The organism is Pseudomonas sp. OVF7 (assembly GCF_030644265.1).
Classification (GTDB): Bacteria; Pseudomonadota; Gammaproteobacteria; order Pseudomonadales; family Pseudomonadaceae; genus Aquipseudomonas; species Aquipseudomonas gorinensis.
In genome coordinates this window covers 1,092,189-1,149,704 of sequence record NZ_CP128996.1, presented here as the reverse complement: position 1 = coordinate 1,149,704, position 57,516 = coordinate 1,092,189, and the positions used below count along the sequence as shown (strand labels likewise).

At 61.0% G+C, this 57,516-nt stretch carries 50 protein-coding genes and 1 tRNA gene (1 of these 51 cut by a window edge); 32 read left to right on the top strand and 19 right to left on the bottom strand.

The window, feature by feature from the left end:
* The first annotated feature begins 347 nt into the window (after positions 1-347).
* Positions 348-1,739, top strand: coding sequence for a GABA permease (gene gabP / locus QU606_RS05120; protein WP_024072850.1), 1,392 nt, complete (start codon positions 348-350; stop codon positions 1,737-1,739).
* A 175-nt stretch (positions 1,740-1,914) separates the two neighbouring features.
* Here gabP and QU606_RS05115 read toward each other — a convergent pair whose 3' ends face one another.
* Positions 1,915-2,328 carry a hypothetical protein gene (locus QU606_RS05115; protein WP_024072851.1) on the bottom strand — a complete coding sequence of 138 codons (414 nt, stop codon included), beginning with the start codon at positions 2,326-2,328 and terminating at the stop codon, positions 1,915-1,917.
* Positions 2,329-2,345: 17 nt separating this feature from the next.
* Positions 2,346-3,317 carry an alpha/beta fold hydrolase gene (locus QU606_RS05110; protein WP_304998166.1) on the bottom strand — a complete coding sequence of 324 codons (972 nt, stop codon included), beginning with the start codon at positions 3,315-3,317 and terminating at the stop codon, positions 2,346-2,348.
* A 140-nt stretch (positions 3,318-3,457) separates the two neighbouring features.
* Here QU606_RS05110 and QU606_RS05105 point away from each other — a divergent pair, with 140 nt between their 5' ends.
* From QU606_RS05105 to QU606_RS05095, 3 genes are all read left to right on the top strand, one after another.
* Positions 3,458-4,423, top strand: a complete 966-nt coding sequence (locus tag QU606_RS05105; protein ID WP_304998165.1) for an arsenic resistance protein — start codon at positions 3,458-3,460, stop codon at positions 4,421-4,423.
* 86 nt (positions 4,424-4,509) lie between these two features.
* On the top strand, positions 4,510-6,117 hold the full coding sequence (locus tag QU606_RS05100) for a glycosyltransferase family 39 protein (RefSeq protein ID WP_304998164.1): 1,608 nt from the start codon (positions 4,510-4,512) through the stop codon (positions 6,115-6,117).
* Positions 6,118-6,231: 114 nt separating this feature from the next.
* On the top strand, positions 6,232-6,534 hold the full coding sequence (locus tag QU606_RS05095; RefSeq protein WP_223817908.1) for a hypothetical protein: 303 nt from the start codon (positions 6,232-6,234) through the stop codon (positions 6,532-6,534).
* Positions 6,535-6,664: 130 nt separating this feature from the next.
* Here QU606_RS05095 and QU606_RS05090 read toward each other — a convergent pair.
* From QU606_RS05090 to QU606_RS05075, 4 genes are all read right to left on the bottom strand, one after another.
* A tRNA-Phe gene (locus QU606_RS05090) sits at positions 6,665-6,740 on the bottom strand.
* A 103-nt stretch (positions 6,741-6,843) separates the two neighbouring features.
* A complete protein-coding gene (locus tag QU606_RS05085) occupies positions 6,844-7,116 on the bottom strand; it encodes an oxidative damage protection protein (RefSeq protein ID WP_024072880.1) in 273 nt (90 codons plus the stop codon).
* Positions 7,113-8,180 (bottom strand): A/G-specific adenine glycosylase, encoded by a 1,068-nt coding sequence (mutY, locus tag QU606_RS05080; protein ID WP_304998163.1) that lies wholly within the window; start codon positions 8,178-8,180, stop codon positions 7,113-7,115. Before mutY ends, QU606_RS05085 begins: the two co-directional genes overlap by 4 nt.
* Complete coding sequence (locus QU606_RS05075) at positions 8,177-10,387, bottom strand: AsmA family protein (RefSeq protein WP_069075091.1); 2,211 nt, start codon at positions 10,385-10,387, stop codon at positions 8,177-8,179. Before QU606_RS05075 ends, mutY begins: the two co-directional genes overlap by 4 nt.
* Positions 10,388-10,711: 324 nt before the next feature.
* Between QU606_RS05075 and QU606_RS05070 the strand changes: the two genes are divergently transcribed.
* From QU606_RS05070 to QU606_RS05040, 7 genes are all read left to right on the top strand, one after another.
* Positions 10,712-12,373, top strand: a complete 1,662-nt coding sequence (locus QU606_RS05070) for an OFA family MFS transporter (RefSeq protein WP_041160817.1) — start codon at positions 10,712-10,714, stop codon at positions 12,371-12,373.
* A 324-nt stretch (positions 12,374-12,697) separates the two neighbouring features.
* Positions 12,698-13,291: an imidazoleglycerol-phosphate dehydratase HisB gene (gene hisB, locus QU606_RS05065; RefSeq protein ID WP_017849940.1), complete on the top strand. Its 594-nt coding sequence runs from the start codon at positions 12,698-12,700 to the stop codon at positions 13,289-13,291.
* Positions 13,291-13,929, top strand: coding sequence for an imidazole glycerol phosphate synthase subunit HisH (gene hisH / locus QU606_RS05060; protein ID WP_024072884.1), 639 nt, complete (start codon positions 13,291-13,293; stop codon positions 13,927-13,929). The genes hisB and hisH overlap by 1 nt, the downstream gene beginning before the upstream one ends.
* The gene (locus tag QU606_RS05055) at positions 13,930-14,187 is read left to right on the top strand and encodes a DUF2164 domain-containing protein (RefSeq protein WP_024072885.1); all 258 of its coding nucleotides are present in this window, start codon (positions 13,930-13,932) and stop codon (positions 14,185-14,187) included.
* Between the two features lie 39 nt (positions 14,188-14,226).
* Positions 14,227-14,964, top strand: coding sequence for a 1-(5-phosphoribosyl)-5-[(5-phosphoribosylamino)methylideneamino]imidazole-4-carboxamide isomerase (gene hisA / locus QU606_RS05050; RefSeq protein ID WP_016972250.1), 738 nt, complete (start codon positions 14,227-14,229; stop codon positions 14,962-14,964).
* A 9-nt stretch (positions 14,965-14,973) separates the two neighbouring features.
* Positions 14,974-15,744 carry an imidazole glycerol phosphate synthase subunit HisF gene (gene hisF, locus QU606_RS05045; RefSeq protein WP_003171107.1) on the top strand — a complete coding sequence of 257 codons (771 nt, stop codon included), beginning with the start codon at positions 14,974-14,976 and terminating at the stop codon, positions 15,742-15,744.
* 66 nt (positions 15,745-15,810) lie between these two features.
* Entirely contained in the window at positions 15,811-16,566 is a 756-nt protein-coding gene (locus tag QU606_RS05040) for an ABC transporter substrate-binding protein (RefSeq protein ID WP_041160818.1), read from the top strand.
* Positions 16,567-16,769: 203 nt separating this feature from the next.
* Here QU606_RS05040 and QU606_RS05035 read toward each other — a convergent pair whose 3' ends face one another.
* The 4 genes from QU606_RS05035 to gpmI form a co-directional block, all read right to left on the bottom strand.
* The gene (locus QU606_RS05035; protein WP_102625377.1) at positions 16,770-17,543 is read right to left on the bottom strand and encodes a divergent polysaccharide deacetylase family protein; all 774 of its coding nucleotides are present in this window, start codon (positions 17,541-17,543) and stop codon (positions 16,770-16,772) included.
* Position 17,544: 1 nt separating this feature from the next.
* The gene (locus QU606_RS05030; RefSeq protein WP_024072888.1) at positions 17,545-18,861 is read right to left on the bottom strand and encodes a S41 family peptidase; all 1,317 of its coding nucleotides are present in this window, start codon (positions 18,859-18,861) and stop codon (positions 17,545-17,547) included.
* Positions 18,862-18,891: 30 nt separating this feature from the next.
* Positions 18,892-20,187, bottom strand: coding sequence for a murein hydrolase activator EnvC (locus QU606_RS05025; RefSeq protein ID WP_024072889.1), 1,296 nt, complete (start codon positions 20,185-20,187; stop codon positions 18,892-18,894).
* A gap of 258 nt (positions 20,188-20,445) precedes the next feature.
* Positions 20,446-21,972, bottom strand: a complete 1,527-nt coding sequence (gene gpmI, locus QU606_RS05020; RefSeq protein ID WP_069075088.1) for a 2,3-bisphosphoglycerate-independent phosphoglycerate mutase — start codon at positions 21,970-21,972, stop codon at positions 20,446-20,448.
* A gap of 151 nt (positions 21,973-22,123) precedes the next feature.
* Here gpmI and QU606_RS05015 point away from each other — a divergent pair, with 151 nt between their 5' ends.
* The 3 genes from QU606_RS05015 to secB are packed head-to-tail and all read left to right on the top strand — an operon-like array spanning position 22,124 to position 23,315.
* On the top strand, positions 22,124-22,537 hold the full coding sequence (locus QU606_RS05015) for a rhodanese-like domain-containing protein (protein WP_041160819.1): 414 nt from the start codon (positions 22,124-22,126) through the stop codon (positions 22,535-22,537).
* Position 22,538: 1 nt separating this feature from the next.
* Positions 22,539-22,793, top strand: coding sequence for a glutaredoxin 3 (gene grxC, locus QU606_RS05010; RefSeq protein WP_024072892.1), 255 nt, complete (start codon positions 22,539-22,541; stop codon positions 22,791-22,793).
* A 42-nt stretch (positions 22,794-22,835) separates the two neighbouring features.
* Complete coding sequence (gene secB, locus QU606_RS05005) at positions 22,836-23,315, top strand: protein-export chaperone SecB (RefSeq protein ID WP_024072893.1); 480 nt, start codon at positions 22,836-22,838, stop codon at positions 23,313-23,315.
* Positions 23,316-23,441: 126 nt separating this feature from the next.
* Here secB and QU606_RS05000 read toward each other — a convergent pair whose 3' ends face one another.
* Positions 23,442-23,897 (bottom strand): tRNA (cytidine(34)-2'-O)-methyltransferase, encoded by a 456-nt coding sequence (locus QU606_RS05000; RefSeq protein WP_010563141.1) that lies wholly within the window; start codon positions 23,895-23,897, stop codon positions 23,442-23,444.
* Here QU606_RS05000 and QU606_RS04995 point away from each other — a divergent pair.
* Positions 23,896-24,336, top strand: a complete 441-nt coding sequence (locus QU606_RS04995) for a hypothetical protein (protein ID WP_069075087.1) — start codon at positions 23,896-23,898, stop codon at positions 24,334-24,336. The genes QU606_RS05000 and QU606_RS04995 overlap by 2 nt on opposite strands.
* 599 nt (positions 24,337-24,935) lie before the next feature.
* Here QU606_RS04995 and QU606_RS04990 read toward each other — a convergent pair.
* The 6 genes from QU606_RS04990 to glnA all read right to left on the bottom strand — a co-directional run bounded on the left by QU606_RS04990 (position 24,936) and on the right by glnA (position 31,821).
* Positions 24,936-26,311 (bottom strand): IS3 family transposase gene (locus QU606_RS04990; RefSeq protein WP_370531087.1). Its coding sequence is split into 2 segments (ribosomal slippage): positions 24,936-25,831 and positions 25,831-26,311, totalling 1,377 coding nucleotides; the frame shifts between segments, so codons are not numbered across the junction.
* Between the two features lie 106 nt (positions 26,312-26,417).
* Positions 26,418-27,854 carry a nitrogen regulation protein NR(I) gene (gene ntrC / locus QU606_RS04985; protein ID WP_024072895.1) on the bottom strand — a complete coding sequence of 479 codons (1,437 nt, stop codon included), beginning with the start codon at positions 27,852-27,854 and terminating at the stop codon, positions 26,418-26,420.
* Positions 27,851-28,936, bottom strand: a complete 1,086-nt coding sequence (gene glnL, locus QU606_RS04980) for a nitrogen regulation protein NR(II) (RefSeq protein WP_024072896.1) — start codon at positions 28,934-28,936, stop codon at positions 27,851-27,853. The genes ntrC and glnL overlap by 4 nt, the downstream gene beginning before the upstream one ends.
* Before the next feature lie 295 nt (positions 28,937-29,231).
* Positions 29,232-29,657, bottom strand: a complete 426-nt coding sequence (locus tag QU606_RS04975) for a cupin domain-containing protein (RefSeq protein WP_069075086.1) — start codon at positions 29,655-29,657, stop codon at positions 29,232-29,234.
* A 98-nt stretch (positions 29,658-29,755) separates the two neighbouring features.
* The gene (locus QU606_RS04970) at positions 29,756-30,295 is read right to left on the bottom strand and encodes a chorismate mutase (protein ID WP_304998162.1); all 540 of its coding nucleotides are present in this window, start codon (positions 30,293-30,295) and stop codon (positions 29,756-29,758) included.
* A 119-nt stretch (positions 30,296-30,414) separates the two neighbouring features.
* A complete protein-coding gene (glnA, locus tag QU606_RS04965) occupies positions 30,415-31,821 on the bottom strand; it encodes a glutamate--ammonia ligase (protein ID WP_024072899.1) in 1,407 nt (468 codons plus the stop codon).
* A gap of 333 nt (positions 31,822-32,154) precedes the next feature.
* On the opposite strand from glnA, the gene thiI reads away from it, so the two are divergent.
* Together thiI and typA are read left to right on the top strand one after the other, a co-directional pair.
* On the top strand, positions 32,155-33,609 hold the full coding sequence (thiI, locus tag QU606_RS04960) for a tRNA uracil 4-sulfurtransferase ThiI (protein WP_024072900.1): 1,455 nt from the start codon (positions 32,155-32,157) through the stop codon (positions 33,607-33,609).
* A gap of 139 nt (positions 33,610-33,748) precedes the next feature.
* Positions 33,749-35,569, top strand: a complete 1,821-nt coding sequence (gene typA / locus QU606_RS04955; protein ID WP_024072901.1) for a translational GTPase TypA — start codon at positions 33,749-33,751, stop codon at positions 35,567-35,569.
* 202 nt (positions 35,570-35,771) lie between these two features.
* On the opposite strand, the gene QU606_RS04950 is transcribed toward typA, so the two are convergent.
* Positions 35,772-36,206 (bottom strand): YkgJ family cysteine cluster protein, encoded by a 435-nt coding sequence (locus tag QU606_RS04950; RefSeq protein WP_024072902.1) that lies wholly within the window; start codon positions 36,204-36,206, stop codon positions 35,772-35,774.
* Between the two features lie 236 nt (positions 36,207-36,442).
* Here QU606_RS04950 and QU606_RS04945 point away from each other — a divergent pair, with 236 nt between their 5' ends.
* The 6 genes from QU606_RS04945 (at position 36,443) to QU606_RS04920 (ending at position 46,052) form a co-directional block, all read left to right on the top strand.
* Entirely contained in the window at positions 36,443-38,893 is a 2,451-nt protein-coding gene (locus QU606_RS04945) for a glycogen/starch/alpha-glucan phosphorylase (RefSeq protein ID WP_024072903.1), read from the top strand.
* Positions 38,894-39,026: 133 nt separating this feature from the next.
* Positions 39,027-42,548, top strand: coding sequence for a DUF2339 domain-containing protein (locus QU606_RS04940; protein ID WP_304998161.1), 3,522 nt, complete (start codon positions 39,027-39,029; stop codon positions 42,546-42,548).
* The gene (locus tag QU606_RS04935; protein WP_041161078.1) at positions 42,548-43,900 is read left to right on the top strand and encodes a DUF3999 domain-containing protein; all 1,353 of its coding nucleotides are present in this window, start codon (positions 42,548-42,550) and stop codon (positions 43,898-43,900) included. The genes QU606_RS04940 and QU606_RS04935 overlap by 1 nt, the downstream gene beginning before the upstream one ends.
* A 110-nt stretch (positions 43,901-44,010) precedes the next feature.
* Positions 44,011-45,021, top strand: coding sequence for a class 1 fructose-bisphosphatase (locus QU606_RS04930; protein ID WP_024072906.1), 1,011 nt, complete (start codon positions 44,011-44,013; stop codon positions 45,019-45,021).
* Between the two features lie 176 nt (positions 45,022-45,197).
* A complete protein-coding gene (locus tag QU606_RS04925; RefSeq protein WP_017849914.1) occupies positions 45,198-45,452 on the top strand; it encodes a hypothetical protein in 255 nt (84 codons plus the stop codon).
* A 30-nt stretch (positions 45,453-45,482) separates the two neighbouring features.
* Entirely contained in the window at positions 45,483-46,052 is a 570-nt protein-coding gene (locus QU606_RS04920) for a lipocalin family protein (RefSeq protein ID WP_024072907.1), read from the top strand.
* Positions 46,053-46,271: 219 nt separating this feature from the next.
* On the opposite strand, the gene QU606_RS04915 is transcribed toward QU606_RS04920, so the two are convergent.
* A complete protein-coding gene (locus QU606_RS04915; RefSeq protein ID WP_304998160.1) occupies positions 46,272-47,636 on the bottom strand; it encodes a formimidoylglutamate deiminase in 1,365 nt (454 codons plus the stop codon).
* Between the two features lie 147 nt (positions 47,637-47,783).
* On the opposite strand from QU606_RS04915, the gene hutC reads away from it, so the two are divergent.
* From hutC to hutH (QU606_RS04870), 9 genes are all read left to right on the top strand, one after another.
* Positions 47,784-48,494: a histidine utilization repressor gene (gene hutC / locus QU606_RS04910; RefSeq protein ID WP_223817892.1), complete on the top strand. Its 711-nt coding sequence runs from the start codon at positions 47,784-47,786 to the stop codon at positions 48,492-48,494.
* Complete coding sequence (locus QU606_RS04905; RefSeq protein WP_024072910.1) at positions 48,491-49,051, top strand: HutD family protein; 561 nt, start codon at positions 48,491-48,493, stop codon at positions 49,049-49,051. The genes hutC and QU606_RS04905 overlap by 4 nt, the downstream gene beginning before the upstream one ends.
* Before the next feature lie 402 nt (positions 49,052-49,453).
* Positions 49,454-51,139 carry a urocanate hydratase gene (gene hutU / locus QU606_RS04900; RefSeq protein ID WP_304998159.1) on the top strand — a complete coding sequence of 562 codons (1,686 nt, stop codon included), beginning with the start codon at positions 49,454-49,456 and terminating at the stop codon, positions 51,137-51,139.
* 140 nt (positions 51,140-51,279) lie between these two features.
* The gene (locus QU606_RS04895; RefSeq protein ID WP_102625431.1) at positions 51,280-52,740 is read left to right on the top strand and encodes a cytosine permease; all 1,461 of its coding nucleotides are present in this window, start codon (positions 51,280-51,282) and stop codon (positions 52,738-52,740) included.
* A gap of 69 nt (positions 52,741-52,809) precedes the next feature.
* Entirely contained in the window at positions 52,810-53,775 is a 966-nt protein-coding gene (locus tag QU606_RS04890; protein WP_168232201.1) for an ABC transporter substrate-binding protein, read from the top strand.
* A gap of 71 nt (positions 53,776-53,846) precedes the next feature.
* Positions 53,847-54,698, top strand: a complete 852-nt coding sequence (locus QU606_RS04885) for a proline/glycine betaine ABC transporter permease (RefSeq protein WP_017738813.1) — start codon at positions 53,847-53,849, stop codon at positions 54,696-54,698.
* Positions 54,695-55,519 (top strand): glycine betaine/L-proline ABC transporter ATP-binding protein, encoded by an 825-nt coding sequence (locus QU606_RS04880; RefSeq protein ID WP_024072914.1) that lies wholly within the window; start codon positions 54,695-54,697, stop codon positions 55,517-55,519. Before QU606_RS04885 ends, QU606_RS04880 begins: the two co-directional genes overlap by 4 nt.
* Positions 55,520-55,662: 143 nt before the next feature.
* The gene (gene hutH, locus QU606_RS04875; protein WP_041161079.1) at positions 55,663-57,186 is read left to right on the top strand and encodes a histidine ammonia-lyase; all 1,524 of its coding nucleotides are present in this window, start codon (positions 55,663-55,665) and stop codon (positions 57,184-57,186) included.
* 25 nt (positions 57,187-57,211) lie between these two features.
* A protein-coding gene (gene hutH, locus QU606_RS04870) for a histidine ammonia-lyase (protein WP_193690091.1) crosses the window boundary here: on the top strand, positions 57,212-57,516 show its 5' portion. Its footprint extends 1,228 nt past the window's final position; 305 of the gene's 1,533 nt are visible here — the first part of the coding sequence; the start codon lies at positions 57,212-57,214; the stop codon falls past the right edge of the window.

The window sequence follows — 57,516 nt, the reverse complement described above, 5'->3', positions numbered from 1 at the left end:
GTAAAAAGGGCGCGATGGTGCCAGCTTTGGCCGGGTGTTGGAAGGGTTAACCGGGCAAACGGTGCCTGGCAGCACTTTTATAGAGCGTCGCGGACTTTGTGTGTGTGTTTATGCTGCGCGCACTGCTCTGGAAAGTGAGTCGCTCGGTAACGCTGTAGCGGAATGCCAGCATTCTCAATGACTTGCAGCGGTTAATGAATTGTCCTACAGCCCGCGTCAATTGCGGCTTTGTAACATTTTGGCGCAAATCTTGCGTAAAAAATAAAGAACGCCTTGTTGGTTTCTTTTCACAAGAAAGACTGCAGACCGGGCGAACCGTTTTCGCAATTCCTCGCAAAGGTGTGTCAATGAGTAGTACGCAAAGCTCCAATGACCTCGAACAGGGGCTCAAACCGCGTCACGTCACGATGTTGTCGATTGCCGGCGTTATTGGCGCCGGTTTGTTTGTCGGCTCCGGCCACGCGATAGCTGCCGCCGGCCCTGCGGTGCTGCTGGCCTACGCCGCTGCCGGTACGCTGGTGGTGCTGGTCATGCGCATGCTGGCCGAGATGGCCGTGGCGTCACCGGACACCGGTTCGTTCTCCACCTACGCCGACCGGGCAATCGGTCATTGGGCCGGTTTCACCATTGGCTGGCTGTACTGGTGGTTCTGGGTCTTGGTGATTCCTTTGGAAGCCAACGCCGCCGCCACCATTCTCAACGCCTGGTTCCCTAACGTGGCCATCTGGGCGTTTACCCTGATCATTACCTTGCTGCTGACGGCGACCAACCTGTTCAGCGTGAAGCACTACGGCGAGTTCGAGTTCTGGTTCGCGTTGATCAAAGTCGTGGCGATCGTGGGCTTTGTGATTCTCGGCCTGGCCGCGATCTTCGGCTTTTTGCCGACCAGCCAGGTCAGCGGCGTGTCCCACCTGTTCGATACCCAGGGCTTCATGCCCAATGGTATGGGCGCGGTATTGGCGGCGATCCTGACCACCATGTTCTCCTTCATGGGCACCGAGATCGTCACCATTGCGGCGGCTGAATCGAAGAACCCAGGCCAGCAAATCACCAAGGCCACCAACTCGGTGATCTGGCGGATTGGTTTGTTCTACCTGCTGTCGATCTTCATCGTGGTTTCCCTGGTGCCTTGGAATGATCCGAGCCTGGCGGCCGTAGGTTCCTACCAGACCGTGCTGGAGCGCATGGGCATCCCGAATGCCAAGCTGATCGTCGACCTGGTGGTATTGGTCGCCGTGACCAGCTGCCTGAACTCGGCGTTGTACACCGCCTCGCGCATGCTGTTCTCCCTGGGGCGTCGTGGTGATGCACCGGCTGTGTCCAAGCGCACCAACAAAAGCGGTACGCCTTACTGGGCGGTGATGCTGTCCACGGGCGCAGCGTTCCTGGCGGTGTTCGCCAACTACGTGGCCCCAGCGGCAGTGTTCGAATTCTTGCTGGCCAGTTCCGGCGCCATCGCGCTGCTGGTGTACCTGGTGATCGCGGTGTCGCAACTGCGCATGCGCCAGAAGCGCACGGCGGCGGGCGAGAAGATCGTCTTCAAGATGTGGCTGTTCCCGGGCCTGACCTACGCGGTGATGGTGTTCATCGTGGGCACGCTGACCATCATGCTGTTCCAAGAGGCCCATCGCGTGGAAATCATTGCGACTGGGGTCTTGAGCTTGCTGGTAGTGGCGGCGGGGTTGTTGGTGTCGAGCCGTCGCAAGGCGCAGAGAGTCGGCGCGGTGGTGCTGAATTGATGTGATGGAATGCGGTGCTTGATTGCGCCGCAGTTCAGATGTGGGAGGGGGCTTGCCCGCCTTCTGTAGGAGCGAGCTTGCTCGCGAAAAACTCACAGGCGCCGCGTTGATTCAGGAAACACGCGTTATCGTTGAGGTTTTTCGCGAGCAAGCTCGCTCCTACAGAAGGCGAGCGTCAGTCTTGGGCGTTGGTGAGGGCCTGGGAGGCGGCGACGTAGTCGGCCTGGAACTGCGGCGACTCGATCCACGCCAGGGCGGCAGCTTCATCCTCGCTGTCCGTGGCCCACTGCCGATACTCGATCAGCGCCGCCAGGATAAAGTCGGTGGCTTCTTCTTCGCCTTCCTGTTCCAGCACCAGTGCGAGCAGTGGGTGGGCCAGGAACACCGCACACAGTGCCTGCTGGCTGGTCTCGCCGGCGGTACGCATCGCCACGAACAGCTCGGTCAAATCCACCGACTCAAGGTCAATCCGGTCATCATCCCCGGCAAACGCATCCGGCTTGGTCGCGACGGCACGCTGGGTACGGTTCTGCTTGGCCTTGGCCTTGGCCCGGTGGGCACGTTTTTGCTGCTTGTTCGGCGAGGCCATGGGCTCACGTCCTTGGGTCAGGATCTGGGTGGGGTATTGAAGCGCAGGTTGGGGGAAATCCCAAGGGTATCTGGCGCTAATTGGCCGTTTTGAAGCCAGTCCAATGCGATCGGCCACAATCGGTCCTGATACTCACTGCGAAAGAACGCGAAATGCCCGACCTGTTTTTCGCCGATGTCTTGTGGAGCGATGCGCAGATGGGTGCGCTCGCTGTTTGCGAAATAGCCCAACAAGCGCTCAATCGCTGGCACGGTGCCGAACGGGTCGTCAGTGATGCTGATCGCCAATATCTGCGCCTTCACTCGACTGAATGGCAAGTCGGCCAGGGCACGCCCGCTGGGCCGCGTCTCATACCTGGGCGTTGGCGTGCTCCAGTCGCGCACCACGCCTGCCGGCGTATCCTCCAGCCAGCCCAACCGCTTGCCGGGGAAATACCCACAGAGTGCCGTCACCAGCGGCATCACCACATGCCACTTGGCAAACATCTGCCAGCGCCCGGCGGCTGCGTAATCGCGCCAGTAGGCGAACTGCGCGCCCACGGTGACGATTCGCCGGATCACCGCGCCGGATGCAGCCAACCCCGCCGCACAGCCACCAAAGCTGTGGCCGACCACATCAATCGGTTGGCCTGGAAACTCGCGCTGTGCCCGCCGCAGGATCGCTTCGAAATCCCGCGTGCCCCAATCCGACCACGACGCCTTGAAACCGCGCAACGAACCGAGGCGGGACTCGCCGATGCCGCGATAGTCGTAGGTGATCACGTCGAAGCCGTTGGCGAACAGGTAATCGGCGAAACGTGAGTAGTGGCGGCAACGTACGGAGGTGGCGGCATTGATGATGACGACCGGTCGTTCGAGATCGGTACGCGGGTGGCGCCAGGTGGAGCCTGCGAGGGGGTAGCCGTCGGCGGCGGATTCTTTGAAGGATTCGCGTTGGCTATTTCTGGGTGTAGTTGCACGTTCTATTAAAGAGGCGTCATTCAAGTTCATCGTTTCAAAGCCCCTGCCTGGATTATTGTTTTTTAGTACCGAAATTATTGATTGCATCGAGCAGTACAACGCCTCTTCCCTCGACCTCGCGCCAGTAGAAGCATAGGCTCACGCCTTTGCGATTTACACTGAGTGTTTTCATGACCCGCGACACCCTCGAGCACAATCAGGTCCCGGTCTACTTCGCCGCCGTCCTGCTGGCTGCCGCTTTCGGCCTGCTCGCGCCTTCGTTGGCCCATGGCCTTGGCGCGCTGGTCACGCCCGCCATCGCGGTGCTGATGTATGCGATGTTCCTGCAAATCCCGTTTCTGGATCTGCGCCAGAGCCTGGGTCACAAGCGCTTTCTGGCGGCGTTGCTGCTGGCCAATTTCATCCTCGTGCCGTTGCTGGTGTGGGGGTTGACCCGTGGCCTGGTGGAGCGCCCGGCGTTGCTGGTGGGCGCATTGCTGGTGTTGCTGACGCCGTGTATCGACTACGTGGTGGTGTTTACCCATATCGGTAAGGGCGATTCACGCCTGATGCTGGCGGCGACGCCGTTGCTGTTGCTGTTGCAGTTGGTGCTATTGCCGGTGTACCTGGGTTTTATGCTGGGGGCGCAGGCCGACGTGGTGGTGCAGGCAGGGCCGTTTGTCGAGGCGTTCCTGTTGTTGATCGTGGTGCCGATGATCCTGGCGGTGATCACCACCTCCCTGGCGCGGCGATCATCGCCGGTCAACGCTTGGAGCAATGCCTGGGCGTGGTTGCCGGTGCCGGCGATGGCGCTGGTGTTGTTCGTGGTGATCGCCTCGCAAATCACCTCGGTGGTGCGGGATATCAACCTGCTGCTCCCGGTACTGCCGGTGTATATCGGCTTTTTGCTGCTGGCGCCGCTGATGGGGGCGTTGGCCGCGCGGTTGTTCGCGTTGCCAGCGGTCACGGCGCGGGCGGTGACGTTCAGTGCATCGACACGCAACTCGCTGGTGGTGCTGCCCTTGGCGCTGGCACTGCCGGAAGACGTGCGTGGGGTGGCGGCGACCGTGGTGATCCTGCAGACCCTGGTGGAGCTGGTGGGTGAGTTGGTCTACGTCCGGCTGGTCCCGAAGTGGGTGTGGCCTGCGAGTCGCTAGAAGCGGCAATCTTCAGGTTGTTCAGGCGCTATTCAGGGGCGGGTTCGGCACCATAGGTCCGCGCTCCCTACCTGACAGGTCAACCGATGGATCAACGCTACCGCTTTCGCCTGGAGTCCCTGGGCATTTTTCTGATGGCTTTGTTGCTGTTCACCCTGGGTATCTGGGATCAGCAGCCCCAGGGTTTTGATGGGCGCTGGGCGTTGTTCCTGCAGGAGATGTTTCGCCATGGCGCGAGTCTTTTCCCTACGACCTATGGGCAGCCCTACGCCGACTACCCTGGTACCGCGACGTTTTTCAGTTTTGTATTTGCGCGCTTGTTCGACGCGCCAAACCATCTGGCAAATGTCCTGCCCACGGCGCTGGCCTCGGCGGGTGTGGTTGCCCTGATCTATCGCTTGCTGGTGCCTTACGGCCGCAACGGGGCGCTGCTCACGGTGCTGCTGACCTTGCTCACCACTCAGTTGCTGGAAAAGTCGCGTTCGGTTTGCCTGGACCAGATGGTGGCGCTGCTGTGCGTCGGCAGTTTCTATCTGCTGCACAGTGGTGAACGCCTCGGTTCGCGCCTCAGGCAATTGGCGGTGTTCCCGCTGTTCGTCCTGGGCTTTGCGATTCGCGGGCCCTTGGGGTTGATCGAGGTCTGCGGCGTGGTCTGCGTGTATTGGGCGTTGGGCCGTCCCGGCGAGCGGGTCAGGCAGGTGCTGGTGCACGGTATGGTTGGCCTGGTGCTGTTGGCGGCGTGCTGGTGGTTGCTGATGAAGCTGGCGCGGATCAGCGGTGGCGATGCCTTTGCCGATGAAGTGTTCAGGATGCAGGTCGGTGGGCGCCTCGACGAAACCGGTGAGCCGTTCTATTTCTATTTCCAGTTGAGTTTGTACCGCTACTTCCCCGTGGTGCCCCTGGCGTTGGCCACGATGGTTGCGTTGCGACATCGCTGGGCGCAGCGCCAATGCGATGAGAATGTGCAACTGGCGATACGGCTTGCGGCCTGCGGCCTGATGATTTTGCTCGGGCTGTCGGTGCCGCACTTCAAGCGTGCCTATTACATCTTGCCTATGGTGCCGATGTTTGCCGCTGTCGCGGCCTATGGGCTGCTTCACGCGCAGGGCTGGTTTGCGGGCATACGTCGATGCTACGAAGGGCTCGTCGTGGCGCTGCCGGCGTTGGGTGGGGTTGTGGTGTTTGTGTGTCGCTATGGGTGGCAGAAACACGGTTACTGGCCTAACGTTTCGTTGCCTCTGCTGATTGGCGCTCTGGTGCTGTTGCAGTTGGCGGCGTTGCTTGCCTGGCGTCGCAGCGCGCGACTGGTGTCGCTCAGTGCGATTGCACTCGCGGCGCAGTGGTTGTTGCTGGTGACGGTGGTGGAGCCGGCCAAGGACCTGCAGTTCGACACCCGGCAGTTTGTCAGCCAGGTGGAAGCGCTGCGTGCGACGGAGCCTGGGCCATTGGTGTTCGTCAATCTCGGTCGGGACACCTGGGCGGTGCGCTACATGATGAACCTGGACCACGACGAGCAACCGCTGTTCGTTGGGCGCAATGAGATGGAACGGTTGGGCGAACTGCCTCGGCCGGCGTGGGTGATAGTGGCGCGTAAGGAAACCGCGCTGCTGCAGGGAACGCCAGTGGAGCATTTGACTCCGATGTACAACGGGCGCTTGAACGACAACCCGTTGCTGGTGTTTCTGCTCAAGTGAACAGGCGATTTAGAGCGTGTTGGTGTATGTTTGCCGGGTAAATGACCGGCGGGTCATATAACGCCTATCTGGCTTTACCGTTTTTGTAATCGTTGTAACGTGCGGATCAAGGAAATGATGGAAATGGACTTCAAGCGGCCCGGCGCTCAATCACCCGGTGCGACGTCCCTCGCGGGTGGCGGTCACGTGATCGGCCGCTCGCGGCTTGGCTTGCTGAGCATCTGTTTCGACGGCGGCTGCAGTTACCCCTCGATGATTATCATGTTGCAGGGCGTGTTCAAGCGCTACGGGCGCCTGGTGCGCTTTGGCGAGAAGTTGTCGGCGCAGGACTGGTTAAATCGGGTCGAGGAGCGCGGCTTCCAGGTGTCGGACCAAGAGAGGGCTGCGGTGGTGACGCTGATGTGGGATCGGCGTTGAGTGACCGAGTGGCAGGGGCGATGTTGAATCGCCCTTGATCAAGGCGTCAAATCCCAGGCAACAAAAAACCCGCACCAGGCGGGTTTTTTGTGTGTTCCAGATGATAGTTGCACCACCTGAAACTTAATAGTGGTGCCCAGAGACGGAATCGAACCGCCGACACGGGGATTTTCAATCCCCTGCTCTACCGACTGAGCTATCTGGGCAACGGGGCGCATTAAACGGGTTTTTCAGGGGGTCGTCAAGCAAGTTTTCAAAAAATATTTAATTATTACCGTCGCTTACGTGCCGACCCCGGTTTTTGATCAATTATTGAGCAGGCGGCACGTAGCCGTCGGCCTTGGCGTAATCCTCGCCGGAAAAATACTTGTCCATCTCACCTTGCAGGTATTTGCGGTCTTCGGCGTTCATCATGTTCAGGCGTTTTTCGTTGATCAGCAGGGTCTGGTGTTTTTGCCAGTCGGCCCAGGCTTTGGCGGAAACATGATCGAACACGTCCTGGCCTTTGGCACCTGGGTATGGAGGGCGTTCCAGGCCGGGCAGTTCTTCTTTGTACTTGCGGCACATTACGGTGCGGGTCATGACGACTCTCCTGCGTTCAATACTTCAGCCGCGCGCTTCAGCAGTTTTTTCACCGGGGCGGCAAGGCCCAGGCGCGGCGGGGTGGCGAGGTTATACCAGAGCCAGTCGGCCTCGGCCACGTGATGGGCGGATTCCTCGACCTGGACCAGCCAGGGTTCGATGGCCAGCTGGAAGTGGCTGAAGGTGTGGATCAGCCCCGGCAGTGCCTGTTGCGTGCCCAAGGCCAGTGCATGCTGGTGGGCGAGGTGTTCGAGGTCGTCGAGGTCGTCCAGCTCCGGCAAGCTCCACAAACCGCCCCACAGGCCCGTGGAAGGGCGACGGTAAAGCAGGATCGCGCCCTCGGCGTTGGCCAGCATTGGCATCAGCGTGCGCTTCTGGGGGATGGCCTTGCGTGGCTTGGGGATCGGGTAGCGTGTCTCCAGGCCGAGCATGTGGGCTTCGCAGCCTTTTTCCAGCGGGCATAACAGGCAACTGGGCTTGCTGCGGGTGCAGAGGGTTGCGCCCATGTCCATCATCGCCTGGGTGTAGGCGTTGACGCGGGTCTGCGGGGTGAGGCGCTCGGCGGTGGCCCAGAGTTGCTTGGCGACCTTCGGGTCGCCGGGGTAGCCTTCCTGAGCGGTATAGCGCGCCAGGACGCGCTTGACGTTGCCGTCGAGGATCGGTGCGCGCAGGCCCATGCTCAGGCTGGCAATTGCACCGGCCGTGGACAGGCCGATACCGGGCAGCCCGGTGAGTTTTTCGACATCGCGGGGAAACTCGCCGCCGTACTCGGCCACGACGATCTTCGCGGTCTTTTGCAGGTTGCGTGCCCGGGTGTAGTAGCCCAGGCCGGTCCACAGGTGCAGCACTTCATCTTCCGGGGCGGCGGCCAGGGCTTCGACGGTGGGCAGCGAAGCCATGAAACGGTCGAAGTAGTTGAGCACGGTGCTGACCTGGGTCTGTTGCAACATGATCTCCGAGACCCACACCCGGTAAGGGGTGATGCCCTGTTGCCAGGGCAGGTCATGGCGACCGTGGCGGTCGTACCAATTCAGCACCGCCTGCGAAAACTGCTCGTTTCTCATCGTTTGAACAGGCCTTTCAACGCATCTTTGAGTTGCGGGTTAACCTTGTCGAGCTTCTCTTCCAGCTTCTCGTTGAGGCGGTTACCGGCAGCCTTGATGGCGACCTGGCCCAGGCCATCCTTGTCCAGGCGGCATGCCTTGGCGCCCAGTTCCAGCGGGCCACGGCAACGTAACGGAACTTCGATGCCCTGGAAGTTGGCGCCCACTTCACACGCCGGGTCCGGTACTTCGCGTTGGTCGCCTTCGACGATGATGCCCACCCGATAATCCATGCCGAGCACACGCAGGTCGATGTCACCGTTGCCGTTCACCGTGAGGCCTGGGATACGCACTTTCAGGTCAGGGTTATTGGCTACGCCATTGCGGAAGCTCAGGTTGCCCTTCAGTTCCTCGAACGGTGTGTCCTTGCCACGTGGCTCGCTGTTCAAGGTCTTGCGGTTGAGCAGGGCAATACCGGTGCACAACTGCTGTTCAAGGTTGGCGTTGAGCAACACGCCATTGTTGATCACGAAGCTGGCGGTGCCGTTGAGGCTGTCGATCAGGGCCTTTTGGCTGTTGCCGCGGCCGCTGAGGTTGCTGTCGAGGGTGACCAGGCCTTTCACCGGCGGATTTTGCCCTTGGGCTTGCAGGATGCGTTCGACCGGCACCTGCTTGATGCGGCTCTGCAGCGCCAGTACCGGAATATCCTGGCGCACATCGAGGGTGCCGTTGGCCTGGAAGGTGCCGTTGTAGAGGCCGCCGCTCAGGGTGTCGAGCTTGAGCTGGCCGTCGAGGCCGGTGGCCTTCAGTGCCGCGTTCTGGATTGGCAGCTTGCTCAGGGTCAGTTGCCCAAAGGTGAGGTCGGCATTCACATCCAGGGTGCGCAGGCGGGTCAGTGGCAGCAGCTTGTCGGTGCTCCAGGCGCCCTTGGTCGGGGCGTCCGGCAGCGGTGTGGTGCCACCGGCGGCCATCGCGCCGGCTTCGCTGTTCTGGACTTCGGCCTGGCGTGCAGCGGCGGCGCCTTTGGCGGCGTCGGACTTGGCCGGCAGGTAGTTGTCGGCGTTGAACGTGTCGCCCTTCAGTTGCACGCGCAGTGACTGCTTGGCGAAATCGTCCACCGCGATGCGACCGGTAAAGGTGCTGCCGTCGAGTTTCAGGTTCAGGTCTTCCAGCGCCATGCTGGTCGGCGTGCCCTTGAGGCGGCTGACCAGTTCGACCTTGCTCAGGCTGCCCTCGGCCATGTGCGGCAGCGGGTTGCCGATGCTGTCGAGGAACGTGGCCAGGTCAAACTGGGCGATGGACAGTGCGCCACTGATCTGCGGTGTCTTGTCGAGGTCGTTGACCTTCAGCTCGCCGAGTGCGCGCAGCTGGTTGGCCGAGAGTTTCAGGTTGGTCCACTCGGCAATGTTGGCCGCCAGGTCCACCAGCAGTTGACCCTGGGTGGAGAAGGTCACGGTCTTGCCTTGCAGCGGTTCACCGGTGGCTTCGCCGCTGAGTTTCATGTCTTCGAACTGGTAGCGCTTGAGGGCGCGTTGAATGCGCAGGTTGCCGTTGAGCTCGGTCTTGACGCGCATCACCGGCTGGTTACTGCCGAAAAAGGCCGTGAGTTTCAGCGGAATGCTTGCCCCTTCGTGCACGGCCCCGGCGCTCAGCTGGATGCTTTCGGCGCTGAACTGCTTGCCGGTCTGCTCATCGTTGTATTCGATGCGGGCGTTGTTGATCGTCAGGCTGTCGATATCGAGACGGATCGGTTTTGGCGGTTTTTCCGGCTCGTGCTCGGCAGACTGCTCCACTGGGGCAGGGGTGGCGGTACCTGCCTCCGGCGCGGTCTTACCGATGTCTTCCCAGTTGCCATGGCCCTGCTTGTCACGGTTCAGGCGTAGATTGAGGCCCTCGACACGCACATCGCTCATCTGCACCTCGCGGCGCAGCAACGGCAGCACGCGTACCGACAGGCCGAGCATCTGCAGGTCAGCGAACGGTTGGGTCGGGTTGGTCAGGGTCGCGACGCTGGCTTCGTGCAACTCCAGGCCCAGCCACGGGAACAGGCTCCAACCGATATCGCCATTGAGCGTCAGCTCGATGTGGGCCTTGTCGCGGGCAATCTGGCGAATCTCGTCTTTATAGTCGTTGGGATCGAAGAGATGGGTCAGGGCAAAGCCGAGAGCCACAATGATCAGCAACAACCCGAGAAGTACCAGACCCAGGATTTTGCCGAACGCTTTCATGGGCGAGTCCTTGTATGTCGATTTCAAAATGTAGCCGCAGAGTATAACGCCCGACGACCGGCGTCAGTTCACAGATCGTTACATTGTATCTAGGGCCAGGAAAACGGAATTTTGACGTCAAAAAGTGCAAAAAATCCGAAAAACGTAGTGGCACTTTGGTTTTTATGGCGTCCACTGATGCTAATCTCTGCACGTTCGTTCGCCTTCTGCGACTTAAGGTCGCGCCTAAATGGAGCTCTACTCAACAAAACGGCCACGCTTTGCGTGCAAGGCCGAGGGAGAGAGCGCCTGACGAACACATACTAACAACTGGGGGAAACACCAATGAGTACTAGCATGGCGGCGAGTATTACTGCCGCACAGCCTGCGTTCCTGTCCAAGGAACGCATCATCGCCAAGCCCGGTTTCAACCGCTGGCTGGTTCCACCGGCCGCCCTGGCCATCCACTTGTGCATCGGCATGGCCTACGGCTTCTCGGTGTTCTGGCTGCCACTCTCCAAGGCGCTGGGTATTACCGCACCTGTTGCCTGTGCGCCGGACATGAGCTTTATCGCCCAAGTCTTCTCGTCCCAATGCGATTGGCCCATCTCCATGCTGGGCTGGATCTACACCCTGTTCTTCATCTTCCTGGGCTGCTCGGCAGCGATCTGGGGCGGCTGGCTGGAACATGCCGGGCCACGCAAGGCGGGTGTTGTATCGGCGCTGTGCTGGTGCGGCGGCCTGTTGATCTCGGCGCTGGGGATCTACACCCACCAGATCTGGCTGATGTGGATCGGTTCCGGGGTTATTGGCGGTATCGGCCTGGGCCTGGGCTATATCTCGCCCGTGTCCACCCTGATCAAGTGGTTCCCGGACAAGCGCGGCATGGCGACCGGCATGGCGATCATGGGCTTCGGCGGTGGCGCCATGGTTGGCGCGCCGCTGGCCGCTGCGTTGATGGGGCACTTTGCTTCGCCGACCAGCGTGGGCGTGTGGCAAAGCTTCCTGGTGATGGCGGCGATCTACTTCGTATTCATGATCGGTGGCGCACTGTCGTACCGTGTTCCGCCGACCGGCTGGAAGCCTGAGGGCTGGACCGCGCCGGCGAAAAAAGCCAGCAACTCGATGATCACCCACCGTCACGTGCATGTGAACGTGGCCTGGAAAACCCCGCAATTCCGCCTGGTATGGCTGGTGCTGTGCCTGAATGTCTCCGCCGGTATCGGCATCCTGGGCATGGCTTCGCCGCTGCTGCAGGAAGTGTTTGGCGGCAAGCTGCTGGGTGTGGATGTACCGTTTGGCCAGCTGGATGCGGGGCAACTGGCGTCGATCGCGGCCATTGCTGCGGGCTTCACTGGGCTGTTGAGCCTGTTCAACATTGGTGGCCGGTTCTTCTGGGCGTCGTTCTCCGACTACCTGGGCCGTAAAAACACCTACTTCGTGTTCTTCGCCCTGGGTTTTGCCCTGTACGCGCTGATCCCGAACCTGGGGCACCTGGGTAACGTGGCGCTGTTCGTGGCGGCGTTCTGCATCATCCTGTCGATGTACGGCGGTGGTTTTGCGACGGTTCCGGCGTACCTGGCCGACCTGTTCGGTACCCAGATGGTCGGCGCGATCCACGGTCGCCTGCTGACTGCCTGGGCGGCGGCGGGCGTGTTGGGCCCGGTGCTGGTCAACTACCTGCGTGAATACCAGTTGAGCATCGGCGTTGAACGCGCTGCGGCCTACGACATCACCTTGTACATCCTGGCGGGTCTGCTGGTGCTGGGGTTCATCTGCAACATGCTGGTGCGTCCTGTGGCCGACAAGTACTTCATGACCGATGCCGAGCTGGCTGCCGAACAGGCGCTGGGTCATGACAAAGGTGCTGATGCCACGACCGTGCTGGAGTGGAAAGCCTCCGCCGGCAGCAAGCCGCTGGCTGTTGCGGCCTGGTTGGTGGTGGGTATTCCGTTGGCATGGGGTGTGTGGGTGACCCTGCAGAAGACGGCGGTGCTGTTCCACTGACACCGCGCATGCCTTGTGGTCCCAGGCGTGTTGGGGGTTGTGGCGAGCGGGCTTGCCCCGCGTTGGGCTGCGCAGCAGCCCAATAAAACCAACGCGTTCTTCCCGTCAGAACGCGTTGGTATATTTTGGGGCTGCTGCGCAGCCCAACGCGGGGCAAGCCCGCTCGCCACGACAAGTCTGCTTCGACACATAAGCCCGCTCTTGCTTGTATGCACATGTCTATCCCCGACACTCCATCAGTCTTATCCCCTTCGATGTTTCTGTTTAGCGCCCGCGCCCCTATAATGGCTGCCTTTTTCGCCCAATGATTTTGCGGAGCTGGTGATGGCCGAACGTAAGGCGTCCGTCGAGCGCGACACTCTGGAAACCCAGATCAAAGCCTCGATCAACCTGGATGGCACCGGAAAGGCCCGATTTGATATCGGTGTACCTTTTCTTGAGCACATGCTGGACCAGATCGCCCGTCACGGGCTGATCGACCTGGATATCGTCAGCAAGGGCGACCTGCATATCGACGACCACCACACGGTGGAAGACGTAGGCATCACCCTCGGCCAGGCGTTTGCCAAGGCCATTGGCGACAAAAAAGGCATCCGTCGCTACGGCCACGCCTATGTCCCGCTGGACGAAGCGCTGTCGCGCGTGGTCATCGACTTCTCCGGCCGCCCAGGCCTGCAGATGCACGTGCCCTACACCCGCGCCACCGTGGGCGGCTTCGACGTCGACCTGTTCCAGGAATTCTTCCAGGGCTTCGTCAACCATGCGCTCGTGAGCCTGCACATCGACAACCTGCGCGGCACCAACACCCACCACCAGATCGAAACCGTGTTCAAGGCTTTCGGCCGCGCGCTGCGCATGGCGGTGGAGCTGGATGAGCGTATGGCCGGGCAAATGCCCTCGACCAAGGGCGTCCTGTAATGCAGACGGTCGCGGTTATCGATTACGGCATGGGTAACCTGCACTCGGTGGCCAAGGCCCTCGAGCACGTAGGGGCCGGCAAGGTGCTGATCACCAGCGACGCCAATGTGATTCGCGAAGCCGACCGCGTGGTATTCCCGGGCGTTGGCGCGATTCGCGATTGCATGGCTGAAATTCGCCGCCTGGGCTTTGACAGCCTGGTGCGCGAGGTCAGCCAGGATCGCCCGTTCCTCGGCATCTGCGTGGGCATGCAAGCCTTGCTCGACAGCAGTGAAGAGAACGACGGCGTCGACTGCATCGGCCTGTTTCCCGGCCAGGTGAAGTTCTTCGGCAAGGACCTGCACGAAGACGGCGCCCACCTGAAAGTCCCACACATGGGTTGGAACGAAGTCAGCCAGGCGGTGCATCACCCGCTGTGGCACGACATTCCGGACATGGCGCGTTTCTACTTCGTGCACAGCTACTACATCGCCGCCGGTAACCCGCGCCAGGTGGTGGGGGGTGGGCACTACGGCGTCGACTTCGCCGCTGCGTTGGCCGAAGGTTCGCGTTTTGCCGTGCAGTTCCACCCGGAGAAGAGCCATACCCATGGCCTGCAATTGCTGCAGAACTTCGCCGCTTGGGATGGGCGCTGGTAAATGGCCAGGAAACCGAAGCAGCCGATCTTGAACCTCACGCCTGAGCAGGAGCGTGAGGCCACCGACAAGATCAAGCGCTTCATGGAGGATCGCTTCGAGCTCAAGCTGGGCTCGTTCGAGGTCGCCGAGATTCTTGAGTTGTTCACCACCGAAGTGGCTCCGCATTATTACAACAGGGCGATTTTCGATACGCAGACGCTCCTTAAAGAAAGGTTCGAAAGCATCGAAAGCGACCTGTGGTCGCTTGAGAAACCCTGATTTCCCAAGCATTGCTGAATATCGAATAAGGTTTGCCAGATGCTGATTATCCCCGCTATCGATCTCAAGGACGGCGCCTGCGTACGTCTGCGCCAAGGCCGTATGGAAGACTCCACCGTGTTCTCCGATGACCCGGTGAGCATGGCTGCCAAATGGGTGGAAGGGGGCTGCCGTCGTCTGCATCTGGTGGACTTGAACGGCGCCTTCGAAGGCCAGCCGGTCAATGGCGAGGTGGTCACCGCGATCGCCAAGCGCTACCCGAACCTGCCGATCCAGATCGGCGGCGGTATCCGCTCCCTGGAAACCATCGAGCACTACGTGAAAGCGGGCGTGAGCTACGTGATCATCGGCACCAAGGCGGTGAAAGACCCGGCGTTCGTCGCCGAAGCCTGCCGCGCGTTCCCTGGCAAGGTGATCGTCGGCCTGGACGCCAAGGACGGTTTCGTCGCCACCGACGGCTGGGCTGAAATCAGCACCGTGCAAGTCATCGACCTGGCCAGGCAGTTCGAGGCCGACGGTGTGTCCGCCATCGTTTATACCGACATCGCCAAAGACGGCATGATGCAGGGCTGTAACGTACCGTTCACTGCGGCACTGGCGGCGGCGACGAAGATTCCGGTGATTGCTTCCGGCGGTATTCACAACCTGGGCGACATCAAGTCGCTGCTGGACGCCAAGGCTCCTGGGATCATCGGCGCCATTACCGGTCGCGCGATCTACGAAGGCACCCTGGACGTCGCCGAAGCCCAGGCTTACTGCGATGCCTACAACGGCTGAGGACTGACCATGGCGCTGGCCAAACGCATCATCCCTTGCCTGGACGTCGACAACGGTCGCGTGGTCAAGGGCGTCAAGTTCGAGAACATTCGTGACGCCGGCGATCCGGTGGAAATCGCTCGCCGCTACGATGAGCAAGGTGCCGACGAGATTACCTTTCTCGACATCACCGCCAGCGTCGACGGCCGCGACACCACGTTGCACACCGTCGAACGCATGGCCAGCCAGGTGTTTATCCCGCTGACCGTGGGCGGTGGCGTGCGCACCGTGCAAGACATCCGCAACCTGCTCAATGCCGGCGCGGACAAGGTCTCGATCAACACCGCGGCCGTGTTCAACCCGGAGTTCGTCGGCGAAGCCGCGCAGCACTTTGGCTCGCAATGCATCGTGGTGGCCATCGACGCCAAGAAAGTCTCCGGCCCCGGCGAAACCCCGCGCTGGGAGATCTTCACCCACGGCGGGCGCAAGCCAACCGGGCTGGACGCAGTGGAGTGGGCGATGAAGATGGAAGGCCTGGGCGCCGGCGAAATCCTGCTGACCAGCATGGACCAGGATGGCATGAAAAACGGCTTCGACCTGGGCGTGACCCGAGCGATCAGTGATGCGCTGGGTATCCCGGTGATCGCCTCCGGCGGTGTCGGTAACCTGCAACACCTGGCCGATGGCGTGATCGAAGGCCACGCCAGCGCGGTGCTGGCGGCGAGTATTTTCCACTTTGGCGAATACACCGTCCCCGAGGCCAAGGCCTACATGGCGGCGCGCGGTATCGTCGTTCGCTAAACGCTGCTGGACACCATGGCGGGCGCGCGGCACTCTCTGCGCTTGCCATGGATTCCGGTAGCCTTCATGTTCAAGACCCTGCTGCTTGCCCTCGCCAGCACCTCCATTTTTATGGTGAGTGCAGCTCACGCCGAAGAACCGTCTGATACCTCCCTGGTGCTGCTGACGGAAAATTTCCCGCCCTATAACATGGCGAAAAACGGCAAGAACTTCGCCAAGGAAGAGAACATCGAAGGCATCGCCGTGGACATTGTGCGAGAAACCTTCAAGCGCGCCGGCATTTCCTACAACCTCACCCTGCGTTTCCCGTGGGAGCGAATCTACAAGCTCGCCCTGGAGAAACCCGGCTACGGCGTATTTGTCATGGCGCGCCTGCCGGATCGCGAAGCGTTGTTCAAATGGGTCGGCCCCATTGGCCCGGACGACTGGGTGCTGCTGGCCAAGGCCGACAGTAAGATCCAGCTTGCCGACCTTGAGCAGGCGCGCCGCTACAAGATCGGCGCCTATAAAGGTGATGCGATTGCCCAGACGCTGGAGAAGCAGGGCTTGACCCCGCTGGTGGTGCTGCGCGACCAGGACAATGCGCAAAAGCTCATGGACGGCCAGATCGACCTTTGGGCGACTGGCGATCCCGCCGGGCGTTACCTGGCACGCCAGGCGGGGGTGACCGGGCTCAAGACGGTGCTGCGCTTCAACAGCGCCCAACTCTATCTCGCGCTGAACAAGGATGTGCCGGATGAGACCGTGGCGAAGCTGCAGGCGGCGTTGGACCAACTGCGCAAGGAGGGTGTGGTCGACCAGATCATGGCGAAGTACCTCTAGCCTTCCGTCGACTCTTTTTTGTAGCAAGCCCTACTGCCGTTCAATTAAGGCTTTTTTTGTAGGAGCGAGCTTGCTCGCGAAAAACTCACAGGCGCCGCGTTCATTCAGGGAGCCCACGTTATCGTTGACGTTTTTCGCGAGCAAGCTCGCTCCTACAGAAGGCGATGTACGCTTTTTCGAATCGCCACAGAGGTATCAGATCCTTAGCGATAGATGCCGTTCTTACCGTGACCACCCATGGCCTGGTTACTGCGCACACTGATCATCAACTTGATATCGATCCAGTCGACGCCCTGGGCCTTGAGCTTGGGCAGCTCGCGTTCCAGTACCGCCAGGGTCTGCGGGTACGGATGACCGATCATCACTGCCGAACCCTGTTTATGCGCCAGCTTGATCGCGGTTTGCAGTTGCGTGGTGATTGCGGCTTCGGTGCGCTCGTCGTCGAGGAAGACATCCCGCGAGACATGGGCCAGGCCAATTTTCTGTGCCTCGGCGGCGGCGACGGTCTGCGCGCTGGTGCGGCTGTCGACAAAGAACTTGTTGCGTCGTTGCAGGTCGGCCATCAACCAGGCCATCGCCGCGGGCTGTGCGGTCATTCGACTGCCCATGTGGTTGTTGATACCGGCGGTGTAGGGCACGGCCTGGAACGCGGCGTCCAGGCGCTTGCCGAGCTCTTCGATAGGCAGGTCGGGGTGCCAGGCGAACGGACCGGTGGCCGGGTCCATGGGCATGTGCAGGATCACGATCTTGCCGGCCTTGTGCGCTTCGCGGGCGAATTCGGCGGCGTGAGGCGTGTCGGGCATGATTGCGGTGGTCACCGGCCCAGGCAGGGCCAGCACGCGACGATCCCGGGCCAGGTTTTGCCCGAGGTCGTCGATGATGAGGGTCAGGTAGGCTTTGTGCGGTTCGCTGGCGGGAGTCGCGTGAGCGACCCCTGCCAGGCTGCATAGCGCAGCGATGATCAGGGCAAAGCGCATATCAACGGCTGCGCGTAATGCTCAGGCCCTTGAGCAGGCTCAGCGCCTGGGCCAATTGGTAGTCATCGTCCTGCGGCATCGGCTTGGCTTTGGAGCCGCTGCCGGTTGGCTGGTCGGCGCCGCCGTTGCCATTGCCCAGGTGGCCTTGCAGGTCCGCTTCCTTGTAGTACTCGCTGTCGACCTCGTTGGTGATCTTGGCCTTGCGCACTTCGATGTCCGGCACGATGCCCTGGGCCTGGATCGAGCGACCGTTTGGCGTGTAGTACAGCGCAGTGGTGATCTTCAGCGCACGCTCGTTGTTCAGCGGCAGCACGGTTTGCACCGAGCCTTTGCCGAAGCTGGTCGTGCCCATCAGCACGCCGCGCTTCTGGTCCTGCAGGGCACCGGCAACGATTTCCGAGGCCGAGGCGCTGCCGCCGTTGATCAGCACGGCCAGCGGTACGTTTTCGCTGAGGTCGTTGCCGGTAGCCGAGAAGCGCAACTCGGAATTGGCGATGCGGCCCTTGGTGTAGACGATCAGGCCCTTGGTGATGAAGTGGTCGACCACTTCCACCGCCGCCTGCAGCACGCCGCCTGGGTTGTTGCGCAGGTCGAGCACGATGCCGTTGAGCTTCTTGCCGTTGTCCTTGCGCAGTTTGGCCAGGGCCTTGGCCACTTCGTCGCCGGTCTTGACCTGGAACTGGGTAATGCGGATGTAGCCGTAGCCTGACTCCAGCAACTGGCTCTTCACGCTCTTGACCGTGATGGTCGCGCGGGCCAGGGTCACGTCGAACGGGGCACCGCCGTCGCGCACCAGGGTCAGGGTGATTTTCTGGCCGATTTTGCCGCGCATCTTGTCGACGGCTTCGGTCATGGTCTGGCCGCGGGTCGGCTGGCCGTTGATCTTGACGATCAAGTCGCCGGCCTGGATACCGGCCTTGGACGCTGGGGTGTCGTCAATCGGGGAGACGACCTTGATCTGGCCGTCCTCGGCGCCGACTTCGATGCCCAGGCCGCCGAATTCACCGCTGGTGCTTTCCTGCAGCTCGGCGAAATCTTCCGGGCCGAGGTAGGCGGAGTGTGGGTCGAGGTTGCTGAGCATGCCCTTGATGGCATTCTCCAGCAGGGTCTTGTCGTCTACGGGTTCGACATAGGCGGCCTTGATCCGGTCCATGACCTCGGCAAAGGTGCGCAGCTCGTCCAGCGGCAACGGCGCCTTGGTGGTCGCGGCCGTGGCGGCAGGTGCAGCCGGTGCGGCCTGGTCGGCAAAAGCCAGAGGCGCGCCGATCACCAGGGCGATCGTCAGGGCCAGCGAAGTGAGGCGGGACAAATGCAGCATGTCGAACGAACTCCTAGTGTAGATGCGCCCCTATCCTTGGGAGCGGCACCATTGTGCGGGATCGCTCGGGCGACCCTGCTGACGAATAGCGAAGTACAGCGCCGGGGTGTCCTGGCCGCCACTGTTACCGACAGTGGAGATGGATTCACCGGCTTTTACAACATCACCTGCCGACTTGAGTAAAGTCTGATTGTGGCCATAAAGGCTCAAATAGCCATTACCGTGGTCGAGAATCACCAACAAACCGGCGCCACGCAGCCAATCGGCAAACACCACGCGGCCACCGTGTACGGCATGGACCTGGCTGCCAGCAGCGGCGCTGATCATCACCCCGTCCCACTTGGCGCGGGTGTCGTCGCCACGGGTTTCCCCAAAGCGTGCCAGTAGTCGACCATCAACCGGCCATGGAAGTTTGCCGCGCGCGGAAGCAAAAGGGCCGCCGAAGGATTCGCCGGCGCTGGAAACCAGCGGGCCAGGTGCTGCGTGCGCGGGCTTGCGGGGGGCCGGAGCGTCCGTCGTGGCTGCCAGTTCGGCCTCACGCTGGCGCTTTTTTTCGGCTTCCTGCTGGGCGATCAGCGCTTTCTGGCGCGCTTCCTCGGCCTCGCGTGCCTGGCGGGCCAGGGTTTCTTCGATGGTCTTGAGTACCTTGGCCAGGTCGGCCTGGTCCTGCTCGCGAGCTTGCAGCTTGGCGTCGCGGGCCTTTACGTCTTCGTTGAGCTTGGCCAGGGCCAGCTGGCGTTCCTTGCGGACCTTGTCCAACTGGTCGCGCTGGACGTCGAGGGCGCTTTTCTGGTCGAGCAACTGCGACTGCTGGTCGGCGATTTCCTGTTCGACATTGGCCAGTTGGCGCAGGGTCTCGTTGAAACCCTTCAATTGCGCCAGGCGTGCCTGGCTCACGTAGTCGTAGTAGGTGAGGGTGCGCGCGAACTTTTCCGGGTTCTGCTGGTTGAGCAGCAGCTTGAGGTACTCCTGGCGGCCGCTCTGGTAGGCGGCGCGGGCCTGGATCGCGATCAGGCGTTGCTGTTCAACGCGTGCGCTCTGGAGTTTTTTTTTCTCAGCGTCGAGTCGCTCCAGTTCCGACTCGCTCTTCTTTAATTCTTTTTGCAGCTCCTGGACCTGTTTCTCCAGCTTGCCCATCTCGGTTTCCGTGCCGCGCAGGTCTTTCTGCACCCCGGATTTTTCTTCCTGGAGCTTGCCGAGCAGTTTTTTCAGCTCGGTAATGTCCTGACGCGTAGCGTCCAACTGTTGTTGGGTTTGCGCGCGCTCATCGGCAAACGCCGGTTGGAGCAGGCAGACAAGAGCGAGGGTAATCAAGGCGCGAAGCATAGAGGCGGGCGACACCACGGAAAGGGACGGCCTAGTATGCCCGCCAAGCGCTGCAAAAAAAACGCCCAATTCAGGCTTCCGGGCAAGATAGGTGCCGAGTGGCGCTGGTATGGCAAAAAGACATCTACCAAACGCGGAAGATCCAATGTGGGAAGGGGCTTGCCCCCGACAGCGGTGTATCAGCCACATAGGTGTCAGCTGATCTACCGTAATCGGGGGCAAGCCCCCTCCCACATTATTTTTCGGTGATTCTGAGAATCAGACCAGAATCGAAGTGCCGGTCATCTCTTTCGGCTTCTCCAACCCCATCAGCATCAACATTGTCGGTGCCACATCCGCCAGCACGCCGCCATCACGCACTTTGAAGTCGCGCTTGCCGACGTAGATGAACGGCACCGGCTCGGTGGTATGGGCCGTGTGGGCCTGCCCGGTGGATTCGTCGGACATCTGCTCGCAGTTACCGTGGTCGGCGGTGATCAGCGCTTCGCCGCCGACCTTTTCCAGCGCATCGACGATGCGGCCGACGCACTGGTCCAGGCATTCCACGGCCTTGATCGCGGCTTCCAGGTTGCCGCTGTGGCCGACCATGTCACCGTTGGCGTAGTTGACCACGATCACGTCATACCGCTGGTGGTCGATGGCGTCGACGATCTTGTCGGTGACTTGCGGCGCGCTCATTTCCGGTTGCAGGTCGTAGGTGGCGACTTTAGGCGACGGGATCAGGATGCGCTCTTCGCCGGGGAACGGTTCTTCGCGACCGCCGGAGAAGAAGAAGGTCACGTGGGCATACTTCTCGGTTTCGGCGATGCGCAGCTGGGTCTTGCCGTTTTTCGCCAGGTAGTCGCCCAGCACGTTGTCCAGGCTGCCTGCGGCAAAGGCTGCGGGGGCCGGGATGCTGGCGGCGTATTGGGTCAGGCCGACATATTGGACTTTTGGCTGGCGCGCCCGCTCGAATTCCTTGAAACCGTCTTCGACAAACACACGGCTCAGCTCGCGGGCGCGGTCGGCGCGGAAGTTCATGAAGACCACGGCGTCGCCGTCTTCGACTTTCACCGGCTCGCCGATGGTGGTGGCTTTGACGAACTCATCGCTCTCGCCACGGGCGTAGGCGGCTTCAAGGCCTTCCTGGGCGGTGGCGGCGTTGAATTCGGCCTGGCCGTCGACGATCAGGTTGTAGGCCTGGGCCACGCGGTCCCAACGGTTGTCGCGGTCCATGGCGAAGTAGCGGCCGACCAGGCTGGCGATGCGGCCTTTGCCCAGGGCGGCGAAGGTGGCGTCCAGCAGCTCAATGGACGACTGCGCGCTCTTCGGCGGGGTGTCGCGGCCGTCGAGGAAGGCGTGCAGGTAGATCTTGTCGGCGCCCCGCTTGAAGGCCAGTTCGGCCATAGCCACCAGGTGGTCCTGGTGGCTATGTACGCCACCGTCGGACAGCAGGCCCATGAAGTGCACCGCTTTGCCGGCGGCGACGGCTTTATCCACTGCCGCGCAGATAGTCGGGTTCTCGAAGAACTCGCCATCGCGGATCGCTTTGGTCACGCGCGTGAAGTCCTGATAGACCACTCGTCCGGCGCCCAGGTTCATGTGGCCGACTTCCGAGTTGCCCATTTGGCCGTCCGGCAGGCCCACGTCCATGCCGGAACCGGAGATCAGGCCGTTGGGGACGGTGGCGGTCAGGCGGTCCAGGACCGGCTTGCGCGCCGAGTACACGGCGTTGTCGTGGTGGCTTTCACTGTGTCCGAAGCCATCGAGAATTATCAGGACCAAAGGTTTAGGCGTAGTAGTCATAGATCCTCTCGCGGCGGTAATTAGTGAAGGGGATTGAAAAGGGAGTGGCAGTTTAAAGCGAAGTTCCGACCACGTCACCGCTTTACGGGGGTTGGCCCCCCCTGGCGGCTGTGTATACTTACCGCCATTTTAACGCCCTGGAACCTCCTTGATGGTTGATCACCTGATTGCATTTGCCACTGCCCACTATCTGCTCGCGGGTGCCTTCGTCATCCTGCTGGCGCTGCTGATCGCTCACGAGATGAGCCGCGGTGGCCGCAGCCTGAGCACGTCGGAGCTGACCGCGCTGGTCAACAAGGATGAGGCGATTGTCGTGGATATCCGCCCGGCCAAGGATTTTGCCACCGGCCATATCGTCGGCGCCCTGAACATTCCGCAGGACAAGCTGATTGCGCGCCTGGCCGAGCTGGAAAAACACAAGGCCAAGACCATCATCCTGGTCGACGCCCAAGGCCAGCACGCCGGCACCCACGCCCGCGAAATGCTCAAGACCGGTTTCACTGCGGCCAAGCTGTCTGGTGGTATCAGCAGCTGGCGCGCCGATAACCTGCCGCTGGTGAAGTGATATGAGCCAGGTTGTCGTCTATTCCAGCGATTGGTGCCCTTACTGCATGCGAGCCAAGGCTTTGCTGGAGAAAAAGGGTGTTGCCTTCGAAGAGATCAAGGTCGACGGCAAGCCCCAGGTGCGTGCCGAAATGGCCCAGAAGGCGGGGCGCACGTCCGTTCCGCAGATCTGGATCGGCACCCGGCACGTCGGTGGATGCGATGACCTGTTCGCCCTGGAGCGCTCCGGTAAACTCGATGCGCTGCTGCACGTCTGACTCCCAACCCCTAAAAGACCCCAAGATCAAGAAGGATCTGCGATGACTGACCAACAGAATACCGAAGCAGCAGAAGCCCAAGGCCCACAGTTCTCGCTGCAGCGCATCTACGTGCGTGACCTGTCGTTCGAAGCGCCGAAAAGCCCGGCTATCTTCCGCCAGGAATGGACCCCAAGCGTTGCCCTGGACCTGAACACCCGTCAAAAGGCACTGGAAGGCGACTTCCACGAAGTCGTGCTGACCTTGTCGGTCACCGTCAAGAATGGCGAAGAAGTGGCCTTCATCGCTGAAGTGCAACAGGCCGGTATCTTCCTGATCCAGGGCCTGGACGAGGCGTCCATGAGCCACACCCTGGGTGCGTTCTGCCCGAACATCCTGTTCCCGTATGCCCGCGAGACCCTGGACAGCCTGGTTACCCGTGGTTCGTTCCCTGCGCTGATGCTGGCTCCGGTGAACTTCGATGCCCTGTACGCTCAAGAGCTGCAGCGCATGCAACAGGAAGGCGCGTCGACGGTTCAGTAATCTCGAACCCGACGCAGAACCCAATGTGGGAGGGGGCTTGCCCCCGATGGCGGAGTGTCAGTCGACATCTATGTGACTGATCCACCGCTATCGGGGGCAAGCCCCCTCCCACATTTGCTGTGTGTGTTACTTGAAGCCGAGTTGGCGCCAGCCTTCGTAGACAGCAACGGCCACGGTGTTCGACAGGTTCAGGCTGCGGCAACCTTCGCGCATCGGCAAGCGCAGGCGATGCCCGTCAGGCAGGGCATCGAGTACCTCGGCCGGCAGGCCACGGCTTTCCGGGCCGAACAGGAAGGCGTCGCCTTCGGCAAAACTGGCATCATGGAACGGCCGCGAGCCCTTGGTGGTAAACGCGAACAGCCGTGGGTGGCCCAGGCTTTCCAGGCAGCTGGCCAGGTCGGCGTGGCGCTGCAAGGTGGCGTACTCGTGGTAATCCAGCCCGGCGCGGCGCAGGCGCTTGTCGTCCATGTCAAAGCCCAGGGGCTCGATCAAATGCAGGTGGCAGCCACTGTTGGCGCACAGCCTGATAACGTTGCCGGTATTCGGCGGAATTTCTGGTTGAAAAAGGATGACGTGAAACATGCACGGCTCCGAAGGCAAAGATGCGCTGCATTCTACCCTCGAAGAGGATCCCAGGCCGAAGCTATTGCCGAGGGTTTTGGGCTCGTTGGCGATTGTCGGCCTGATGGTGGGCCTGATGATCGGTCGCCTGACCACCCCCGACCCTGTCGAGTTGCTGCAGGTCGAGCCGGCGGCGGACGGCGTGCTGGTGTGGTTTAACCGCGAGCCCAAGCTGCACGGCGAGCAGGTCGATGGCACCGTGGCGCTGTTGTTCGACGCGCAGGGCAAGGCGGCCGGCGGGCAACTCAAGGTCAATGGCAAGGATGTGAACTGGCGCATACGCAAGACCGATGCTGGCCTGCTGCTGAACCTGGTGGCGGCTCGGCCGTTGCGCGGGGAATGGTCGGGGGAGAAGGCTGAAGGCCGCTGGCGGCTGGAGATCCATCTCCAAGAGCAATAAAAGAGGGAATCCCCGGCCTGCCTGTACCAAGGTCCCCAAAACGGGCTGGGGCTATGGGCGCTGTGCCACATAAGCCCCGGGTGTAAAGAAGGGAGTTCCCGGCCTGCCTGTACCAGGGCTCCCAAAACGGGGTGAAGCCTCAAGGGCTTCGGTGTTAAAGAGGGAATCCCCGGCCTGCCTGTACCGAGGTTCCCCAAAGCGGTGTGGAGCGCGACGCGGTTCGCATCAAGCACCCCGGGTGTAAAGAGGGGATTCTCGGCCTGCCTGTACCAAGGTCCCCGAAACTGGGTTGTACAAGGGGTATTGCAGGGCGCGTGCCAGAGTCGCGAAGTGGCGCCAAAAAAAATCTTCAAAAAGCGCAAAGCCCCGGAATACGGGGCTTTGGTGTTTTCGGGGTTCAGGTTTTTTTCAGCGGTTCTGCGGTTTCAGGCGTTGGATCCATGCCCGATGCCGGTTCATGGTGCATTGAAGCGGTGCACGGTTCTGAAGCCTTTGGAGGTCCAAATGTGGGAGGGGGCTTGCCCCCGATGGCGGAGTGTCAGTCGACATCTATGTGACTGATCCACTGAAGTGCGCCCCAAAAGCTGGACAGCTGTTGGTTAGGCTACAGCGGACCGGGTCCTGTACGCTACAGGGCTCAGTCCGCCAAGCTTCACTTTGATTCGCTTATGGTTGTAGTAATGGATGTACTCATCCAGCCCCGCTTGCAACTGCTCCACGCTTTCAAAGCTTTCCCGATAGTAGAACTCTGACTTCAGCGTGCCGAAGAAACTCTCCATTGTGGCGTTGTCATGGCAGTTTCCTTTGCGTGACATGCTTTGCTCCAGCCCTGCTTTTTCTAGCCTCTCCCGGTACTTTGGATATCGATAGTGCCAGCCTTGATCTGAATGCAGCATAGGCTTGCCGCCCTCAGGTAAGCCTTCAATAGCTTTTTCCAGCATCTCGCCCACCAAGGCATATTGGGGACGTATTGCCGTCTGATAGGCCACGATTTCTCCGTTGTACAAGTCCAAAACTGGGGACAAGTACAGCTTTTTGCCGGCCACTTTGAACTCGGTGACATCCGTCACCCATTTCTGATTCGGTTGCTCAGCCTCGAACTGACGAGCCAAGGTGTTGGGCGACACTTCGCCCATCGGCCCTTTATACGACCTGTATTTCTTAGGCCGCACCGTGCATTTCAGACCCAGCTCCCCCATCAGTCGTCGTACCGTTTTACTGTTGATCAGCGATCTTTCTTTACGTAGTTCTAGCGTCATCCGACGGTAACCAAAGCGGCCCTTATGCTCGTTTTGGATGGTCTGGATAGAAGCTTTGATCGAGGAAAATCGGTCCGCAACGCCCATCGCCTTGAGTTGGTAGTAGTACGTACTTCGCGCAAGGCTCACTAGCTTGAGCAAGTCACGCAAGGGAAAGTGTTGCTTAAGCTCACTGACTAATCGGGCTTTTTCTTCTGTTCTTTCTCCCGCCTCATCACCGCCTCGCCTAACTCCCCAAGCTTTTTTAGATAAGCGTTCTCCATCCGTAGGTATTGGAGCTCATCAAGTAACGTCTTGTGCTCAGGCTCAGGGCTGGTGAGTGGGGCAGCGGTTTTGCGTGGTTTAGCAGGTGGTTTAGGCATAGCGGTGCTCAGTCCTCTTTTCCCTGACTCCAGGGCTTCAATACCGCCACTGTAATACTGCTGTTGCCATCTGCCCACCTGAGTGGAATCCCCCAAGTTGAAAAGCGCCGCTGCGCGGCGCAAGGAAAGGGAGTCATCCCACATGCGCCGTAGAACAGAGAACTTGAACAAGGCACTGTAACGCTGGCCGGTACTGCTCAAGCTGGCCTCACCGTGTAATCGATAAGCCTCGACCCAACGACGAAGCAAGGTGGGGTCCATTTGAAATTGAGCGGCGACCCGGCGAAACCCTCGGCCTCGCTCAAGGAAAGCGGTGATGGCAGATAGCTTGAACTGCGTGGTGTACTTGCTCATGAAAACGCCCCAGAAATTGGATGGGTGTCCAACTTCTGGGGCGCACTTCACCACCGCTATCGGGGGCAAGCCCCCTCCCACATTGGATTTTCAGTGGATCTGAGACTCAGCCCTCATCGCCGTCGTCGTCGTCACCACCATCCACCTTCATCCCCAGTTCCTTGATCTTGCGAGTCAGGGTATTGCGGCCCCAGCCCAGCAGCACGGCGGCATCGCGGCGGCGACCTGCGGTGTGCTTGAGGGCCGTTTCGATCATGATCCGCTCGAACGCCGGTACGGCGCTGTCCAGCAGGTTTGACTGGCCGCGTGCCAGGGCCTGGTCGGCCCATTGGCGCAGGGCTTGTTCCCAGTTTGTCACTGGGGCCGAGTCCTGCGGCAGGCTCAACAGCTCCGGCGGCAGGTCGCTGATATGCACCTCGCGCCCGGATGCCATCACCGTGATCCAGCGGCAGGTGTTCTCCAGCTGGCGCACGTTGCCTGGCCACGGCAGGTTCTTCAGGTATTCCTCGGTCTCGGTTTTCAGCAGCTTCGGCTCCACGGCCAGCTCCTGGGCGGCGCGGCTGAGGAAGTGGCGAGCGAGGGTCGGGATATCTTCGCGACGGTCCGACATCCGGGGAATGTGGATACGGATCACGTTCAAGCGGTGGAACAAGTCCTCGCGGAACTTGCCCGCATGCACCAGGGTTTCCAGGTTCTGGTGAGTCGCGGCGATGATGCGCACATCGACCTTGACCGGCGTATGCCCGCCCACGCGATAGAATTCGCCGTCCGCCAGTACCCGCAGCAGGCGGGTCTGGGTATCGGCCGGCATATCGCCGATCTCATCGAGGAACAGCGTACCGCCATCGGCTTGCTCAAAGCGGCCGCGACGCAGGTTGGCCGCGCCAGTGAACGCGCCTTTCTCATGGCCGAACAGCTCGGACTCCATCAAGTCCTTCGGAATCGCCGCCATGTTCAGTGCGATAAACGGCGAGGCCGACCTTGGGCTGTGACGGTGCAGGGCGTGGGCCACCAGTTCTTTACCGGTACCCGACTCGCCATTGATCAGCACGGTGATGTTGGAGTGGCTCAAGCGCCCGATGGCGCGAAACACTTCCTGCATCGCCGGCGCTTCGCCGATGATTTCCGGGGTGCGGGTCAGCGCCGGCGGCGCTTCCTGGTTCTGTTGTTCCTGGGCGTGCTGGTTGGCGCGCTTGACCAGCGCCACCGCCTCGTCCACGTCGAACGGCTTGGGCAGGTATTCAAACGCACCGCCCTGGTAGGACGCGACAGCGCTGTCCAGGTCCGAGTGCGCCGTCATGATGATTACCGGCAGGCGCGGGTGCTGTTCGCGAATCCGCGCCAGCAGGTCCAGGCCACTGGCGCCGGGCATGCGGATGTCGGAGATGATCACGTCGGGCTGCTGGCGCGCCAGGCGGCTCATCACCCCGTCAGCGCTGTCGAAGCTCTGGGTGGTCATGCCTTCCTGTTGCAAGGCTTTCTCGAGGACCCAGCGGATAGAACGGTCGTCATCGACGATCCACACAGTTTCACTACGGCTCATGTCGATGGGGCTCCTTGTTCCAGAGGCAGAAAGATCGAGAACGTGGTGTGGCCGGGATGGCTCTCACATTCGATCAGACCCTGGTGCTGGCTGATGATGTTCTGGGTAATGGCCAGGCCCAGCCCGGTACCGTCCGGGCGGCCGCTGACCATTGGAAAGAAGATGGTTTCCTGCAGTTCCGCAGGAATGCCCGGGCCGTTGTCGATGATCTCGACCTTGGTTACCAGGCGATGGCGCACGTGGCCGATGGTGAACTGGCGCAGGGCGCGGGTGCGCAGGCTGATGCGGCCCAGGCGCAGCTCGTTCTGGCTGCTGATGGCTTGCATGGCGTTGCGCACGATATTGAGCACGGCCTGGATCATCTGTTCGCGGTCGATCAATACGTCGGGAATGCTCGGATCGTAGTCGCGCACCAGGGTGATGCAGCCCTGGCTTTCGGCTTCGACCAGCTGGCAGACGCGCTCAAGCACCTCGTGCACGTTGGTCATCGCCAGCGACGGCAGTTTGTTGGAGCCGAGCATGCGGTCCACCAGGTTGCGCAGGCGGTCGGCCTCTTCAATGATGACGTTGGTGTAGTCCTTGAGGTGCTCGTCCGGCAGCTCGCGGGCCAGCAACTGCGCGGCACCGCGAATCCCGCCCAACGGGTTCTTGATCTCATGGGCCAGGCCGCGGACCAGCATCTTGCTGGTTTCCTGCTTGGACAGCTGGGCTTCTTCTTTGGTGATGCGCAGCAGGCGGTCGCGGGGATGCACTTCAAGCAGCAGCAGGGTGGCGCCGTTGCTCAGGATCGGGGTCACGGCGTAGTCGACGGTCAGGGTTTGGCCGGTCAGGGCCGTGAGCATCGCCTCACGCTTGGTGAATGGGTGTGCCTGCTCCACCGCCTGGCGCAATGAACTCAAGGCTTCGGCCGACTCGGTGAACAATTCGCTGATGAACTGCCCATGGCTGCGCTGGCCGCTGATGGCCAGGAGCATCTCCGCCGCCGGGTTCATGTACTCAAGACGTAAGTCGTCGTTGAGCAGGATGGTCGCGGTCGTCAGGTTGTCGAGTAACAAACGGTGCAGTGCATCGCTGATGGTCATCAGGACCTCTTTTGGAGCAAGGCGCGGGCTTGAGGCACACGCTGATACAAGGAAAATGCAAAAACCAAACCAAGGCTCCGAAAAGAAGCGTTAAACCCCTGAAATAAGGATTTAAGGCTCGAAACTGTGGCGTTCTGCCAGCTTCAACGGGAAGTTTCGAACCAAAATGGGCTGGGCAGGTGGGTAGGGTGCAAGTTGTCGCACCAATATAGTGCGGTTTTATGAAGGTTGTTCAGGAAGTGATGAGAGATCGTTCTCGGCCGATGTCGAGAGCGATCTCGGTGGCAGGACTTTATCAATGCGGCTGGGACAGCGGCATGCCCATGGTGCCGGCGTAAAACACCAGCAGCTCCACTGGGGTGCTTCCGGTTCTGCCGCGATGGACTGTGCCCACCATCTCGGCCAGGGTTTGCCCTTGAGTCAGGGTGAGAGCCCGCCCGCCTTTACGGGTTTCAACGATCAACTCGCCCGAGAGGATATACGCTGCGTTCGGCATGGGGTGGCTGTGCCAGGGCAACTGCGTATTCGCCGGGATCTTGAGTCGCAACAGCGTAAGTTCCGGCGGGCCGGAGGGGTAAGCCTCGTAAGGTGTTCCGTCCCATGATGCGCTGCTCTGCAGCAGGGTTTCCTTTTCGATCTGTACGGCGTCTTTGGGCTGGCTGCTGCAGCCTAGCGCAGCCAAACACGCCGCTGTTGCGATCAAGCATTTGAGGGCTTCCATGGTCGGTTTCATCCGTTCGCTGAGTGGCCGGTCAGGCTACGATCGCTGTCCGGGGGACGGATGCCGGAAGGGGCCTAAAATGATGTGGGTGTCATCTGTTATTCGCCTGTGTGGATACACAGCTCGGCAGTGGCGCGAATCATCGCCAGTTGCTGCAACGGCTCGTTCAACGGCTCATGCACCGCCTCGGCCAGCCACTGCGGGCACTTTGGGTCGGTGCGTTGCGGGGTGAAGTCCGCCAGTTCTTGCAGCAGGCGTTTTTGCAATTGATCCAGCTGCGGGCGAATCTGCTTCACCAAGTCGGGGCGCGGGTCATCGGGTGCCTTGCCCTGGAACTGCCAGTCGGACAGGTGGGTGTACTGCACCAGTTTGTTCGCCTCTATCTGCGCTGAGAAAAATTGCTCGGCGGCGGCGGGCGCCAGTTTGTAGTTGGGTGCTTGGGCGATGACGCTGGCGATGACCTCCTGTTCGCGCTTCTTGTCCTCTACGGGCTTTTTGCTTTCCCATTTGCTCAGGGCGACCTGGTCGGCGATGGCCAGGCGTTCGGCGATGCTGTTGAGCAATGGCTCAAGGCTGGCTGGCGCGGCGCTCGCACTGGTAGTGACGAACAGCAGGGCAAATACAAGTCGACGTTTCAAGGCTGATCTCCTTGTGGGAGGGGGCGAGCCCTCTCCCGCATGTTTAATAAAATTCGGGCAAAAAAAGACCTCCCGAAGGAGGCCTCTTTCATCACGCTGCGTCAAGCAGCGCTACCGGATCAGCAGCTGTAGTACAGCTCGTATTCCAGTGGGTGTACGAAGGTACGTACTTTGATTTCTTCTTCGCTTTTCAGCTCGATGTAGGCATCGATGAAGTCGTCGCTGAATACGCCGCCTTTGGTCAGGAACGCACGGCCCTTGTCCAGCTCTTCCAGGGCTTCTTTCAGGCTGCCGCACACTTGTGGGATCTCTTTGGCCTCTTCAGGCGGCAGGTCGTACAAGTTTTTGTCGGCGGCGTCGCCAGGGTGGATCTTGTTCTGGATACCGTCCAGGCCAGCCATGACCAGGGCAGCGAAGGCCAGGTATGGGTTGGCTGCTGGATCCGGGAAGCGGGCTTCGATACGGCGAGCGCGCGGGCTGGACACGTAAGGAATACGGATCGAGGCAGAACGGTTGCGTGCCGAGTAGGCCAGCATGACCGGCGCTTCGAAGCCTGGAACCAGACGCTTGTAGGAGTTGGTCGACGGGTTGGTGAAGCCGTTCAGGGCCTTACCGTGCTTGATGATACCGCCGATGAAGTACAGGGCGGTGTCGGACAGGCCGGCATAACCTTCGCCAGCGAAGGTGTTCTTGCCTTCTTTAGCGATGGACAGGTGAACGTGCATACCCGAGCCGTTATCGCCGTACAGAGGCTTAGGCATGAAGGTCGCGGTACGGCCGTAGGCATCAGCCACGTTGTGTACGCAGTACTTCAGGGTCTGGACTTCGTCAGCCTTGGCCACCAGGGTGTTGAATTTCACACCGATTTCGTTCTGGCCGGCAGTGGCCACTTCGTGGTGGTGCACTTCGATAACCAGGCCCATTTCTTCCATGGCGTTGCACATGGAGGTACGGATTTCGTGGTCGTGGTCGAATGGCGGAACTGGGAAGTAGCCACCTTTGATGCCTGGACGGTGGCCTTTGTTGCCGCCTTCCACGTCCTGGTCGGACATCCACGAACCTTGTTCGGAGAAGATCTTGAACATGGAGCCGGAGATGTCGGACTTGAACTTGACCGAATCAAAGATGAAGAATTCTGGCTCAGGGCCTACGAATACGGTGTCGCCGATACCGGTCGACTTCAGGTATTCCTCGGCACGCTTGGCGATCGCACGTGGGTCGCGGTCGTAGCCTTGCATGGTCGAAGGCTCGATCACGTCGCAGACGATGATCAGGGTTGGGTCTTCGGTGAACGGGTCCAGCACGGCAGTGCTGTCGTCCGGCATCAGGATCATGTCGGAAGCTTCGATGCCTTTCCAACCGGCAATGGAGGAACCGTCGAACATTTTGCCTTCTTCGAAGAAAGCGTCATCCAGCGCGTCGCGAGCCGGCATGGTCACGTGGTGCTGAGTGCCTTTTGTGTCCGTGAAGCGCAGATCAATCCATTTAACGTCATGATCTTTGATGAGTTGAACCGACTTCGACATGGTGTCCTCCGGGTGGCTTCGGGCTGGGTAGTGGAGTTAGCCCTTAGAATGTGGGTGATGCCGGCGCGGATACTCCGCCATGGCAACCTGCCTCACAAGAGAGCAAATTGCATGCCAGTGCGCCAACATGGCCTTTCTGCCTCAAAATCGCCCCTATAACGGTGCAATCGGCTGAAATGGAATAATTAACGCACTGCAATGTAGCGCTGATTTGCATAAATGACCCGTTTTGGTGCGCATCACCTTCAATGCATATTAACTGGTTAAACCTTGAGCGATTTCCGCTATAATCCGCGCCCCCCTTTTTCGGCAGGCCCTGCGCGCGCTGTTTCCATGAAATTAATCGTTAAAGTCTTCCCAGAGATCACCATCAAGAGCCGACCGGTACGGATGCGTTTCATCCGTCAGTTGGCCAAGAACATCCGTGCCGTGCTCCGCGATCTGGACCCGGCTGTGGTGGTGAACGGCGTGTGGGACAACCTCGAGCTGGAAACCCGCGTGACCGACCCCAAAGCCTTGAAGGACATGACCGAACGGCTGAGCTGCATGCCGGGTATCGCGCATTTCCTGCAGGTGGACGAGTATCCACTGGGCGACTTCGACGACATCACCGAAAAGTGCAAGCAGCACTTCGGTGATGAGCTGGAAGGGAAGATTTTTTCGGTGCGCTGCAAGCGTGCCGGCAAGCACCCGTTCAGCTCCATGGACGTCGAGAAATACGTCGGCAGCAAGCTGCGTCGCGAGTGCGGCGCAGCCGGAATTTCCTTGAAAGCGCCACAAATTGAAGTGCGCATGGAAATTCGCGACCAACGGTTGTTCGTGATCCATAGCCAGCACGACAGCATCGGCGGCTACCCGCTGGGTGCCCTGGAACAGACCCTGGTACTCATGTCCGGCGGTTTCGATTCCACGGTGGCGGCCTACCAGATCATGCGCCGCGGGCTGATGAGCCATTTCTGCTTCTTTAACCTGGGCGGGCGTGCACACGAATTGGGCGTGATGGAAGTCGCGCATTATATCTGGAAGAAGTACGGCAGCTCCCAGCGTGTGCTATTTGTGAGCGTGCCGTTCGAGGAAGTGCTCGGGGAAATTCTCGGCAAAGTCGATAACAGTCATATGGGCGTAGTATTGAAGCGTATGATGTTGCGCGCTGCGTCCCGAATCGCCGATCAGTTGCAGATCGACGCGCTGGTGACCGGCGAAGCGATCTCCCAGGTCTCCAGCCAGACGCTGCCGAACCTGTCGCTGATCGACTGTGTGACCGAAAAGCTGGTGTTGCGCCCGCTGATCGCCAGCCACAAGCAGGACATCATCGACCTGGCGGAAAAAATCGGCACCGCTGATTTCGCCAAGCATATGCCTGAATATTGCGGGGTCATCTCGGTGAACCCCAAGACCCACGCCAAGCGCAACCGCGTGGAGTACGAAGAACAACAGTTTGACATGGCGATTCTGGAGCGTGCGCTCGAGAACGCCAAGCTGGTCCCGATCGATCGAGTCATCGATGAACTGGGCCAGGATGTGCAGATCGAAGAAGTCAGCGAAGCCCTGGCCGGCCAGATCGTCATCGACATCCGTCACCCGGATGCCGCGGAGGATGAGCCGCTGGAAATCGCTGGCATCGACGTACAAACGCTGCCGTTCTATGCATTGAACGCGCGTTTCAAGGAACTGGATAACAGCCGTCAGTACCTGCTGTATTGCGACAAAGGCGTGATGAGTCGCCTGCATGCCCACCATTTGCTCAGTGAGGGGCATGCCAATGTGCGCGTTTATCGACCGAGCTAAGAGCCCGGGGCTGTTTGCCTGTGGCCTGCGTCACCGGCCCCCCGACTCTGCCGTCAAGCTGTAACGGCAAGGCCTGACTCTACTGTTAATCGCTGCCACGACCTGTCAGCACACCGAATCCTCTGATCGAGATACACAAGTGATCGAAAATCTACGTAACATCGCCATCATTGCTCACGTTGACCATGGTAAAACCACCCTGGTAGACAAACTCTTGCGTCAATCCGGCACCCTGGAGCGCAACGAGCTCAACGACGAGCGCGTGATGGACTCCAACGACCAGGAAAAAGAGCGCGGTATTACCATCCTGGCTAAAAACACCGCTATCAACTGGAACGGCTACCACATCAACATCGTGGATACCCCGGGCCACGCCGACTTCGGCGGCGAAGTAGAACGCGTAATGTCGATGGTTGACTCCGTTCTGCTGCTGGTTGACGCTCAAGACGGTCCTATGCCGCAAACCCGTTTCGTGACCAAGAAGGCTTTCGAAGCCGGCCTGCGTCCGATCGTGTGCATCAACAAGGTTGACCGTCCAGGCGCGCGTCCGGACTGGGTTCTGGACCAGATCTTCGACCTGTTCGACAACCTGGGCGCTACCGAAGAGCAACTTGATTTCCAAGTGATCTACGCATCGGCCCTGAACGGTATTGCCGGTCTGGAACACACCGCCATGGCGGAAGACATGACCCCGCTGTACCAGGCGATCGTTGACCACGTTCCACCACCGAAGGTTGACCGTGACGGTCCGTTCCAGATGCAAATCTCGGCACTGGACTACAACAGCTTCCTGGGTGTTATCGGCGTTGGCCGTATCGCCCGTGGTAGCGTCAAGCCGAACACCCCGGTTGTGGCTATCGGCGCCGACGGCAAGAAGCGTAACGGCCGTATCCTGAAGCTGATGGGCCACCACGGCCTGCACCGTATCGACGTTGAAGAAGCCTTCGCCGGCGACATCGTGTGCGTCAGCGGCATGGACTCGCTGTTCATCTCCGACACCCTGTGCCAGCCGGACACTGTCGAGGCGATGAAGCCTCTGACCGTTGACGAGCCAACCGTTTCCATGACCTTCCAGGTAAACGACTCGCCTTTCTGCGGTAAAGAAGGCAAGTTCGTGACTTCCCGTAACATCAAGGAACGTCTGGACAAAGAGCTGCTGTACAACGTTGCACTGCGCGTTGAAGAAGGCGACTCGGCTGACAAGTTCAAGGTTTCCGGCCGTGGTGAGCTGCACCTCTCGGTACTGATCGAAACCATGCGTCGCGAAGGCTTCGAAATGGGCGTTGGTCGTCCTGAAGTGATCATCCGTACTGTTGACGGCGTGAAGCAGGAACCGTTCGAAAACGTCACCATCGACACCCCTGAAGAATCCCAGGGCAAGGTCATGGAAGAGATGGGCCTGCGTAAGGGCGACCTGACCAACATGGTGCCGGATGGCAAAGGCCGTGTGCGTCTGGAATACAACATCCCTGCTCGTGGTCTGATCGGTTTCCGTAACCAGTTCCTGACCCTGACCAACGGTGCTGGCATCCTGACCTCGATCTTCGATCGCTACGACACCATGAAGTCCGGCGACATGTCCGGCCGTCAGAACGGTGTTCTGGTATCGGTAGAAACCGGCAAGGCGCTGACCTACTCCCTGGAAACCCTCCAGGCGCGTGGCAAGCTGTTCGTTGAACACGGTCAAGAGATCTACAACGGTCAGATCGTTGGCCTGAACAGCCGTGACAACGACATGGGCGTCAACCCAACCAAAGGCAAGAAGCTCGACAACATGCGTGCTTCGGGTAAAGACGAAACCATCGCCCTGGTTCCACCTGTTCGCTTCACCCTGGAACAGGCCCTGGAATTCATCCAGGACGACGAGCTGTGCGAAGTCACGCCTAAGTCGATCCGCCTGCGTAAGAAGATCCTGGACGAAGGCGAGCGTACCCGCGCTGCCAAGAAAGCCAAGAACTGAGTTAACTCGGGCTGAATGAAAACGCCCCCGGTCGAAAGGCCGGGGGCGTTTTTTTATGTCTGCAGGTTTTGTGGTGGCTGTACCGGCCTCATCGGGGGCAAGCCCCCTCCCACATTTGACCGAGTACAGTTATTTGGAATGCGGTCAGTGTGGGAGGGGGCTTGCCCCCGATGGGGCCCTTGAGCCCCCTGCAAAACCTGGATCAGAACTTATCGAGGGTCTTGAACTTGGTTTCGCGCACCACTTCCTTCGGCTTATATGCGCAATACCCCGGGCGCGGCCCGATTTTCGGGTGGTTGCGGCAGGTATCCGGACGCTTGTCATAAATAGTGCAGAAGCGCGTCTTACGATCCAGGTACAAGCAGTCGTTGTTGCTCATGCGCTGCAGGGTAAAAATCTCGGATTTGTTGTTGTAGCGTTCGACAATGCCTTCCTTCTGCAAACGCTTGGCGATGTTTTTTGGCGGGTCGCCGCGCTCGAATTCATCGACGATGCCAATGCGGATCAGGTCCTTGATCTTCACCTCAACCGGCAGCGTGCAGCAGCTGGACACGCAGCCACCGCACATGTGGGCGGAGTATTTCTGCCAAGTCTCGAGACGGTCGAGTTCCGCGGCGGCGATCAGTTGAGGCTTCATCAGGGTTCCAAGGTGGGGCGGTATCCGGGCGCGCGATCATACCGGGATTGATGGTTTTTTGAACAATATTTTCTGGTTTTCAGCTCGAAGGCTGTTCGAGTGCAGATCGGGCACGACCCCTGCATTAAATTCGCGCAAAGGTGAATGAGTTAAAAAACTGCCGAACCAGAGCCTTCACCGTCTGTCAGACCGACTAGGCTCTAGCAACTCCTTCAATCTCGCCCGAGGTCGCACCGATGTCTCAGGAACCGCTTGCACGAGAAGCAGAGGTAGCCGCGTTTCGCGATGCTGTCTTGACCAAACTCACCTACGCGGTGGGCAAAGACCCGGATCACGCCTTCGACCACGACTGGTTCGAAGCCATTGCCCTGGCCGCCCGCGACCAGATGGTCGACCACTGGATGGACCACACCCGGCGTATCTACCGTAAAGGCCAGAAGCGGGTGTATTACCTCTCCCTCGAATTCCTCATCGGCCGCTTGCTCTATGACAGCCTGAGCAACCTCGGTGTGCTGGAGATCGCTCGCGAAGCCCTGAGCGAACTGGGTGTCGACCTGGAGCGCATCCGCCTGCTGGAGCCCGACGCGGCGCTTGGCAACGGTGGCCTGGGCCGCCTGGCGGCGTGCTTTATGGAAAGCATGTCGACCCTGGGCATTGCCGGCCATGGTTATGGCATTCGTTATGAGCACGGCTTGTTCCGCCAAGCGATTGTCGATGGCTGGCAGCAGGAACAGACCGAGCGCTGGCTGGATTTCGGCAACCCGTGGGAATTCGAACGGGCCGAGGTGATTTACCCGATCGGCTTTGGCGGCAGCGTCGAAACCCTGCCGGACCCTGCCGGCAAGATGATCCAAGTGTGGACGCCCAACGAAACGGTGCGTGCCGTCGCCTATGACACCCCGGTGGTCGGCTGGCGCGGCGCCAGCGTCAACACCCTGCGCCTGTGGCGTGCGCGGGCGGTGGAAGACCTGCATCTGGAGCGCTTCAACGCCGGTGACCACTTGGGTGCGGTCGCCGAAGTGGCCCGTGCGGAAAGCATCTCCCGAGTGCTTTACCCGGCTGACAGCACGGAAGCGGGGCAGGAACTGCGCCTGCGCCAGGAATACTTCTTCGTCTCGGCCTCGCTGCAAGACCTGCTGCGTCGCCACAAGAACATGCACGGCTCGGTACTCAGCCTGGGCGAGCATGCGGCGATCCAGCTCAACGACACCCACCCGTCGATCGCCGTGGCCGAGTTGATGCGTCAACTGGTCGACCTGCACGACATTCCATGGGACGCCGCGTGGGATGTCACCGTCGAAACCCTGTCGTACACCAACCACACTCTGTTGCCCGAAGCCCTGGAAACCTGGCCGGTCGGCCTGATGGAACGCATGCTGCCCCGGCACATGCAGATCATCTACCTGATCAACGCCCAGCACATCGACTCGTTGCGGGCCAAGGGCACCCATGACTTCGACGTACTGCGCGCCGTGTCGCTGATCGAAGAAGACAACGGCCGCCGTGTGCGCATGGGCAACCTGGCATTCCTCGGCTCCCACAGTGTCAACGGGGTCTCCGGCCTGCACACCCAGTTGATGCGCAGTACGGTGTTCTCCGAATTGCACAAGCTGTACCCGGAGCGCATCAACAACAAAACCAACGGCATTACCTTCCGCCGCTGGCTGTACCAGGCCAACCCCAAGCTCACCTCGATGCTGGTGGATGCACTGGGCCCCGACATTCTCGACACCGTGGAAACCCGCCTGGTCGAGCTGGAAACCTTTGCCGAGAAGCAAGCATTCCGCAAGGCGTTTGCCGAACAGCGCCTGCACAGCAAGCGCGCGCTGGCCGATATCATCCATGAGCGCCTGGGCATTGCGGTCAACCCGGCGGCAATGTTCGACGTACAGGTCAAGCGTATCCACGAGTACAAGCGCCAGTTGCTCAACCTGCTGCACACCGTGGCGCTGTACCAGGCGATCCGTGCCGAGCCGGGCACCGACTGGGTACCGCGGGTGAAGATTTTCGCGGGCAAGGCGGCGGCCAGTTATCACCAGGCCAAGTTGATCATCAAGCTGACCAACGACATTGCGCGCACCGTGAACAACGACCCGACCGTGCGCGGTCTGCTCAAGGTGGTGTTCCTGCCCAACTACAACGTCAGCCTGGCGGAAAGCATCATTCCGGCGGCCGACTTGTCGGAGCAAATCTCCACTGCCGGCTTTGAGGCGTCGGGCACCAGCAATATGAAGTTCGGCCTCAACGGCGCGCTGACCATCGGCACCATGGACGGCGCCAACGTCGAGATGCACGAGCGCGTGGGGGCCGAGCACATGTTTATCTTCGGTCTCAGCGCCCAACAGGTCGAGGCGCGCAAGCAGGCTGGCGAGTTCCATGCCGGGCCGGACATCGCGGCCTCCCATCGTTTGAACGATGTGCTGCAGGCGATTCGCGGCGGGGTGTTCTCGCCGGACGATCCAGGCCGATATGTGGGCTTGATCGATGGGCTGATCGACTATGACCGCTTCCTGGTGTGTGCCGACTTCGACGCCTATTGGGATGCACAAGCGCGGGTCGAAGCGCATTGGCATGATTCCAAGGAATGGTGGCGCTCGGCGGTACTCAATACCGCGCGGATGGGGTGGTTCTCTTCGGACCGGACGATCCGCGAGTACGCTACCGAGATCTGGAAAGCCCTGGACTAGATCTACTGTAGGAGCGAGCTTGCTCGCGAAAAACGCCAACGATAACGCGTGCTTTCTGATTTAACGCGGTATCTTTGCGATCTTCGCGAGCAAGCTCGCTCCTACAGCACGGTTTACCTAGGGAATATCGACCATGCAATGGATTTTCATGCTGATTGGCCTGGTGCTCGGCTGGACGCTCGATGAGTCGTTCAGTGACGCGGGCATCGGTGCGCTGTTGGGGTTGGGCATTGGCCAGGCGATTCGCCTGTCTAGGCTGGCGACCCAGGCGCAGCAGCAGGCTGCTCAGTTGGAAACCACGCAGAAGGCGTTGATCGCCCTGGGCGAGCGCCTGCGGCAACTGGAAGTGCCCGCGCCAACGAGCAATGGCATCGTCGAAACGCCTGTCCCTGAGCCGACACCTGTCGCCAAGGCGCCTGAACTGGTGTGGGAACTGCCGGCTGAATTGGCGCCTGTGGCGATGGTCGCCGAACCGAGCCAACCACTGCCGGATGACGTCTGGACGCCCGCCCCGACGCCGCGTGCGCCTCAAGAACCTGCCGCTCCCCGTGGCCCCAACCTGATCGAACGCGCCATCAGCGGCGCACGCAATTGGCTGTTGGGTGGCAACACCGTGCTGCGTGTCGGCGTGGTGCTGTTGTTCCTCGGCCTGGCGTTCCTGTTGCGCTACGCCACCGAAGGCATGGTGGTGCCGATCGAGTTGCGCTACGCCGGGGTGGCTGCGGCCGCCGTGGGCCTGCTGGGCCTGGGCTGGTGGTTACGACTGCGCAACAGCAACTACGGATTGATGCTGCAAGGCACCGGGATCGCGGTGTTGTACCTGACGGTATTTGCCGCGATGCGCCTGCACCCGTTGATCGATCCGAGCGCGGCACTGGGCCTGCTGGTAGCGATCACCGTGTTCTCGGCGATCCTGGCGATTACCCAGGATGCCCTGGGCCTGGCCTGCGCGGCGGCACTCGGCGGGTTTGCAGCACCGATCCTCACGTCCACCGGCGCCGGCAACCACGTGGCGCTGTTCAGTTATTTCGCCCTGCTCAATGCCGGCATCCTCGCCATCGCCTGGTTCAAGGCCTGGCGCCTGCTCAACCTGATCGGCTTTGTCGGCACCTTTGGCATTGGCTTCGCCTGGGGTTTGCGTTCGTATACTCCGGAACTGCTGTGGAGCACCGAGCCGTTCCTGATCCTGTTTTTCCTGATGTACCTGGTCATCGGCCTGTTGTTCACCCGCCGCAAATTGCTGGAGATGAACGACGCGCCCGAAGATGGCAGCCGGGGGGCGTTGCTGCGCTGGTCGGCGGCCAAGGGCGATTACGTCGACGGTAGCCTGCTGTTCGGTCCGCCGTTGGTGGGCTTTGGCTTGCAGTTCGCACTGGTGCAGCATTTGGAGTTTGCCGCTGCGTTCAGCGCCCTTGGCCTGGGCGTTATCTATATGGGCCTGGCGCGATTGCTCAGTGGCGGGCGTGCCTTGCTGCTGGCGGAAACCTGCCTGGCCCTTGGGGTGATCTTCGCCAGCCTGGCGATTCCCCTGGGCCTCGACGCACGCTGGACGGCGGCGGCCTGGGCCGTGGAAGGCGCCGGGATCTTCTGGCTCGGCTTGCGTCAGCAACGGCCGTTGGCGCGAGCCTTCGGCGTGTTATTGCAATTGGGCTCGGCGCTGGCCTTTCTCAGCGAACTGCGCGTTGGCGACCATACGTTGCTCGACGGTGCGCCATTGGGCGCGCTGCTGCTGGGCGCGGCGCTGCTGTTCAGTTTCGACCAACTACGCAAGGCGTCGCCGGAGCAGGCGGCGGGAAGGGAGCGCAAGGGGCTGCCGGTGTTGGCCAGCCTGGGCCTGACCTTTTTGTACCTGCTCGCGCCGCTGTTGTTGCTGACCCAAGGCACCGCCATCAGTTGGGCGGTCGCCGGCCTGGCTACCCTGTGGATCGGCCTGCGCATCGGCTCGCGTACGTTCCTGTTTAGCGCGTTCGCCGTGCAACTGCTGGGCGGCGCGCTGTTTCTGCTGCGTTTGCAAGGCGGTGAAGGGGCGGCGGTATTCAGCGCGGGCTGGAGCGGCCTGCTGACGGCGTCGCTGATCGGCCTGGCCTTGATTGGCGGCATGCTCCTGGCGGTGCGCGACGACCAGGTGCGTGGCGATGTGCGGCTGTTGCGTGGCCTGTCGGTGGTGCTGCTCGCGGGTCTGGTATTGATCAACCTTGCGGTGCTGTTTGTGCTGCCATGGGAAAGTGCCAGCGGTGTATGGGCGGCCAGTGGCTTGCTGATCATCTGGTTGAGCCTGTACCTGCAACAGCGCGTCAGTTTTGTATTTGGTTTGCTGCTGCAGGTGATCGGCGGTGCTGCGTTCCTGCTGTCGGTACCGGAGCTGCTCGGGCCGTTGACCCCTGAAGGTGTGCGCCCCTTGGGGCACAGCGGTTTCTGGACGCCGATGGTCCTGGGCCTGGCCGCCCTGGTTGGCGCGTGGCGCTTGCAGCGTGAGCCCCATGCGCCGATGTTTGCCGTACTCAAGCTGCAACGCCTGTCCGACCTGTTGCTGGTGTGGGGTGCGGCCTGGTGGGCCGTGGCGCTGATCAGTGAAGTGTTGCGGTTTATCCCGCGGGAACTGCAGGGGGCTTTCCTGTTGGGCTGCGCGGCGCTCAGCGTGGCACTCTGGGCGTTGCTGGCGGCGAGATTGCGCTGGGCGTCGCTGGGCATGCTTTGCACCGTGTTGATGCCGGCGGCGGGGGTGGTGTTGCTGGTGTCCGCGCATGACTATTACCACCCGGCGGCCCAGTACGGCTGGCTGGCCTGGCTGACAGTATTTGCGGTGCACTTCGTGTCGTTGCGGCGGCTGGCGGCAGTGGCGCCGGGCAAGGCGCTGAGTGTCGCCCATGTGCTTGGCTGCTGGATGCTGATCGGCGTGCTGGCCCTGGAGCTGCGTTACGGCTTGTTGCGGCTGTCGGCCGAATACAACGCCTGGCGCTGGCTGGGCTGGGCGATTCTGCCAAGCCTGTATCTGGTGCTGGCAGCCACGCCGCGTCGTTGGCCGTGGCCGGTGTCGGCTTACCCGAAAGAGTACCGGGTGCTGGCGGCGCTGCCGCTGGCGGTGTTGATGCTCGGTTGGTTCTGGCTGGCCAATAGCTTCAGTGACGGCACGGCCAGGCCGTTGCCGTATGTGCCGCTGATCAGCCCGCTGGACCTGGGGCTGCTGTTTGCCCTCTTCGGTGTGTATCTGTGGTCGCGCAGCGTTGCGCCGCAACGTGGGGCTCGAGTCGAGTTGATCGCCGAAGGCGTGGCAGGTCTCTCGCTGTTTGCATTCTTCACCGCGCTGGTGATGCGCGCCGCCCACCACTGGGGCGGCGTGCCGTTCCAGGTGGATGCGTTGCTCGAATCGATGCTGGTACAAGCCAGCCTGTCGATCGTCTGGACCCTGGTCGCCCTCGGCCTGATGATCGGCGGCCACCTGCGCCATCGTCGCGAAGTGTGGCTGATCGGCGCAGCGTTGATTGCCGTGGTGGTGGCCAAGCTGTTCTTTGTCGAGCTGAGCAACCGTGGCGGCCTGGCGCGGATCGTGTCGTTTATTGGCGTGGGCGGGTTGTTGCTGGTGGTGGGCTACTTCGCGCCACTGCCGCCCAAGCGTGCCGAACCTGTGCTGGAAACTGAAGGAGCATCCTCTTGATCGGTAAGTTGAGCGTGGCGGTAGTGGGGTTGTGCGCAACGTGGTCGGTGTGGGCCCAGGAAACGCCTGCCGATTTCACCACCCAGGTACCGCTGAGCGTCAGTGGCAACGGCCCCTGGTATCGCCTTGAATTGCCTTTGGCTGTGCAACTGGGCGCACGCCAGGCCGACCTCAGTGATGTACGCGTCTTTAACGCGGCCGGTGAACCTCAGGCCTATGCACTGTCGCGACAATCGCCCCAACACACCGAAAACCGCAACGTCACCGAGGTGAAGTGGTTCCCGCTGTACGCGGCCGACACCCACGAAACCTTGCCCGATGTGGTGGTGAAGTCCAGCGCCGAAGGCACCTTGCTCGAGGTACGCCCCTCCACCGCCGCCAAGCCCGGCAAGCAGGTGCTGCGCGGCTGGGTACTGGACGCCAGCGCGATCAAGGCACCGTTGCAGCAACTGAGCCTTGACTGGAGCCACGAGCAGGAGGGCTTCCAGCGTTTCAGCATTGAAGCCAGCGATGACTTGCAGCACTGGGAAGCCTGGGGTGATGGGCAAGTGGCGCGCTTGTCGTTTGCCGACGAGCGGGTCGAACAGCATGACGTCAGCCTGCCGGGGCAACCGGCGCGCTACCTGCGCTTGTTGTGGCAAGGCCAGGCGGCGCCGCTGCTGACCTCGGCCAAGCTGACAAGCGCCACCCGCAGCAGTTTGCCGATGCCCTTGGTGTGGTCGCAGCCGCTGGCCGGTTCGCGGCTCAAGGCGGGGGAGTACAGCTGGCAGTTGCCGACGGGGCTGAATGTCGAGCGCCTGCGCGTCGAATTGAAGCAGCCCAACACGCTGGCGCCCGTGACCCTGGCGGGGCGGCGTGACAGCCAGCAGGCCTGGCAGCCGCTGAGCAACGGTGTGCTGTACCGCCTGACCCAGAATGGCCAGGACGTGGTGCAGGATGAATTACCGTTGCCGGGCCAAACGGTTACTGAGCTCAAGTTGCAGGTGGATGAGCGCGGCGGTGGCCTGGGCGTCGAAGCCCCGGCACTGCGCGTTGCCGTGCGTGCCACGCAACTGGTGTTCCTGGCGCGCGGCGAGCCGCCATTTACCTTGGCGCTGGGTAATGCGTCGGCCAAGGCGGCGAACCTGCCGCTGTCGACCCTGATCCCTGGCTACAACGCCGAGCGTTTCAATACGTTGGGGCAGGCCCAGGTAGCCGGGGGCGTGACCGTCACGTCGCCTGCGGCCGCAGCCGTTGTCGATACCGGGCCGAACTGGAAAAAGTTCGGGCTCTGGGCCGTGTTACTGCTCGGTGTCGCGGCGTTGGGGGCCATGGCCTACAGTTTGCTGCGCAAGCCTGCGGCGGTACGTTAAATAAAGTCCATGAACTCTATTGGGTTTAAATCCTCTGATAGGAGGAAATACGCCCCGACTCGCGTTAAACTGCGCGGGTTTTTAAGCCCCCCCATACATCGGAGCCTTCCATGTCCCGCGTTACCCTGAGTCGCTATTTGATCGAGCAGACCCGCAGCAACAACACGCCTGCCGATCTGCGCTTCCTTATCGAAGTGGTGGCGCGTGCTTGCAAGGAGATCAGCCACGCCGTGTCCAAAGGCGCACTGGGCGGTGTCCTGGGCAGCATGGGCACTGAAAACGTCCAAGGCGAAGTGCAGAAGAAACTCGACGTACTCTCCAACGAGATCCTGCTCGAAGCCAACGAATGGGGCGGTCACCTGGCCGGCATGGCGTCCGAAGAAATGGACAATGCCTACCAGATCCCGGGCAAGTACCCGAAAGGCGCCTACCTGCTGGTGTTCGACCCACTGGACGGTTCGTCCAACATCGACATCAACGCCCCCGTCGGTACCATCTTCTCGGTATTGCGTTGCCCGAACGAATACCTGAGCCAGAACGAAGCCCTCAACGAAAAGGCCTTCCTGCAGCCAGGCACCGAGCAGGTTGCGGCCGGCTACGCGATCTACGGCCCGCAGACCATGCTGGTGCTGACCCTGGGCGATGGCGTCAAGGGCTTCACCCTGGACCGTGAAATGGGCAGCTTCGTACTCACCCACGAAGACATCACCATTCCTGCTGCCACGCAGGAATTCGCGATCAACATGTCCAACCAGCGCCACTGGGAAGAACCGGTCAAGCGCTACGTCAACGAATTGATGGAAGGCGAAGAAGGCCCGTTGAAGAAGAACTTCAACATGCGCTGGGTTGCGGCGATGGTGGCTGACGTGCACCGTATCCTGACCCGCGGTGGCCTGTTCATGTACCCACGCGACAGCCGCGAGCCGTCCAAGCCGGGCAAGCTGCGCCTGATGTACGAAGCCAACCCGATGTCGTTCCTGGTTGAACAGGCAGGCGGTGCGTCGACCGACGGCCATCAGCGTATCCTCGACATCCAGCCCGAAGGCCTGCACCAGCGCGTGGCGGTGTTCCTGGGTTCGAAGGAAGAGGTTGAGCGCGTAACCGGTTACCACAAGAAGTAACTTTTCGCGATAAGTGATCGGCGTTGTTGTGAGCCGGTTCACCCTTAAATAAGCCCCGAAACGTTTCAGCGTTTTCGGGGCTTTTTTGTTTTCGTTCGTCGGGAACCAGACACCTCTTTTCCCTTCTAAGCTTCTGGCAGATACCCAAGCTGCTTCGTCCCTCCAGGAGTTATTCCATGTCGTTACGCCGTCTCGCTTTGCTGGCTTTTTGCGTGCTGTTGGCCGCTTGCAGCAAGGTCAACCAAGAAAACTACGCAAAGTTGTCGGCCGGCATGGCCAAGGCCGAGGTGGAGTCGTTGCTGGGTAAGCCGACCGATTGTTCCGGCGCATTGGGCATGTCCAGTTGCACCTGGGGTGATAAAAACAGCTTTATCAGCGTTCAATATGCCGGTGACAAGGTTCTGATGTTTTCCGGGCAAGGCCTGAAGTAAACCGGGGCGAGAGCCTGCGGGAGAAGAAGAATGATGCGTTTTGTTTTGTTCCTTTGTGCCAGCCTTTTTTTGGCGGGCTGTGCCAGCCATTCTGGCGACGATCTGCAACCCAAGACAGCGAGTAACGTCAATCTCAAGCGTTACCAGGGTACCTGGTATGAGTTGGCTCGATTGCCGATGTACTTCCAGCGCAACTGTGCACAGTCCGAAGCCCGCTACACATTGCTTCCCGATGGCGATATGTCGGTGTTCAACCGCTGCCTGACGACTGACTGGAAGTGGGAAGAAGCCAAGGGCACGGCTACGCCGCAGGTGCCGGGCAAGACCGACAAGCTCTGGGTGGAATTCAATAACTGGTTTACCGCGTTGTTGCCGGGCGTCGCCAAAGGCGATTACTGGGTGTTGTACGTCAGCGATGACTACAAGACCGCCATCGTTGGCAGCCCGAGCCGACGTTATATGTGGATCCTGTCACGTACGCCGACGGTCAGCGCCGATACCCGCGAAGACCTGCTCAGCAGGGCGCGCCAGCAGGGGTATGACACCACGCGTTTGATTTGGCGTACGTCGGATAAGCAGATGGCGAAGACCTCGCAGTAAACAATGTGGGAGGGGGGGGGCGTTGTGGCGAGCGGGCTTGCCCCGCGTTGGGGCGCGAAGCGGCCCCCAAACCAGCTACTGAGGCGTGCCTGACACAGCGCAGGTGTCTTTTGTCAGGGGCCGCTTCGCGCCCCAACGCGGGACAAGCCCGCTCGCCACAGAGGCCCCCGCTAAATCGGAGATTTAGCGGGGGCCTCTACATTTGTTATGGATTGCCTGTCAGCCCAACAAATCCCTCAAGACCTGCGTAAACGCCCGGCTGCTTTCTTCCTCGCTGGCATGCCGCCCATCGCGCACTACCCACTTCCCGTTGACCATTACATCGCGCACCTGTCGATCCCCACCGGCAAACAACCAGCGATTGAGAATCCCGTCTTCGGTTGCCGTCGCCAGGTACGGATCGTTGCCGTCCAGCACGATCCAGTCCGCACGCTTGCCCACTGCCAATTGCCCAATCGGCTGTCCCAGCGCCTGGGCGCCGCCGTCGAGCGCGGCGTCGAACAGCGTGCGGCCGACCATCGGCTGATCACTGCGATACAGGCGGTTGCGCCGCTGATCGCGCAGGCGCTGGCCGTATTCCAGCCAGCGCAGTTCTTCCACCACGCTCAGCGACACATGGCTGTCGGAGCCAATCCCCATGCGCCCACCCTGGGCGAGAAAGTCCACGGCCGGGAAGATCCCGTCGCCCAGGTTGGCTTCGGTGGTCAGGCACAAACCGGCAATCGCCCGGCTCCTGGCCATGCGCGTGACCTCTTCCGGGTTGGCGTGGGTGGCATGGACCAGGCACCAGCGTTCGTCGACGTCGACATTGTCGTACAGCCATTGCAGTGGGCGTTTACCGCTCCAGGTCAGGCAGTCGTCGACTTCTTTTTGCTGTTCGGCGATGTGGATGTGCACGGGGCAGGTCTTGTCGCTGGCCGCGAGTACCTCATGGATCTGCTCCGGCGTGACCGCACGCAGGGAGTGAAAACACAGGCCCAGTTGTTGCGCTGGCTGCGCCGCGAGGATCGGTTGCAAGCGCGCCTGCAGGTCTAGGTAGTTTTCGGTGCTGTTGATAAACCGGCGCTGCCCTTCATTCGGTGCCTGTCCGCCAAACCCGGAGTGGCTGTACAGCACCGGCACCAGCGTCAGGCCGATCCCGCTGCTCGTGGCGGCCTGGCTGATCTGGCGTGACAGTTCCGTGCGGTCGGCATAGGGTTGGCCGCTGACGTCGTGATGCACGTAGTGGAACTCAGCCACCGAGGTGTAACCGGCCTTGAGCATCTCGATGTACAGCTGTCGGGCGATGACCTGCAACTGCGCCGGGTTGATCTTGCCGACCATGCGGTACATCAAGTCGCGCCAGGTCCAGAAGCTGTCATTCGGGTTGCCGGCGACTTCCGCCAGGCCCGCCATGGCGCGTTGAAACGCGTGGGAATGCAGGTTCGGCATGCCCGCCAGCAGCGGACCTCTGAGCCGTTCGGCGGCGTCTGCACTGGCATTGGCCTGGACGCGTGTCAGTACGCCAGCGGCGTCGACTTCAAGACGTACATCGTTGGCCCATCCATTAGGCAGCAGCGCGCGTTCGGCAAAGAAAGCGGACATGATTAGAGCACCCCGGTCGTGTGTTTATTTGTATATACATATACAGACGTTTGCCTGCTCGGTAAACTCCGGCAATCTATGCATCTTTTCCACCTGCAAGGATTCCCTGTGCCGACTCCGCCCGCCAAGTCTTCGCTGGCTGCCCACATGGACGAAAGTCCGGCGCCCTTGTATGCCCGCGTCAAACAGATGATCAGCCAGCAGATCCTCAACGGCAACTGGCCGCCCCATTACCGCGTACCGTCGGAGAGCGAACTGGTCAGCCAGCTGGGTTTCAGCCGCATGACCATCAACCGCGCCCTGCGTGAGCTCACCGCCGAAGGTTTGCTGGTGCGCATGCAAGGCGTCGGCACGTTTGTCGCCGAGCCCAAGAGCCAGTCCGCGCTGTTTGAAGTGCACAACATTGCCGATGAGATCGCCTCCCGCGGACATCGCCATACCTGCCAGGTCATCACCTTGGGCGAAGAGGCCGCCGGTTCCGAGCGCGCCGTCGCCCTGGAAATGCGTGAGGGCGGACGGGTGTTCCACTCGTTGATCGTGCATTACGAAAACGATATTCCCGTGCAAATCGAAGACCGTTTCGTCAACGCGCTGGTCGCCCCGGAATACCTGCAACAGGATTTCACCCAGCAAACGCCCTACGCCTATCTGAACCAGGTGGCGCCGCTGACCGAAGGCGAGCACGTGGTTGAAGCGATCCTCGCCGATGCCACCGAGTGCAAACTGTTGCAGATCGAGCCGAGCGAGCCATGCCTGTTGATTCGCCGCCGCACGTGGTCGGGTCGCCAGCCGGTGACCGCCGCGCGTTTGATCCACCCCGGTTCCCGTCATAGCCTGGAAGGACGTTTCAGTAAATGAGTGCAGTGAAAGTCTGGCGCGCCACCGATTACGTGCGCATGCCGTGGAAAAACGGCGGTGGCAGCACCGAAGAAATCACCCGTGATGCTGGCGAGGGCCTGGAGGGGTTTGGCTGGCGCTTGTCGATTGCCGACATCGGCGAGTCGGGCGGGTTTTCCAGCTTCGCCGGTTACCAGCGCGTGATCACGGTGATCAAGGGCGCCGGCATGGTGTTGACCGTGGATGGCGAAGAACAGCGCGGCCTGTTGCCCCTGCAACCATTTGCCTTCAAGGGTGATAGCCAGGTGTCATGCCGCCTGATCACCGGGCCGATCCGCGATTTCAACCTGATCTATTCGCCCCAGCGTTACCACGCGAGGCTGCAATGGGTGGACGGTGTGCAGCAGTTCTTCAGTACCGCGCAGACCGTGCTGGTGTTCAGCGTGGCGGATGAAGTGAAGGTGCTGGGGCACACGCTGGGTCATCACGATTGCCTGCAAATCGACGGTAACACCGGCCTGTTGGACATAGGCGTGGCTGGCCGCAGCTGCATCATCGAACTGACCGCACGCGGTTAAAAACTGTGGGAGGGGGCTTGCTCCCGATATAGGTGTGTCAGTACCAGATGGGCTGACTGATCCACCGCTATCGGGGGCAAGCCCCCTCCCACATTTGTTTCCCACTGTTCTTGCGACCTGTTTCCAGGTCTCGCACCATTTTGTTACCGAACGCCCCAGCGTGGCGCAAAACCGCGCTGTCGTGACAAACCTCCCTCGCTATAAAACGCCTTCGTAAGAAATTTCATCATCCCTCCAGGCCTTAATTTCCAAGGCTCGAACGCGCTTTCCAAAAAAATCCGAACACCTCGCTCAGAAAGTTGGCCGCTTGATTGCATATGCTTGTATGTACAAGTAAAGATGTGTGCGTAAGACTCTCCTTCGCACCGTCCATGTTCGCGCATCATGCCGAGGAGTCCAGCTGTGACCGATTTTTCGAAAGCAAGGCCTACAAAATACCGTGACGTCGAAATCCGTGCCGCCCGCGGTAATAAGCTCACCGCCAAAAGCTGGCTGACCGAAGCGCCGCTGCGCATGCTGATGAACAACCTTGACCCGCAAGTGGCCGAGAACCCGAAAGAACTGGTGGTGTACGGTGGTATTGGCCGTGCAGCGCGCAACTGGGAGTGCTACGACCAGATCGTCGAAAGCCTCACCCACCTGAATGACGACGAAACCCTGCTGGTGCAATCCGGCAAACCGGTCGGCGTGTTCAAGACCCACACCAATGCGCCGCGCGTGCTGATCGCCAACTCCAACCTGGTGCCGCACTGGGCCAGCTGGGAACACTTCAACGAACTGGATGCCAAGGGCCTGGCCATGTACGGCCAGATGACCGCCGGCAGCTGGATCTACATCGGTAGCCAGGGCATCGTCCAAGGCACGTACGAAACCTTCGTCGAAGCCGGTCGCCAGCATTACAACAGCGACCTCAAGGGCCGTTGGGTACTGACCGCCGGCCTCGGCGGCATGGGCGGCGCTCAACCACTGGCCGCAACCCTGGCTGGCGCCTGCTCGTTGAACATTGAATGCCAACAGGTCAGCATCGATTTCCGCCTGAACAGCCGTTACGTCGACGAACAAGCCACTGACCTCGACGACGCCCTGGCGCGCATTGCCAAGTACACCAAAGAGGGCAAGGCGATTTCCATCGCCCTGCTGGGTAACGCCGCCGAAATCCTGCCGGAACTGGTCAAGCGCGGCGTGCGTCCGGACATGGTCACCGACCAGACCAGCGCCCACGACCCGCTCAACGGTTACCTGCCGGCCGGTTGGACCTGGGACGAATACCGCGCCCGCGTCAAGACCGAACCGGCGGCCGTGATCAAGGCCGCCAAGCAGTCGATGGCCGTGCACGTCAAAGCCATGTTGGAATTCCAGAAGCAAGGCATCCCGACCTTCGACTACGGCAACAACATCCGCCAGATGGCGCAGGAAGAGGGCGTGGAAAATGCGTTCGACTTCCCAGGCTTCGTACCGGCGTACATCCGCCCGCTGTTCTGCCGTGGCATCGGCCCGTTCCGTTGGGCGGCGCTGTCCGGTGACCCGCAGGACATCTACAAGACCGACGCCAAGGTCAAGGAGCTGATCCCCGACGACGCCCACCTGCACAACTGGCTGGACATGGCGCGCGAGCGCATCAGCTTCCAGGGCCTGCCGGCGCGTATCTGCTGGGTTGGCCTGGGCCAGCGCGCCAAGCTGGGCCTGGCGTTCAACGAAATGGTGCGCAGCGGTGAGCTGTCGGCACCGGTCGTGATCGGCCGTGACCACCTGGACTCCGGCTCGGTGGCCAGCCCCAACCGCGAAACCGAAGCCATGCAGGACGGTTCCGACGCCGTGTCCGATTGGCCTCTGCTCAACGCCTTGCTCAACACCGCCAGCGGCGCGACCTGGGTTTCGCTGCACCACGGCGGCGGCGTGGGCATGGGCTTCTCCCAACACTCCGGGATGGTAATCGTCTGTGACGGCACCGACGAAGCCGCTGAGCGGATTGCTCGCGTACTGCACAACGACCCGGCCACCGGGGTGATGCGTCATGCCGATGCGGGTTACCAGATCGCGATCGACTGCGCCAAAGAGCAGGGGCTGAACCTGCCGATGATCAAGTAACCGATGTGGGAGGGGGCTTGCTCCCGATGGTGGTGTATCAGCCAATAGGCCTGGCGACTGACCCACTGCCATCGGCAGCAAGCCCCCTCCACATGTGATCGGCGGCGAACCCAAAACAATCCATCAGAGGTTGAACACCCATGGCTGCAAATGATGCGCGTGCAAGCACCACCCCGTTGATCGAAAGGCGTTCGATCGACTACATCCCGGAAGCGGAAAGACACGGTCGTCTATTGAGCCAGTTCACCCTGTGGCTGGGTGCCAACCTGCAGATCACTGCGATCGTCACCGGGGCCCTGGCCGTGGTGCTGGGCGGTGATGTGTTCTGGTCGTTGATCGGCCTGCTGATCGGTCAACTGCTGGGCGGTGGCGTGATGGCGTTGCATGCGGCCCAAGGGCCCAAGCTGGGCCTGCCGCAGATGATCTCCAGCCGGGTGCAATTCGGTGTGTATGGCGCGGCGATCCCGATCGTACTGGTCTGCTTGATGTACCTCGGTTTCACCGCGACGGGCACGGTGCTTTCCGGTCAGGCGCTGGGCCAATTGTTCGGTGTCAGCGACAGCGTCGGGATCCTGGCCTTCGCCAGTGTCATCGTGCTGGTCACGGTGCTCGGTTATCGGGTGATCCACTTTATCGGCCGCGTTGCCAGCGTCATTGGCGTGATTGCCTTTGTCTACCTGTTCAGCCGTCTGATGAGCCAGGCCGACGTTGGTGCGCTCCTGCAAATCCGCCACTTCAGTTGGAGCAGCTTCCTGCTGGCGGTGTCGCTCGCGGCATCCTGGCAAATCGCCTTCGGCCCTTACGTGGCGGACTATTCACGCTACCTGCCGAGCACGACGTCCTCGGTGAAAACCTTTCTGGCGGCCGGTGCCGGTTCGGTGGTTGGCGCACAGGTGGCGATGATCCTCGGCGTGTTTGCCGCGGCCATGTCCAACGGGCAATTTGCCGGTCATGAAGTGGCCTACATCGTAGGTCTGGGTGGTGCGGGGGCCTCGGCTGCGCTGCTGTACTTCAGCATCGCGTTCGGCAAGGTCACCATCTCTACGCTGAACTCCTACGGCAGCTTCATGTGCATCGCGACCATCATCAGCGGCTTTCGGGGTCGCCTGGAGGTCACGCGCTTGCAGCGTCTTGTGTTCGTGCTGGCCATCGTTGGCGCGGCGACCCTGATCGCCTTGCTTGGCCAGCACTCGTTCCTCGGTGCATTCAAGTCTTTCATCCTGTTCCTGCTGGCGTTCTTTACGCCTTGGAGTGCGATCAACCTGGTCGACTACTACTGCATCACTCGTGATCGCTATGACGTGTCGGCGCTGGCCGATCCGAACGGTCGCTACGGCCGTTGGAACCCGGTCGGTATCAGCGTCTACGTATTCGGGGTGCTGGTGCAATTGCCATTCATCTCCACCAAGTTCTACACCGGCCCGCTGGTGGCGGCCCTGGGGGATGTGGACATTTCCTGGATCATCGGCCTGGTACTTCCCGCCGCGCTGTACTACTGGGCGGCAAAAAAATGGCCCAGATCGATGCCTGAACACCTGATCCTGCCGCTAGAGCAGGGCGCTGTACCAACGACGACAAACGGGCTGGTTCCACAGGCCTGAGGGGACGTGGACAGGGCAGGATGCCTAATGACTGCCGTAATCCATTTCATGATTGGGAGCGTCACAACAATGAAAATGCACAAGACCCTGTTGGCCACCGTATTCTCCGCGGGCTTGCTGGCCACTGCTGGCGCCCAGGCGGCCGGTTGGTGTGAATCCGGTAAACCGGTGAAGTTCGCCGGCCTGAACTGGGAAAGCGGCATGTTGCTCACCGACATCCTGCAAACCGTTCTGGAAAAAGGCTACGACTGCAAAACCGATAGCCTGCCCGGCAACTCCATCACCATGGAAAACGCCCTGAGCAGCAACGATATCCAAGTGTTTGCCGAAGAGTGGGTTGGCCGCAGCGAAGTGTGGAACAAGGCCGAGAAGGCCGGCAAAGTCGTCGGCGTCGGTGCGCCGATTGTGGGCGCTATCGAAGGCTGGTACGTGCCGCGCTATGTGGTCGTAGGTGATGCCAAGCGCAAGCTGGAACCCAAGGCGGCGGGCCTGAAAAACATCGCCGACCTGGCCAAGTACGCCTCTGTGTTCAAAGACCCGGAAGAGCCCTCCAAGGGCCGTTTCTACAACTGCCCGGCCGGCTGGACCTGCGAGCTGGACAACAGCGAAATGCTCAAGAGCTACGGCCTGGAAAGCAGCTACACCAACTTCCGTCCAGGCACCGGCCCGGCGTTGGATGCCGCGGTGCTGTCGAGCTACAAGCGTGGCGAACCGATCCTGTTCTACTACTGGTCGCCGACACCGCTGATGGGCCAGGTCGACCTGGTGAAACTGGAAGAAAAACCGGGTGTGGATAAAAGCGTGAGCATCAAGGTCGGCCTGTCCAAGACCTTCCACGAACAAGCCCCGGAACTGGTGGCTGTGCTGGAAAAAGTCAACCTGCCCATCGACCTGCTGAACCAGAACCTGGGGCGCATGGCCAAGGAGCGAATTGAGTCGCCGAAACTGGCGAAAATTTTCCTCAAGGAACATCCTGAAGTCTGGCACGCCTGGGTGAGTGAAGACGCAGCCAAGAAAATCGACGCGGCCTTGTAGGTCAAGTGTGCACGGCTACCCTGAGGGGTAGCCGGGCGCCTGGCCACAACCCACTGGATCGAGAGCACGCTATGTTTCCTGAGAGTTTTACGTTTTCCATTGCCGACTGGGTCAACGGTTGGGTGGACTCACTGGTCACCAATTACGGCGATGTGTTCCGGCACATCTCCGACACCCTGCTGTGGGCCATCGTCAACCTGGAAGGGTTGCTGCGTGCAGCTCCCTGGTGGCTGATGCTGGCCATCGTCGGCGGTGTTGCCTGGCATGCCACCCGCAAGGTGCTGACCACGGCGGTGATCGTCGGCTTGCTGTTCCTGGTGGGCGCGGTCGGCCTGTGGGACAAGCTGATGCAGACCCTGGCGCTGATGATGGTCGCCACGGTGATCTCGGTGCTGATCGGCATTCCGCTGGGCATTTTGTCGGCACGCAGCAATCGCCTGCGTTCGGTGCTGATGCCGCTGCTCGATATCATGCAAACCATGCCCAGCTTCGTGTACCTGATCCCGGTGCTGATGCTGTTCGGCCTGGGCAAGGTGCCGGCGATCTTCGCCACGGTGATCTACGCCGCGCCGCCGCTGATTCGCCTGACCGACCTGGGGATTCGCCAGGTCGACGGCGAAGTCATGGAAGCCATCAACGCCTTTGGTGCCAACCGCTGGCAGCAACTGTTCGGCGTGCAACTGCCGCTGGCCCTGCCGAGCATCATGGCCGGTATCAACCAGACCACCATGATGGCGTTGTCGATGGTGGTGATCGCCTCGATGATCGGCGCCCGTGGCCTGGGCGAAGACGTGCTCGTCGGCATCCAGACCCTCAACGTCGGTCGTGGCCTGGAAGCCGGGCTGGCGATCGTGATTCTCGCAGTGGTCATCGACCGCATTACCCAGGCCTATGGTCGTCCACGGCATGAGGCGAGCAAATGACTACTGTCAGCAAAATCGAAGTAAAAAACGTCTTCAAGATCTTCGGCGCGCGCTCCAAGGAGGCGCTGTCGTTGATCGGCCAGGGCAAGACCAAGGATCAAGTGCTGGCCGAGACCGGTTGCGTGGTCGGCGTTAACGATTTGTCCCTGAGCATCGGTACCGGTGAGATCTTCGTGATCATGGGCCTGTCGGGCTCGGGCAAATCCACGCTGGTGCGCCACTTCAATCGCCTGATCGACCCCACCAGCGGTGCGATCCTGGTCGACGGTGAAGACATCCTGCAACTGGACATGGATGCCCTGCGCCAATTCCGTCGGCACAAGATCAGCATGGTGTTCCAGAGCTTCGGCCTGTTGCCCCACAAGAGCGTGCTCGACAACGTCGCCTATGGCCTCAAGGTGCGCGGCGAAACCAAGCAAGTCTGTACCGAACGCGCACAGCACTGGGTCGAAACCGTGGGCCTCAAGGGCTACGAAAACAAATACCCGCACCAGCTCTCCGGCGGTATGCGCCAACGTGTGGGCCTGGCCCGCGCCCTGGCGGCCGACACCGACATCATCCTGATGGACGAAGCCTTCAGCGCCCTCGACCCGCTGATTCGCGCCGAGATGCAGGACCAGTTGCTCGAGCTGCAAAAGACTCTGCACAAGACCATCGTATTCATCACCCACGACCTCGACGAGGCCGTGCGTATCGGTAACCGCATCGCGATCCTCAAGGACGGCAAGCTGATCCAGGTCGGCACGCCGCGGGAGATCCTGCACTCGCCGGCGGATGAGTACGTGGATCGGTTTGTTCAGCGGCGGGCGGCGGTGGTCTGATCCTGGATGTGTGGGGCGGCTGCTGGCCCTATCGGGGGCAAGCCCCCTCCCACATTTTGAATTGTGAACACCTTCAAAGCTGGGAGGGGGCTTGCCCCCGATAGGGCCGGTAAGGCTGCACAAGAATTGAAAAAGGTATGAAGATGTCCCAGGCAGCAAAAATCATCATCGCCGATACCCCCCTGCGCTGGCAGGACGTGGTCGCCGTCGCCCGTCACGGCGCGGTGCTCCAACTCTCCGGCCAGGCCTGGGCGCGGATCGACAATGCCCAGGCCATCGTGCAGCGCATCGTCACCAGCGGCGAACGCGCCTACGGCGTGAACACCGGGCTGGGCGCGTTGTGCAACGTGTCGCTTGAGGGCGAGCAACTGAGCCAGTTGTCGCGCAATACCCTGTTGAGCCACGCCTGTGGCGTCGGCCCGGTACTCAGCGACGAGCAGACCCGCGCGATCATCTGTGCGGCCGTCATCAACTACAGCCACGGCAAATCCGGCCTGCATCCGCAGGTGGTGCATTCGCTGCTGGCGCTGCTCAACCACGGCATCACGCCGCAAGTACCGTCCCAGGGCTCGGTGGGTTATCTGACCCATATGGCCCATGTCGGTGTGGCGCTGCTGGGCGTCGGTCATGTGAGCTATCGCGGTCAGGTCGTCCCGGCGCAACAGGCCCTGGACCAAGAAGGTTTGCAGCCGGTGGTACTCGGCGCCAAGGACGGCCTGTGCCTGGTCAACGGCACGCCGTGCATGACCGGCCTGAGTTGCCTGGCCCTGGCCGATGCTCACCACCTGCTGCAATGGGCCGATGTGATCGGCGCCATGAGTTTCGAGGCCCTGCGTGGCCAGATCGATGCGTTCGACGAAGAAATCATTGCCCTCAAGCCTCACCCCGGCATGCAGCAGGTCGGTATCAACCTGCGCGCGTTGCTCGATGGCAGTGAAGTGATCGCCAGCAGCAAAGGCATCCGCACCCAGGACGCCCTGAGCATCCGCTCGATCCCGCAGATCCACGGTGCGGCGCGCGATCAGCTGGAGCACGCGACCCGCCAGATCGAGACCGAACTCAACAGCGCCACCGACAACCCACTGGTACTCGGTACGCCGGACAACTACCGCGTAGTGTCCCAGGCCAACCCTCACGGGCAGTCCGTGGCGCTGGCTGCCGATATGCTCGCCATCGCCATGGCCGAAATCGGCTCGGTGGCCGAGCGCCGTCTCGACCGCCTGATCAACCCCCACGTCAGCGGCCTGCCGGCGTTTCTGGTGAGCAACCCCGGGGTCAACTCCGGGATGATGATCGTGCAGTACGTCGCCGCTTCGTTGTGCGGGCAAAACCGCCAGCTGGCGCAACCGGCGGTACTCGACAACTTCGTCACGTCGGGCCTGCAGGAAGACCATTTGAGCATGGGCACCAATGCCGCGCTCAAGCTGCACCAGGTGCTGGCCAACGTCACTCAGATCCTCGCCATCGAGTACCTGCTGGCGGCCCAGGCATTCGAATTCCTCAAGGGCCAGCGCTTCGGCGCGGGCACCGACAGCGCCTGGCGCCTGTTGCGTGAACACGTGCCACCGTACGAGCAGGATCGCTGGCTGGCGCCGGACATCGCCACCGCCGCCGCGCTGCTCAAGAACACCGCTTTGCTGCACCCGGTTTTTCCCGAATTGCACTGAACAATAATTCACAAGGAGCACGAATGTGACTGCGCTAAACCTGATTCCAGGCCAACTGAGCCTCGCCCAACTGCGGGCCATCTACCAGCAGCCGGTAACCCTCAGCCTGGATGACAGTGCCTCGGCCCAGATTGAAGCCAGTGTCGCCTGCGTGGAACAGATTCTCGCCGAGAACCGCACTGCCTACGGCATCAACACCGGTTTCGGCCTGCTGGCCTCGACCCGCATTGCCAGCGAAGACCTGGAAAACCTCCAGCGCTCCCTGGTGCTGTCCCATGCCGCAGGCGTCGGTGAGCCCATCAGCGATGCGCTGGTGCGGCTGGTCATGGT

Bases quoted from the DNA above. Each gene is read 5' to 3' on its own strand.
- gabP (WP_024072850.1), top strand. From the start codon at position 348: ATGAGTAGTACGCAAAGCTCCAATGACCTCGAACAGGGGCTCAAACCG.
- QU606_RS05115 (WP_024072851.1), bottom strand. From the start codon at position 2,328: ATGGCCTCGCCGAACAAGCAGCAAAAACGTGCCCACCGGGCCAAGGCC.
- QU606_RS05110 (WP_304998166.1), bottom strand. From the start codon at position 3,317: ATGAACTTGAATGACGCCTCTTTAATAGAACGTGCAACTACACCCAGA.
- QU606_RS05105 (WP_304998165.1), top strand. From the start codon at position 3,458: ATGACCCGCGACACCCTCGAGCACAATCAGGTCCCGGTCTACTTCGCC.
- QU606_RS05100 (WP_304998164.1), top strand. From the start codon at position 4,510: ATGGATCAACGCTACCGCTTTCGCCTGGAGTCCCTGGGCATTTTTCTG.
- QU606_RS05095 (WP_223817908.1), top strand. From the start codon at position 6,232: ATGATGGAAATGGACTTCAAGCGGCCCGGCGCTCAATCACCCGGTGCG.
- QU606_RS05085 (WP_024072880.1), bottom strand. From the start codon at position 7,116: ATGACCCGCACCGTAATGTGCCGCAAGTACAAAGAAGAACTGCCCGGC.
- mutY (WP_304998163.1), bottom strand. From the start codon at position 8,180: ATGAGAAACGAGCAGTTTTCGCAGGCGGTGCTGAATTGGTACGACCGC.
- QU606_RS05075 (WP_069075091.1), bottom strand. From the start codon at position 10,387: ATGAAAGCGTTCGGCAAAATCCTGGGTCTGGTACTTCTCGGGTTGTTG.
- QU606_RS05070 (WP_041160817.1), top strand. From the start codon at position 10,712: ATGAGTACTAGCATGGCGGCGAGTATTACTGCCGCACAGCCTGCGTTC.
- hisB (WP_017849940.1), top strand. From the start codon at position 12,698: ATGGCCGAACGTAAGGCGTCCGTCGAGCGCGACACTCTGGAAACCCAG.
- hisH (WP_024072884.1), top strand. From the start codon at position 13,291: ATGCAGACGGTCGCGGTTATCGATTACGGCATGGGTAACCTGCACTCG.
- QU606_RS05055 (WP_024072885.1), top strand. From the start codon at position 13,930: ATGGCCAGGAAACCGAAGCAGCCGATCTTGAACCTCACGCCTGAGCAG.
- hisA (WP_016972250.1), top strand. From the start codon at position 14,227: ATGCTGATTATCCCCGCTATCGATCTCAAGGACGGCGCCTGCGTACGT.
- hisF (WP_003171107.1), top strand. From the start codon at position 14,974: ATGGCGCTGGCCAAACGCATCATCCCTTGCCTGGACGTCGACAACGGT.
- QU606_RS05040 (WP_041160818.1), top strand. From the start codon at position 15,811: ATGTTCAAGACCCTGCTGCTTGCCCTCGCCAGCACCTCCATTTTTATG.
- QU606_RS05035 (WP_102625377.1), bottom strand. From the start codon at position 17,543: ATGCGCTTTGCCCTGATCATCGCTGCGCTATGCAGCCTGGCAGGGGTC.
- QU606_RS05030 (WP_024072888.1), bottom strand. From the start codon at position 18,861: ATGCTGCATTTGTCCCGCCTCACTTCGCTGGCCCTGACGATCGCCCTG.
- QU606_RS05025 (WP_024072889.1), bottom strand. From the start codon at position 20,187: ATGCTTCGCGCCTTGATTACCCTCGCTCTTGTCTGCCTGCTCCAACCG.
- gpmI (WP_069075088.1), bottom strand. From the start codon at position 21,972: ATGACTACTACGCCTAAACCTTTGGTCCTGATAATTCTCGATGGCTTC.
- QU606_RS05015 (WP_041160819.1), top strand. From the start codon at position 22,124: ATGGTTGATCACCTGATTGCATTTGCCACTGCCCACTATCTGCTCGCG.
- grxC (WP_024072892.1), top strand. From the start codon at position 22,539: ATGAGCCAGGTTGTCGTCTATTCCAGCGATTGGTGCCCTTACTGCATG.
- secB (WP_024072893.1), top strand. From the start codon at position 22,836: ATGACTGACCAACAGAATACCGAAGCAGCAGAAGCCCAAGGCCCACAG.
- QU606_RS04995 (WP_069075087.1), top strand. From the start codon at position 23,896: ATGCACGGCTCCGAAGGCAAAGATGCGCTGCATTCTACCCTCGAAGAG.
- QU606_RS05000 (WP_010563141.1), bottom strand. From the start codon at position 23,897: ATGTTTCACGTCATCCTTTTTCAACCAGAAATTCCGCCGAATACCGGC.
- ntrC (WP_024072895.1), bottom strand. From the start codon at position 27,854: ATGAGCCGTAGTGAAACTGTGTGGATCGTCGATGACGACCGTTCTATC.
- glnL (WP_024072896.1), bottom strand. From the start codon at position 28,936: ATGACCATCAGCGATGCACTGCACCGTTTGTTACTCGACAACCTGACG.
- QU606_RS04975 (WP_069075086.1), bottom strand. From the start codon at position 29,657: ATGGAAGCCCTCAAATGCTTGATCGCAACAGCGGCGTGTTTGGCTGCG.
- glnA (WP_024072899.1), bottom strand. From the start codon at position 31,821: ATGTCGAAGTCGGTTCAACTCATCAAAGATCATGACGTTAAATGGATT.
- thiI (WP_024072900.1), top strand. From the start codon at position 32,155: ATGAAATTAATCGTTAAAGTCTTCCCAGAGATCACCATCAAGAGCCGA.
- QU606_RS04950 (WP_024072902.1), bottom strand. From the start codon at position 36,206: ATGAAGCCTCAACTGATCGCCGCCGCGGAACTCGACCGTCTCGAGACT.
- QU606_RS04945 (WP_024072903.1), top strand. From the start codon at position 36,443: ATGTCTCAGGAACCGCTTGCACGAGAAGCAGAGGTAGCCGCGTTTCGC.
- QU606_RS04940 (WP_304998161.1), top strand. From the start codon at position 39,027: ATGCAATGGATTTTCATGCTGATTGGCCTGGTGCTCGGCTGGACGCTC.
- QU606_RS04930 (WP_024072906.1), top strand. From the start codon at position 44,011: ATGTCCCGCGTTACCCTGAGTCGCTATTTGATCGAGCAGACCCGCAGC.
- QU606_RS04925 (WP_017849914.1), top strand. From the start codon at position 45,198: ATGTCGTTACGCCGTCTCGCTTTGCTGGCTTTTTGCGTGCTGTTGGCC.
- QU606_RS04920 (WP_024072907.1), top strand. From the start codon at position 45,483: ATGATGCGTTTTGTTTTGTTCCTTTGTGCCAGCCTTTTTTTGGCGGGC.
- QU606_RS04915 (WP_304998160.1), bottom strand. From the start codon at position 47,636: ATGTCCGCTTTCTTTGCCGAACGCGCGCTGCTGCCTAATGGATGGGCC.
- hutC (WP_223817892.1), top strand. From the start codon at position 47,784: ATGGACGAAAGTCCGGCGCCCTTGTATGCCCGCGTCAAACAGATGATC.
- QU606_RS04905 (WP_024072910.1), top strand. From the start codon at position 48,491: ATGAGTGCAGTGAAAGTCTGGCGCGCCACCGATTACGTGCGCATGCCG.
- QU606_RS04895 (WP_102625431.1), top strand. From the start codon at position 51,280: ATGGCTGCAAATGATGCGCGTGCAAGCACCACCCCGTTGATCGAAAGG.
- QU606_RS04890 (WP_168232201.1), top strand. From the start codon at position 52,810: ATGAAAATGCACAAGACCCTGTTGGCCACCGTATTCTCCGCGGGCTTG.
- QU606_RS04885 (WP_017738813.1), top strand. From the start codon at position 53,847: ATGTTTCCTGAGAGTTTTACGTTTTCCATTGCCGACTGGGTCAACGGT.
- QU606_RS04880 (WP_024072914.1), top strand. From the start codon at position 54,695: ATGACTACTGTCAGCAAAATCGAAGTAAAAAACGTCTTCAAGATCTTC.
- hutH (WP_041161079.1), top strand. From the start codon at position 55,663: ATGTCCCAGGCAGCAAAAATCATCATCGCCGATACCCCCCTGCGCTGG.